This is a genomic window from Desulfitispora alkaliphila (assembly GCF_050433185.1).
Classification (GTDB): domain Bacteria; phylum Bacillota; class Desulfitisporia; order Desulfitisporales; family Desulfitisporaceae; genus Desulfitispora; species Desulfitispora alkaliphila.
The window spans coordinates 1-50,436 of sequence record NZ_JBNPXS010000022.1 but is presented as its reverse complement, the minus strand read 5'-3'; the positions used below and the strand labels follow the sequence as shown (position 1 = coordinate 50,436).

Here is a 50,436-nt window from a genome sequence, read left to right as displayed (position 1 = left end):
CCAACTCTGTAAGTTGTTGATAAAAATTTTTACTGAAAATTGGCCTAAATAGTTGATGAAATGTGGAATTTATGATATCCTTGCCTTGCATTTGTATCTCCTTTATATTAGGGATTTGGGCAAGGACTACCCTTATCTCTATTATAAAGGATTTTTTTTGTGTTAGGCAGGTGTTTCCTCAATATTTTCAAGCTTTAGGTATTGACAAAGTTAGTTTTATTGTTTTGCAACGCTAGTGATATAAAATAAAAAATTGCCTAGTGTAAGTTTCTACAAATATTGTGAATGTATATTTTCCCTCTTTTTTTGCTCTCATAGGTGATAACGGTTGCATAATTGTCGGTAATAACTTCTCCGCACTTCAAGCACAATTGTTCTTCTTCCAAATATTCATTTTCGATATAATTAATTTCTTGGTAACCCCATTTTTGATAACTTTTCCAACAAGTTTTGCAATGTTTCTCTCTATTATCTTTGTCTGCATATACCCATTTGAGCAAATGATGTAAGCCATAGGCATACTTAGTGTGCTTCAAGTATTTTTCTGGTAAACCAAGGGATATAACGTGTTCTCTAAAGGAAACACTCAACTTCTCCTGCAAGGGTCCAGTTATCTTTCCAGTTTTCCAATTAAAGTTGTTGTCCGATAGCCATTCCCTCAATTGTTCAAATATATAGCTTGGACAAACTTCAATTACCTCTTCTCGCTCCACTTGCCAATCTTCTAGAACCCTCTTGCAAATCTTAATTATATATTTTTGATACTCTTTTTTCTGATACAGTTTATTACTTTGATAATATCTAATGGGAATTGTATCAAATTCGTATTTCCCCGTTTTATGACAGTATAAACCTATAGCTGTTTCTCCGATTAAACTCCCACTACCTGCATCATCAATTTGTATCATCCCAATCACCTCTAATGGCTTATAAATTCCCCATAACTGCTTGTGCAATGGAAACTGAGTGGGTATTAATTCTCAATAAATTATTTATTAAATCAAGGTGAATAGAACTTAAGTCAGCATTAGGGTTTTCACATCCCCTTTGCCTGATAAAGTGATTAAAGCGCAGACTTTTTTCTAACCTCTGTACTTTTGGGTTTGATTTAATAACCTGACTTGCCAATTCCACATCATCGTCAATAATACTCTTTAATGCGTCCTGATAATTCTTCGTGATATCATCTATCATTAAGTTTAGTTCTTCGTGTACTTCAGGTGACAGAAAAACTCCTTTACTGGACATTTTAGTTGTGAGCTTAGTAGTGTCGATAATTATGTCTCCTATATGTTCTAAGTCATTAGAGATATATAGAAGTTTAACTTCTCGCTCAGACTGGCTTGCAGAAAGATTTCTCTGGGTTACGCTGGTAAGGTAAGTGCTTATTTCCCTATGCAAAAAGTCAACCTTTCTTTCAATATCGCTAATATCCCTTACTATTTCTATATTCCTAGTCTTTATCAAGGGAGGTATATTAGCTATTTGTCTTTCTACTAGTTTACCCATATGTATTATTTCGCTTTTTGCCATATCTAATGCTAAATCTGGAACCTCTAGAACTCTTCTATCTAGATATTTAGCTACATCTTCTTCCTCTTCATCTTTAGGCATTAATTTGTTGATTAAATTAGCAAATACTTTTGTAAAGGGCAACAGCACAAGTGCCGTTATAATATTAAAAAAGGTGTGAGCGTTTGCAATTTGCCTAGCTATGTCACCGGATAAGGTAGTCATGTAATCGCTAAAGGGCAGAAGAAATGGCATAAATAATATAACTCCTATAACTCGAAACAATACCTGAACCACTGCAACCTTTTTCGCTTCCATATTTGAAGCCAGACTAGAAATCAAGGCAGTACTCGTAGTACCTATATTGGCACCAAAAACAATAGGTAATGCTGCCTCTAAGGAAATAACACCTTGCAAAGCCAAGTTCATAGCTATGGCGATAACAGCTGCACTACTCTGAATGACAGCAGTAAGTAGTGTAGCAACTATTAACATCAGAATTGGCCTTTCGTCTAGAGCGATTAAAATATTAATAAAACCTTCGTAATTACGCAAGGGTAGTAACGCATCAGACATTACAGCCATTCCGTAAAATAAAAAACCGAATCCTAAAACAGCTTGCCCAATATTTTTAGCTCTATCGCTGCGTCCAAAAATTCTAGCGATAGCTCCAGCCCCTACAAAGAAAAGTGCATAATCGGTGACCTTAAATGCTATTAACTGAACTGTAAAAGTTGTCCCAATTGCTGCTCCCAAAACAACACCTAGAGCTCCATTCATACTCAATAATTTAGCACTTACGAAGCTTACAAGTAAAACTGCTGTTGCACTACTGCTTTGTAGCAATACTGTTATGACAATACCTGTTATCAATGCTGTAAAACGATTGTCTGTAAGCTTGGCCATTACAATTTGCATTTTGCTTGCTGCTTCTTTTTGTAAGCCTTCACTAGTTAAGTGAGTACCATAGATAAAAAGCCCTAAACCTCCAAAAAGAGTTATTAAAATAAAAGTTAACTCCATTTTCATCTCCTACCTTATTTCTTAAAGGGTCTCCTCTCACCGCTCAATTGATATATAGTCATTTCTGCAATGTTTACAGCATGATCCCCTATTCTTTCTAAATACCGTGCAACTAGAATAAAACAACTAGCCTGCTCAACGTAATTAGCATTTGCCTTCATATAGTCTATCAATTCCTGATAGAGTTTGTGAAAAAGTCTATCTACTTGATCGTCTTTTTTATTAATAGTTAACGCTAGCTCTATATTATTATGCAAATAAGAATCCAAGCTTTCCTCAAGCATTTCTCTAGTCAATTCTGCCATCTTGGGAATATCTATTAAAGGCTTAAAGTAAGCACCGCTATCAGCTAATTTAATTGCAGTTTTTGCCACATTTACTGCTAGATCTCCTATTCGCTCTAAATCTTTTGTTATTCTCATAACTGCTGCTAATACTCTTAAATCTTCATCTAGAGGTTGCTGTAAGGATATTAATTCCAGCGCTCTCATTTCGATTTCGTAATCTTGATCGTCTATTTCATTTTCCAATTGGATAATCTGGTTTGCTTTGTCCTTATCCTGTTCTAAAAGCGCTTCTAGAGCTAACTTCAGTAGTTTGCTAACCTCACTTCCCATGCTGCAAATATCCTTTTGAAGATTTAGAATAGCTTTTTCATAGGTGTTTAACGGCCTCTCCATTAGTATACACCTCATTTTTTATAAGGCTTTTTAGAAAAAAAGCAGAGCATATTGCTCTGCTATTAGATTCCTTTTTTATTATCGTACTTAAAGACTTTATTTTCCCATGTTCTAATAGTAACATATTCATCCCCTTGTGAAATCATGTATTCAGGTAACATAGGTGTCTTGCCATTTCCCGATGGAGCATTAATGATATATGTAGGAATAGCTAATCCACTGGTATATCCCCTTAGGTTTTCCATAATTTCCAAACCCTCTTCTACAGTTGTCCAGAAGTGCTTAGTACCTATAACTGCTTTTGCATGGAAGATATAGTATGGTCTTATCCTCACTTTTAACAATTCGTGATTTAGCTTTTTCATCACATGGGCATTGTTGTTTACTCCGTTTAACAGTACCGCTTGATTACCCAGTTGTAAGCCAGCTTTGGTCAATTTATCAGTAGCTTCTAACACTTCTTTAGTAATCTCTGCAGGATGGTTAAACTGAGTATTTAGATAAACTGGGTGGTGCTTTTCTAGAATTTCACAAAGCTCAGGCGTAATTCTTTGAGGTACCGTTACTAGTGTTCTTGTTCCCAGCCTTTTAATCTCCACATGAGGAATATTGTCTAGCTCTGTCAAAATCCAGTCTAAGTTTGCGTCTGATAACATTAAGGCATCCCCGCCTGTTAACAGCACATCCCTTATTTCAGGATTTTGTCGCACATACTCTAATGCTTCCTCTAATTTTTCCTTTGGAGTCATTACGTCTGTTTCACCAATATTTCTTCTGCGCTGACAGTGCCTACAGTACATGGCACATTGATTTGTCACATTAATAATTAATCGATCAGGATACCTGCGCGTAATTGAAGGAGCTGGTGAAGTAAATTCCTCACCCATAGGGTCAGCTTTACCTACTACATCACCCATTTCATGAATACATGGGATTGTCATTTTTTTAACAGGACAATCTGGGTCTTCAGGATCTATTGTGGTTAGATAGTATGGTGAAACAGCCCATCTATATTCTTTTCCCACCTTCTCTATCTCTTCAAATTCTTGGTCAGATAGCTTTATAAATTTAGATAAGGTCTTGGCATCAGTTATTCTATTTTTCATCTGCCATTTCCAGTCTTTCCAGTCATCCTCTGTTGCACTGAAGTGCTCTAGAAGTTTTTGCTTCATTTGCTGAATTCTTTGATCATTTTTAAATCCTGTTGGAATAGTCTTAGAAGCTTCTAAATAATCTTCAATTCTACTTTTTAGTTCATCTGCCCTCTCTAAGGCAATTTCCCTTTTGTCTTCAACTGTTAACTCATTACTACTCAAAGTTATTCCCTCCTCATATATAACACAACAACTGTGACAGTTACATAAATTATATCACTTGCACCCACATTTTTCTAGGAAAAATTACTATGGGCTACTTGGGTGACTAATCTTATTTTGCCTTCAGACTAGAACTGTTATGCAAAATGTTATGTGACATAAGTCATAGTATTCAATGTGATTTTTCTGTATTTTAGAAACATATAACAAAATGGGGATGATAAAATGAAAACTAATTTAACTCTAATTCGGAACATTATTCAAATAGCTTTTGCGTTATTTTTACTCTATCTTGGTGTACAGTTTTACTTTTTTGTACTACACTTTGAAACAGGTGGTTCAACCCCATTGGTGCAACGCCCCCCTGGAGTTGAAGGGTTTCTTCCTATAAGTGCCTTAATGAGCTTTAAATTGTTTGTAACTACTGGTTTTATAGATCCTATTCATCCTGCTGCATTATTCATTTTTATTGCAATTTTAGTAACATCATTTTTTTTCAAAAAGGGGTTTTGTAGCTGGCTCTGCCCAATAGGTACCATATCTGAGGGCTGTAATAGGTTAGGTATTATGTTATTTGGCAGGACATTTAAAATACCTAAATTGTTAGATTACCCTTTGATGTCTTTAAAATATCTTATGCTTGGCTTTTTTGTTTTTGTTATTTTTTTTCAAATGAATAATTTTATAATATACGCATTTCTTAATGGCAACTACAACAAAATTGCAGATGTTAAAATGTTGTATTTCTTCACTAATCTAAGCTTAACTGCTGCCATAGTACTATCAATTTTGTTTTTATTGTCTATCCTTTTTCAAAACTTTTGGTGCCGCTATCTCTGCCCCTACGGTGCTTTACTAGGAGTTATCAGCGTTTTTAGCCCTACTAAAGTGACTCGCAATGAGAGCTCTTGTATAAATTGCGGGGCTTGTGACCGAGCTTGTGGCAATAGGGTTAATGTGAGTTCTTGCCAGGATGTGTCCTCTGTAGAATGTACCGGTTGTTTATCATGTATTGAGGCATGTCCTAAAGAAGATGCCTTAAAGCTAAAATTCATAGGAATAAAAGCCTTTTCCCCGAAAGTCTATACTGTGGGACTGCTAATTGTTTTCTTTGGCATTATTCTCTTTGCTAAAGCCACAGGTAATTGGGAAACTAATATAACTTATGAAGAATATATGTGGCTTATTGAACATGCTGATTACTTTAATCACTGATAACCACACATAATGAAGTGCCCCTCGTCTACTTGACAAGGGGCTCCTTTTATTATTAATTAAACAGTGTAGTTCGGTGCTTCTTTAGTAATTGTTACATCATGAGGATGACTTTCGCGAAGACCCGCACCTGTGATTTTAATAAACTGTCCATTATCTTGAAGATCTTTAATAGTTGCTGTACCACAATAGCCCATACCAGACTTTAGCCCGCCTAATAGTTGGTAAATAGTATCACTCAGCGGTCCTTTGTAGGGAACTCGACCTTCAATTCCTTCAGGCACAAACTTTTTAGTTTCTGACTGGAAATATCTATCTTTACTTCCCGCTTTCATGGCGCCAATTGAACCCATACCTCTGTATACCTTGTAACTTCTCCCCTGATAGATTTCTAATTCACCAGGACTTTCTTCAGTACCAGCCAAAAGACTACCTACCATTACCGCTGCTCCACCAGCTGCAATAGACTTAGTAATATCTCCTGAGTACTTAATACCTCCATCGGCAATTACAGGCACTCCAAATTTCTTAGCTTCTTGAGCGCATTCATATACAGCAGTTACTTGAGGCACACCTATACCAGCAACCACTCTAGTAGTACAGATAGATCCCGGTCCAATTCCAACTTTCACTATGTCTGCTCCCGCTTCAATTAAGGCTCTAGTAGCTTCCGGAGTAGCTACGTTTCCAGCCATAATATCTACGTTGGGGAAATGTTCCTTTATTCTCTTCACCATATCAAGCACACCTTTAGAATGTCCATGGGCAGTATCTACAGTTATCAGGTCAACCCCACTCTTTACTAGAGCCGACACCCTATCTAGAGTATCCCCTGTTACCCCCACTGCAGCGCCAGCCAATAGCCTGCCTCTGCTATCCTTTGCCGAGTTAGGATACTGTTTTGCTTTCTCTATATCTTTAATTGTAATCAAACCAGCTAAGTTACCTTCTTCATCTACCAAAGGAAGTTTTTCTATCTTATGTTCTTGCAACAACTCTTTTGCCTGTTCTAAAGTGGTTCCCACCGGAGCAGTAACAAGGTCTTCCTTGGTCATAACACTTTTAATCTCCTTAGTGTAATCCATTTCAAACCTTAAATCTCTATTGGTTAGTATACCAACCAATTTTTTGTCCACTGTTATAGGTACTCCAGAAATTCGATATCGCCCCATTAAGTCTAATGCATCATTAATACTATGTTCAGGGGATAAATAAATGGGATCGGTAATAACACCATGTTCTGAGCGCTTAACCTTGTCCACTTCCAAGGCTTGCTCTTCAATAGTCATGTTTTTGTGGATTATGCCTAGTCCACCTTCTCGAGCTATGGCAATAGCCATTCTAGCATCTGTTACAGTATCCATACCAGCACTCATGATAGGAATATTAAGTTTAAGATTTTCCGTCAATTCCGTTTTCGTACTTGTTGTGTGTGGTAATACTTCAGAATATGCCGGTACTAACAGTACATCATCAAATGTCAATCCAGTTTTTACAAATTTGTCAGACATTTTTCATCATCACTCCCCATAATTTTTTTAAAATTTATTTTATCACATATGTATACTTTATACTACCTATATCTAAATTATTTTATAAATATCTGAACCCTTCCTGTAGCATGCCAGTATCTAAGCCGATTTAAAAGCACCCGCTTCATCCATGACCTTGTTGCTGGGATAAGGCATGCAAAACCAAATACATCCGTGAGTAGTCCAGGGGTTAATAATACAACTCCACCTATTAGTATAAACAAACCGTCTAGTAATTGATCTCCCGGCATCTCCCCTCTCGCCATAGCCATTTGAATGTTTCGCACTGCTAAAAATCCTTGAGCTTTAGTTAATAATACACCGAAAGTTCCTGTCAAAAAAATGAGACCAATTGTGTAGAGGGTTCCAATTATTTTACCCAGTTCTATCAAAAGCAATAACTCTACCAAAGGGATACCGATAAATATAATTAAAAGTTTCCCGAACATTGCTAAGCCTCCTCATATAATCAGTAGAATTATTTTATCATTAGTTTGTATTTAGAGCAAATTAAAAACAGCCTTTGTAGGCTGTTAACTTAAAGCTGATATAATCTATTTCTTATGGGCATCCGCTTCCCCAGGTCATTAAATATTTTTATGTAAAACGAGTCTGTGTAAAAATAGCTGCGCCTGACCACATGAAATTCTAAACGCCCTGTTTTGGTTCTACCGATTGCAGTTACTCTTATGGTTCTGTACTTTAAATCCATGATATCAAAATTCAGCCCTACAAAGACAATGCTTTTACTAAAGTCTATTTCCCCTAATTCATCTATATTAACATTTCTGTGTGCTACAATTCTCCTCAATTCCTGCTGATTTAGCGCAACCTCTACAGTAGGTCTACTATTATAAGCAGATATGTCATTTAAAACTAAAACCCTACTGGGTATAAGGGTTAGATAAGTGACTAGCGGATACTCTAACACACTATACAAAACTTCCCTGGATATGGTCATGTAGGCACCCCTTCCCTAGTTCTAATTTAGTATATGTTCTTTTTAAGGAAAGGGTGAATTAGCTACCCCAAATGATTGCTGTCATTTAAGGTTACTACAACGGGGCATTGATCAAAAATATGAAAAATATTAATAGCTGTGTTATCCTGCTTAAAATTCCAGATCTTAGTGAGACTTATATCCAGTAGACCACAAATAATTGTTCTAATTGTGCCACCGTGGGATACTACTGCTATCCTCTTGCCCTTGTTGTCCTCTAGAATCTTTCCAACAAAATCACTAGATCTCTGCCTTAGATCAGTAAATTTTTCTCCACCTGGAATCAATAAATTCACTGGATCGCGGTACCACCTTTCTACCAAATCCCCATACTCATTCTGGATTTCAGTAAAGGTCTTGCCCTCCCATTCTCCAAAGTTCAATTCCCGCAAATCTGAGTTAACTATAACTTCTGCACCTGTTTCTAATCCAATTTGTTTGGCTGTATCATGGGCACGCACTAAATCACTTGAATAAACAATATCTACACCCTGTTCTTTCAATCTCTTTGCCACTAATTGGGTTTGTTCTCTCCCCACATCACTTAGTCCTACATCAGTATGTCCTTGATATCTTTGGGCTATATTCCATTCAGTTTCTCCATGCCTAATTAAATACAACTCAGTTTTACTTGATTCCACTATTAATCACCTCATTTAAAGCTGTTAACAACTTATTATTTTCTTCTCTCTTTTTAACGGCAAAGCGCAAAAAATTATCGTCTAAGCCAATAAAGTTATCACATACCCGAGCCATAATCCTATAATTAGCCAGACTTGTAGCTACTGTATGTGCACTGTGACCAGAAACCCTAACATCCACTAATATAAAATTAGCAGATGGCTTAAATGGCTTAAAACCAGTTATCTTTTTAAGTCCGTCATAAACAAACTGCTTCTCCTTTTCAATGAAACTTCGGGTTTCAGCCACAACACGGCTATTGCTTAGGCAGTAAACACCTGCTCTTTGAGCAAAATAATTTATATGCCATGGAGGCCTAAACTCTTCTAGCCTTTTAACCAGATTACTGTTTGCTACGGCAACCCCCAACCTCAACCCAGGTATGGAAAACATTTTTGTCAAGGACTTGAGAATAATTAAATTATCATCATCTTGTTTAAAAAGGTTTAAAGCAGTGTTTCTATCCTCTTCCCTTGTAAAGTCCAAGAAAGATTCATCCAAAACTAGTACTACCTTATTTTTTTTGCATTGTCGATAAAGCTCTTTTATGGTCTCTATAGGATGAGTGTTACCTGTAGGATTATTGGGGTTACATAGAAATAACATCTCATAACTATTTAAAACAGAGCCTATTTCCTGTAAACTCAACTGCCAGTCATCGTCCCCTTTGAGTATTAAATTGTCAGGTTCAACTCCGATGGTTTTACATGCTTTTTCATATTCTGAAAATGTGGGCTGGACAATTAGTACCTTTTTAGGTCTTAACCGCTGCACTATTGTATAAATCAAATCCACAGCTCCATTACCCGCAATAATATTCTCCCAATGGGTTTGATAAAGTTCAGCAGCCATAGCTTTTAGTTCAGTACAATCCGGGTCTGGGTAGTGCTTTATGTTTTCAAAGCTATTTATAATCTCCTCCTTTAACCCTGCAGGATACTTTAAAGGGTTTATATTGGCACTAAAATCAATTACTTCCTGTTCATGGTACCCATGCTTTTTTGCAAAGTTATATATATTGCCTCCATGGGGTGCAGTTTTTTCAAATCCCATACAGTTCAACTCCCTTTTCAACTTGGGGCGCTTTTATAATTTTTGTGCCTCCACAAGTCATTTCAAGTTCTATAACTTTTTCTGCTTGGGGAAAGTATTCTTTCAACGCTTTTACAGCATTACTCAGAGAAATTGCTTCTGGTGGAAACAAGAGACCTACCGCAGTTCCACTGTGAGCAACAGTCACCCCCACCGCCCCCAGTTTATAACCATAAGACAGAAGGTCGTCTAGATAGTGTTTATTTATGATTGTCTGATGAGCGTAGGCACTGATAGTGGCTCCTCTGCCAATAAGGGAGGCATTCCCCTCCCGAATCCCTCTGCTAATTAACTCTACGCTTTTTGCAACCTGTTCTTCTTTTTCCCCGTTCAATTTTTCTAAATCACTGCGTTTGTTAAATTTTTGTGTATTGACAACCCCTGGAAAATCTAAGGCAATTAGTTTTAACTGTGGGTTCGCTCCTAAATGTCTAACTTTATTCCCTTTTATATGGTTAAAGGCTGTTATCTGAGAGAATACTGAGCTGTCTGTGGGTTCAATTGAGATTGCAATTTTGGCTATCTGAGCTTCAGTTAACTTTCTTCTGCAAACCAAGGCTACTGCTTGACAGGTTGCAGCTATATCTGCGGTACTGCTTGCCCATCCCTTACCCAAGGGCAAACTGCTGGAAATCTTAACATCTAAACCCATACCCGAATACCCTAACAGCCTTAGGGTATTTTCTGCTGCCAAAAGTGTCTTTTTCCTGCCCTTTGGAAACACGGTTATTCCATTCCTGCCAGTAGATGCAACTGTTACAGTGGAGTAAAGATTTACTGGGCAACTTACTAAGATATCATCCCCCCTTAACACTCCTTGAACCAACTCTCCACAAGTTCCCGGCGACCTTACCACGACTTCCATTAAATCACCCTAATCAAAATATAAAAAAATAATAAAAATAAGACCTCTGTCAACTCACACACTGCACCGTAGGTATCTCCTGTCAAACCAGATAGCTTTTTGCTAATTTTAAAGTTCATAATAAGAACTGCCACCATTGTAATGGCAAATAAAATTATCCCCACTGTATTCAGTACAGCATAGGTCAATACTAATGTAAAAATTGTAGTAACCAAAAGTACTATGTTTTTATTGCCTCCAACAAAAAGTTTTCCTAAACCCTGATTTCTGGCATAGGGCCAACATAGCATAGAAACTACTATGCCGTATCTAGCAATTAAAGGCATTAATAGCACTGCCACAGGCAAGTATACAATTGGCATTGAGGCAATTAAAGAAAATTTTACTATTAATAGGGGGATTACAGCAGTTACGCTGTGAGCACCTACCCTACTATCTTTCATTATTTCTAAGATTTTTTCCCTTTCTCGGCCCGATAGTACTCCATCCATTGTATCCATAAAGCCATCCAAATGCAGGCCACCAGTAATATATATGCTTAGGACTATAAAGAGAGACGCCACTACTAATTGATCAATATAAGCCCCTGTTATTGTAACGTATCCATAAAAAATGACTCCAATAATTAATCCAACTAGAGGGAAATATAGAATGCTTTTAGCGAAAGAGTGCTTATTTGGATCAAAGTTAATATTTCCCAACTGGATTCTAGTTAAAAACTGAAGTGCCAATAAAAAATTTATCATGGCTACCTAATCCTTTCGCTATATTGGAGGCAGTTATTTACAAAATTCTCCGCCCAAGGAATACTATTGGACCAATGCAAGTGCATGTAAGAAGCAAGCAGCTTTTTTCTAGCATAGCCCTCTCTTGATACTTTTCCTGTCCTAATATTCTTAAGCTCATAGGCCCAAGGATATGCCTGGGGAACATTTTTTAATTGTGAGTAGTGAAACTCGTGTCCAACAACAGTTGTACCCACTTGGCCAATGATTGTACTTTCTAAGGTCTGACCTTGTCTATACCCCATAGCACAGAGCTTGTTCTTCATTTCTGCAGAACATGGAATAATCCCTACCATTTCAAAGAAATTGCTCTCAAAATCTTCGATTCCATGCATTAAATACAAATAGCCTCCACACTCAGCGTATATAGGCATTTCCTGTTCATAAGCTTTTTTGATGGAGTCTTTCATCTTCTGATTACTTGCTAACTGAGGTAAGAATAGTTCAGGAAATCCTCCTCCAATGATTAGACCCTCAACACCATCGGGCAGTTTTTCACCTCTTAAAGGACTAAAATATGTTATCTCCGCGCCCATATCAGCTAATTTACTTATGCCGTCCCAGTAATAAAAGTGAAAAGCTTCATCCAGTGCTACGGCAATTTTAACTTGTTTCGCTTTTTGTATTGGTCTGCAATTTTTCGAGTTAAGCTCACCCGACCTTTTCTCAGCCACTTTTTTAAGCCCGAGCAAATCCATGCTATTCTCCACCGTTTTGCTAATTAAGTTGAGTTTTTCCTTCTTTTGGACCTTAAACTGCTCTCCAACTTGAGGTACAAGCCCTAGGTGCCTTTCTGGCAGCTTAAAATTCTCATTCCTATAGATGCAACCTAGTACAGGAATATCTACTGTTCCCAGTGCTTCCTTAACTAAATCAAAATGGCGTTCACTGCCCACATTGTTCAGAATGACTCCCAATAGATCTAGATTTTTGTCAAATTGAGAAAATCCAAATGCTATAGCAGCAGCACTTCTAGCCATGGCTTTTACATCTAAAACTAAAACAACAGGAGCCTGTAATAGCTTTGCTATTTGAGCTGTGCTACCAGTATCATCTGCACCAAAGCGACCATCAAACAAGCCCATTACCCCTTCTATTATAGCTAAGTCTTTTCCCTTACTGTTATTTATAAAGGTCTCTACTACCGTATCTTTATCCATAAGAACCGTATCTAAATTGATTGACTTGTTGCCTGTTGCACTTGTATGGTACGTGGGGTCAATATAATCGGGACCAACTTTAAATGGCTGAACATCTATGCCCAGCCTTGAATATGCACTCATTAATCCCGTTGCAATTGTGGTTTTGCCAACACCGCTGTTAGTACCAGCAATGACTAGTTTGGGGATATTCATATGAAACACCCTCCTCAAATCAGAATGTGTATTAATAGGGCTACGGTGATTGTAAATAGAATGGATGTTAGCTTCATTAAATCAACTGTAGACTTGATGTGACCTTCATTTATTTGTTTTAAAGCTTCTCCCATATATGCCCTAAAGGAAACTTGGCCATGATAGCTATTGTATCCCCCCAATCTAATATTCAAAGCACCTGCCGCTAAAGATTCGGGTATTCCTCCATTTGGGCTGGGGTGTTTTCCAGCGTATTGCCACATACAGCGCCAGCTGCTTCTCACATCAAACCTGAGGATAAATGCAGCTAAAATCATAAATACACTGCATATTCTTGCTGGAATGTAATTGACCACATCATCTACTCTTGCTGCTATCATCCCAAAGTTTTTGTATTTATGGTTTTTATATCCTACCATTGAATCCAATGTGTTTACAGCCTTATAAGCCATTGCCAGTGGCGGACCTCCCAGGAAGGCATAAAATATAGGCGCTATTACTCCATCCACCGTATTTTCAGCTACTGTTTCAATTGCCCCTCGAGAAACCTCTTCCTGAGATAATTTTTCAGTATCTCGGCTAACAACCATACTCAAAAGCTTCCTAGCAGCTTCCAGCTCCCCATCTTTCAGCTTATAGTAAAGCTCCATGCCAGCTTGACTTAAACTCTTTATAGCTATTGTTGTAGCTATTATCCATATGGAAATAACAGTACCTAGAATAAAAGATATATTATAGCTTACCAATACAAGCACCCAAGTGACCATATAGACAAATCCTACAACAATTACAGTCAAAACACCTCCCAGGAAAATTTGCACCCTTTCCCCATACCTTTCATGTTGAAACTTTGCTTCAATCAGATTAATCAACCTGCCTATGTATACTACAGGGTGCGTTATGGCCCTGGGGTCACCTACAATTAAATCCACAATAACTGCTACCAATACTAGTATGCTAATAGAAACTACTGTTTCCATTTACTTTTGCTCCATAATTTCATATAACTTTTTTAGTTGGACGCTGCTACGCACGTGTTTAGCTAAATTCTCGTAAGCTTTTTCTTGATTCACCTTGCTAATAGGTCTGGTGTTTAAGGGCTTCCACCCCTTTTGCTGGCGTAAATTGTTTAGAACCTTATGGCGCAGTTGGTCATTATCAAATATTCCGTGAATATAAGTTCCTACAACATTTCCCTGGGCATTTACAGCTCCATCCTTTATTTCAACGCTCTTCCCTGAACGCTCAGTTATTTTAACTACTGCTGCACCGTTCCCTACAGAACTTGTGTTTCCCATATGGATTTCGTAACCCTCTATGTTCATTCCCTGACAGCCAGATAAAAGGGCTGCCCCTGAGTCATCCATCAACTCTCCTTTAACTTGACAAGTAGTTTTCTCAGGTGCAAACACCGTGGAAATATCTAGCAAGTTCAGTCCATCAATATTTCCCCTCTTTCCCTCAGCCCCAATTGCATCTGTCAGTTTACACCCCAGCATTTGATACCCGCCGCATATCCCCCAAACAAAACCTCCACTGTTGGTAAAACCTCTGATTGCATCGGCTAGCCCCGATTTTTCAAGAAACTTCATATCTTCAATAGAGTTTTTGCTTCCAGGAATTATACACAGATCAGGGTCCCCTAGTTCCTCCCTAGTACGGATATATTGCAATTGCACGTCAGGCTCTAGGGCAAAACAGTCAAAGTCCGTAAAATTAGATAGTTTTGGTAGGCCAATAACTGCAACCTGAAGGAAGTCATCCCTCTTATTAGTGCTTTTATTTAGGTTTTCCCTTTGCAGGCACACAGAGTCCTCTTCCGGGACTTGAATATCACTAATATATGGTACTACACCTAAAACGGGAATACCGGTTTTCTCCTCTAAAAAGTCCAAAGCTGGTTCTAACAGTTTTACATCACCGCGAAATTTATTAATAATTATCCCTTTTATCATCTGTCTTTCCCAATTATCAAGTAGTTCTAACGTCCCCACAACTGCAGCTAATGCTCCACCTCTATCTATATCAGCAACTAGAATCACAGGTGCTGAAGCGTACTTAGCCATTCTCATGTTGACTATGTCTCTGTCTTTAAGGTTTACCTCAGCAGGACTTCCTGCCCCTTCTAGAACCACAATCGAATGGTTATCCGCTAGCCAATCGTAACACTCCTCTATGGCATCTACAGCTGACATGTTCAAGTCCTTGTGATATTTAAAGGCACTGTAGTTTCCAATAGCCTTTCCCTTGACTATTACCTGAGATGCGGCGTTCCCAGTGGGCTTCAATAATACTGGGTTCATCCTCACATCTGGCTCCACCCCAGCAGCTTCAGCTTGAACCACCTGGGCCCTGCCCATCTCCCCTCCATCCTTTGTCACATATGAATTGAGGGCCATATTTTGCGCTTTAAAGGGCGCCACTTTGTATCCGTCCTGCATAAAAATTCTACAAAAGGCCGCAGCAAGTACACTTTTGCCTACATTTGAACTTGTACCCTGAAACATTATCGACTTTGCCAAAGCCATACCTCCTTAAGCCGTTTATAGTTGGTATAAGAGAGCATTTACTGTTGCCGCAGCAACTGTGCTACCTCCTTTATAACCAGCAACAGTAATATATGGGATTTCGTATCTAGTAAGCAATTCCTTGGACTCTGCAGCACCTACAAAACCCACTGGTGTTCCGATTATCAAACTGGGCTTAATTCCATTATCTACTAACTCCAATAGTTGAAAAAGAGCTGTTGGTGCATTGCCGATTGCCACAATATTCCCATCAATCTGATTTGAAAAGTGCTTCATGGCAGTAAACGCCCTTGTTTGACCAGTTTTCTTTGCTTCAGCTACTACTTCTGGGTCATCTATACCACACAGCAACTCAACTCCATATTGGGATAACTTTTTTTTGTTAATTCCTGCTACCACCATTTTTACATCAGTAATAATCTTACATCCACTCTCTATTGCTTTCATACCAGCACTACAAGCCACTGGGTGTATCTGAACTAGCTTAACATAATCCGGGTCTCCAGTAGTGTGAACCATTCGCTTTATAACCGCCTGCTCCTGAGGGCTTCCCTTAATATTACCTACAAGCTCAAGGATAATATCCATACTCTTGCTCTCGATTTGCTTTGGGTCATTGATAAAGCTCTGCTTTACAGTCATCTTAATCTACCTCATGGATTCGATCTACAATTATATCAGCAATTCTTTGGTCTACTCCCAAGTGTTTTCCAAAGCTTATCTTCAACTGATTTTCATGTTTTTGATTTAACCTTTCAATTTTTCCTGGAATATCCCTTTGCAAGTGTATTCCCCTAAATAAAAAGAAGGGGACTACGATTGCTTTGGTAATATTACCCTTTTGGGCAATATCTGCAATTACATCCTCTAAACTAGGCTCATTTAATTCCATATAAGCCGTATACACATGTTCTGTATCCATTTTTGCTCTCACCAAGTCAACTGTTGCTTCCAAATCTTCTTTTGCCTCTTTTGCCCTACTACCGTGTCCTAACACTACGTAAGCTGTAGTCATTATAATCGCTCCTTTATAATTTTTTCTATTTCTTCAATACTCCACACTATTTCCGCTATTTCCATACCCGCTATTTTAGGCCTTTTGATTACAACTACCTGTAAACCTAAATCTATGGCAGCTTGAATTTTTTCTTTAAATCCGCCTCTTGTGCCACTCTCCTTAGTTACTATTGCATTAATATTTAACTGCTTATAGCAAGCTGCGTTAAACTCATAGGTACACGGCCCCTGCACCGCTATAATCTGCTTTGGAGTGCTACCCAGGTCCATGCATTTTTGCATCACTTGAGGGTCAGGCAATACCCTAGCATAAATATTCTCTTTTTTGATCTTAGGGTGATTAAAAAATTCCCCTAAGTTTTTACTACCCGAGGTCAATAGAAAGGGACAATTCATAGACCCTACTGCCTCTGCTGCTGCTTCAAAGTCTTCAACCCATTGCACTAAATTACTGTCCATCTCCAATTCTAGCTTTGGTCTCTCAAACCTGATGTAGTTTATCTGATTTCGCTCACATACATCAATTGCCACTTCAGTTATTTTTGCGGCGAAGGGATGAGTAGCATCTATTACAGTTTTAATATTCTTCTCCGCCACAAGGTTATCTAAGTCTGATTCATTCATTGCTCTTGAGACAATCTCAAGATTGTTACCACCAGATGCCAAGCTCCCCCCATAACTGGTTACTGTTGTGGCTACTGCCCTTTTCTTGTGCTTTTGCAGTAGCTCTAAGATAGCTCTAGCCTCGCTAGTTCCACCTAGCAACAAATTCATATATTATAACCCCTAGGGGTTATGAGCCAGTTATCCTGTTTAAAGGTTTCTTCGTTGCCTACGATGATGAGAGAAAACATATCAATTTCGCATTTTGTAAGTTCACCTAAGGTAGATAGCTCCACCCTTTCACCATCTCTACAAGCATTTTTAACTATTCCCACAGGGATTTCAGGACTTTTGTGCTCAAGTAATATCTGCTGCACCTCTTCTATTTGCCAGGTCCGCTTTTTGCTTTTAGGATTATAGATAGCCAAAATGCAGTCGCTTTCCGCAGCTGCCTTAACTCGCTTTCTAATTTTTTCCCACGGAGTTAATAGGTTGCTGAGACTAACTGTCAAATAATCGTGCATTAAAGGAGCTCCTAAAACAGCAGCTGCTGCATTAGCCGCCGTGACTCCGGGGACAACTTCCACATCAACTTCCCGTTGTCCATCTTTTTTTAACAACAACTCTAGAATTATTCCCGCCATACCATAAACTCCTGCATCTCCACTGCTTATCACTGCCACACTTTTGCCTTCAAGGGCTGCTGCTACAGCCTGTTCACTTCTATCTCTCTCTTTTGTCATACCTGTAGAAATAACTTGTTGCCCTGTTATAATCTCCTCAATGAGCTTAATGTAGGTGGTATACCCCACTATAACCTGACTCTCTCCAATGGCCTTATAGGCCTTGTAGGTCATGTGCTCTAGCCCTCCTGGCCCGATACCTACTACGGTAAGCTTTCCTCTCCTACTGCCAGTGTCACACCCTCTCTGGCAGTTTTCTTTAATATTAGTTTCACTTTGTTCCCACCCAATATTGCCGCTGGTTCGCATACACAACTCACTCCCACTTTTGCTTTTACAAAATCTGAAGCAGTTATTTTTATTTCTTCGCATACATTTTCAATTTCTTCTCGGGTAAAGCAGAGTAAATCTACCCCATATTCTGACGCTATTTGATTTAGTCCCTCCTCGTCCTCCTTTAATGAAATAGTAGCTATTGCCTTTATAGATAACTGGCTCAAATTCAGTTTATCCATCTGCTCAGTAATCAGCTCTCTTATGGTAGCAGCTGCAACACCTCGCCGACACCCTATACCCAAAACAATATTGCGCGGTCTCATAACTAGTAGATTTTCATTGGCTTGATCAAATACGCTGTTTTTATTTGTAATGACACAGCACAGCTCTTTTCCTAACTTAGTTTCTAAATACTCTTCTATATCTCTTATTTCTATATTGGTACCATTAGATTTTAAATCCTGTAATATCTTGTTTCCACTATCAATATAAACTTTTATTCCTTCTCCCTGCAGTAAAGCGCTATTAAACTTTTTTAAGCTAATGGGGTTTTCAATTTTAAGGTTGTACTTTCTAGCTATGCTGTCAAAGGCAAAGAGCCCATTTACATCTGTAGCAGTTGTAATAACAGGGTTTGCTTGCAGGTATTGAGCCAATTGCCTACATAAATCATTTGCTCCTCCTAAGTGCCCACTTAATACACTAATTACATTCTTACCCCGTTCATCCACTACTACCACAGCAGGATCTGTGTATTTATCCTTGATATGGGGGGCAAAAGTCCTAAAGACTATCCCTAGAGCTGTTACCATTATAAACCCATGGTATTTTCCATAAATTTTTGTGATTAAATTTTTTAATGAGCTATAACCAAAAAACCTCTCTTGGGGAATTTCCCATCCCCTGTCTAGCCACTGCTGATTTGTATAAAAATCCCCTTCAGGGTAGTAGTAATAAATCTTCTCCAGTAGCTCAGTACCTGTTAAGGTAACTGCAACTAGTGCAATTTTTTTCATTCTTTTTCCCTATAGCAATGACTAAACTGAGGATCATATAACTTTGAGCGCTCATATTCACTATCCAAAAAATCCCCCACCATAATCATTGCAGTTTTTGTTATCCCCGCCTTTTTAACAGCTGCGGCAATTGTCTCTAGTGTCCCAGTTACTACTCTTTCTTCGGGCCAAGACGCCTTCTCCACAACTGCTATGGGAGTAGCTTCAGGGTACTGAGTACTCAGTTGCGTTACCACGTCCTCTATCATGTGGACACTTAAAAAAATACACATACTGGCCTGATGCTTAGCTAGGGCAGTTAGTTTTTCTTTTTCAGGTACCGGTGTTCTTCCTTCAAGTCTAGTAACAATCACAGTTTGGGAAACTGACGGCAATGTAAACTCAGCCTCCACAGCAGCTGCTGCCGCTAAAAAAGAGCTAACTCCAGGCACCATCTGATACTCAATTTCTAATTCTGCCAAAGCATCCATTTGCTCTTTAATAGCCCCATAAATGCTGGGATCTCCCGTATGAATTCTGGCTACATCCATATTCTGCTTTTGAGCATCTTTATAAACGGCCACAACTTCCTCTAAAGTCATTTTAGCGCTGTTGTAAATACTAGCATCTTTAGGCGCGTATTCTAAAATCCTCTCATTTACTAAAGACCCAGCATAAATGATAATTTTGCACTTCTCTATTAGCGTCTTTCCTTTGATAGTGAGAAGCTCAGGATCACCAGGGCCAGCCCCTATAAAGTACACCTTCATACTGTTAATCCCCCTTTTTTATAATCATTAGAGACAGATAGGGTATCTCTTCCCTGGCATTCTCCAAGTCTTCAATTATTTCTTGATCCGGATGGCCACACTTACTTATTAGAATGGCCTGCTGTAATAAGTTGCGTTTTTGTAAAACGTTAATGATGTTCTTAAAGCTTGGAGCTACCTTCATCAATACTACATTATCAAACAAATTGAGTACTGACTCTAATTCACTTACGTCTTTTAGCACTGGGATTACTGCCAGCTTCTCAGACCCTTCTGCTAATGGCCACTTAGTAGCTGCTGCTGATGCAGAAAAAGCAGTAATACCAGGAATAGTCTCTATGGTCATATTAATTTCTTCTTTTTTTAAAATCCCCAATAAATAACTGTAGGTACTATACAACATGGAGTCTCCTAAGGTGATAAATGCACCTGATTTTCCACCTTGTAGCTGGTCTTTAATTCTTTGGCACCCTTGGTGCCAGTGCTTAAGCAACTCCTCTTTATTGCTGGTCATGGGAAGTAAAATATCTACAACAGGTATACCCTTTGGAATAAACTTTTGAGCTATTTGCAAGGCTATACTCTCTGCTTCAAGCTTTGACTTGGGAACAAAAACAACATCAACTTCACTTAAAACTTTTTGAGCCTTCACAGTGATTAAATCAGGGTCTCCAGGTCCCACTCCTATACCGTAAAGTTTACTATTGTTCAATTCTCTTCCTCCTTTACTGCACTTATTATATGTACAGGATTATGTGCTTTGTAGATAAAGTTATCCTTTAGTGGTTCTAGCTTTGTAATTGCTGCTAGTGTAATGTCTACTTGAAAATTACTTGCTTTCAGCTTTTCTATAGCAGTGGTAACAGTATTGAGTGTAATGGCGTTTAACACTACCCTGCCTTTAGGTTCTAGCTTTTTAGCTATCACTCCAATTATCTTGTCTAGCCTACCGCCACTGCCACCTACAAATACTATATTGGGGTTTGGCAGTTGCCTCAGTGCATCGGGAGCTTCCCCAGGAACAACCTCTACATTTTGCACCTTAAATTCTTTAATATTTTGCTTTAATACCATTAAAGCCGTTTCAGATTTTTCCACCGCATAAACCTGTCCCCTAGGTGCTAGTAAAGCTGCTTCCACTGTGAGAGATCCAGTTCCAGCCCCCACATCCCAAACAATATCCCCTGCACTTACAGCAGCTTTCCCTAAGGTTATAGCCCTTACCTCTTCTTTAGTCATGGGCACCTTACCTCTAATAAATTTACTATCAGCTATTGTCATCTATAATCACCACTACACAATTATTGTATTTAGCCGCATCTACAGCCACTTCCACAGCTTTTTTTTCTACGATTACTTCACTAGAGTAGCTTAAGTTTTCACAAACAAAAAATTTTCGCATTCCTAATCCCTGCTCCACATATACCTTAGCGATTTCTTGAGGAGTATTTTGCTTATCAGTTAGAAGGGCTACTTTTTTTTCATCTATAAATTTTTCTATAATATCTATACTCTTGCCGTGGAGACTTGTCATAATCGCATCTTGCCATAACTCTGTTATTCTAGCAAAAGCAAGCTGTACGGAGCTTATCCCCGGTATTACCTCCAGTTCTTGGCTGGAGTAATGGTTCTTTAAATATTTTAGTAGGCTGTAAAATCCCGTATCTCCCGATACTAATACTGCTATTCTCTTATCCCTATTTTGATCTATGTGATTTACAACCCGCTTTAAATCGGAATCTATCTCATGAGCATTTTTATTGTTTATACACAATTCTTGCAAATGCCGTTTGCCAGCTATTATTATTTCTGCTTTATCAATTTTCTCTTGGGCAATCTGGGTTAAATATTTTCTATCTCCAGGTCCTACCCCAATAACAGTTATTTGCTTTGCCATCCCATCCTCTCCCCTAAACTAATAGCATTTTCGCTGTACCCAATTACTTCTCCTTGAAGACTTAAAAGTATCACACCCACTTCTAACTGTTTTTTTATATATCTCTCTGCTTTAAAGCTAGCTCGTTCTGCTAATTGAAACCATATATCTTCCCTGTTTCCTTGAGCTAGTATAGATATTACTTCTTCTGCCGTATTAGAGCCTAAAACCTTCTCTGCTAACTCTAAGCCTCCTCCAGATAACATCACTTGCATTGCGATTACCTCCAAACGGGCATCTGCAATTTTATTGTGGGTCTGGAACACCCCTGCTGCTAATTTGACAATTTTACCAACGTGCCCCACTATTAGAACCCGAGATACCTCCTTTTGCGCTGCCATTTCCAACATATATCCAAAGAAATTGCTAGTTTGGACTATCCTGCCTTCATTAAGGCCTAGTTTTGTGGTGCAAAACCTATACCCTATTTTGCCAGGTGTGAATACTACCTCCTTGTACCCCTGCGCTCTTACCACGTCAATTCCCTGAACTAGAGATTCCTTAAAGGCTTCCTCAGACATGGGCTCTACAATTCCTGTAGTGCCGAGAATAGAAATTCCACCTTTAATCCCTAACTCTGGGTTCAAGGTTCTCTTAGACAATTTTTCCCCCTCAGGAACTTCAAGTTTCACTGTAACGCCGTACCCTTCAGGCAGTACTTCTCTAATTGCAACTAGAATCATCTCCATTGGAACTGGATTAATTGCAGGGTTTCCTACGGCAACCGCTAGTCCTGGTTTTGTGACTACACCAATACCTGCTCCCGCTTCGATATTAATACCCTTATCAGCTTGTACAGCAGTGGCATATATTTGAATGCCGTGGGTCACATCTAAGTCATCACCAGCATCTTTAACCACATAGCAAGTAGCGCTTTTTGGTGTAAGCTTAACCGAATTGTTTTTTAGCTGTAACCTTTGACCATTTGGTGTAACCAGGTGCACGCTGTCTACTTCCCTTTGAGCAAAGAGCATGCTCACAGCTCCCTTAGCTGCTGCCGCAGCACAGGAACCGGTAGTATAGCCTCTTTTAAGTTGTTTTCCATTTACTTGCTTGTATGTCATACTGTCATCCAGAAACATATGTTCCCCCCAAATAAAAAAACAAACTCTTCACCTACGGGGCGAAAGTTTGTCTGTTATATTACCATTCACCACCTATGCATCGTAGGTTTAGCGGTGACAACAAACAGGCAGGTATCCTGGCTCAAGTTCACAGCTATGTGCCCCTTCCCAAAGCTCTACGCTTCAGTGGGATTATGCACAAAGCTCCCTTTCACAGTGGCGTGACCGCATCGGATTTACACCGATTTCCCTATTACTCTAAAGCTTTCACTTTAGACCTGTTGCATTTTAAATTGTATTTTTCTGCATAATATATAATTTCTACTCTTACTTCTTATTTCCTTTTTATATACTGAATTTTTAAAGAATATTTCAAAAACTTTATTTTTTAATCTGTACCGGTATCCCCGCAACTACTAGATAGACTTCGTCACAAATTTCTGCTACCTTCTGATTTAACAGTCCTAAATAGTCCTGAAATTGCCTTCCACTTTTATAGGGGGATACCAAGCTCAGTCCCACTTCATCAGTTACAATCACAACGTTTATACCTTTTATTTTAAGCTCATTAATAGTACTAATGGTACTGTTTACAATAGCTTCAAGATCATCCTCAGTTATCTCACTTTCATTGACAAAAAAGTTATTCGTTAAGATATTGCTCAGATTATCTAATAAAACACTATGGTATTTTTCTAGATTTTCTAGTTTTAAAACATTACTTAAGTCCTGCTGCTCTTCAAATGTGAACCAACTGACAGGTCTCCGTTTTTGATGTAAGTTAACCCTTTTTTTCATTTCTAAGTCTTCAGCATCAACTTTCGCCGTTGCCAAATAGATTATTTCTTTGCCTGTTTTTTCTACAAGCTCCTCTGCAAATTTACTCTTCCCCGATCTTATTCCTCCAGTTATTAGAATAACTTTGCTGCTACCCATAAATCCTCCCTTTTTGCTATTCATTTACCTGTCTTTAGGAAACTCGATAAGCCTAAATTCCCTAACAGTAGTTTCTTCGTATAGCTTTTTCTTTTCCATCTCTGTCTTTTCCACTAAATTCATAAGAACTCGCCTACTAATTCGCAAGTGGTTCACCTTTTCTTCCAGTTCCCTTATTCTTCGCCTTAGATCATCACATCCACAGTCAGATGTCTTATCTATCAATATAGTCACCACCTAATCACTAATGTGGTACTATTATATTACTTACCAACTCAGATTATTATTGACATTTACCCTCAATTTGCGCTTCTTGCAATTGTTGAAGCACAGTTGCTGGAACTTCAGGTGTCCCCATTAGATTCTCTTCCCTGTTCCCACCGTGAAAATCTGAGCCTCCAGTTGCTATTAAACAGTGTCGATTTGTTAGGTTTAGCAAGTGTTTTTGAAGTTCCTGAGAATGTAGTCTATAGTAAACTTCAATCCCCTTTAACCCAGCAGTAAGCATCTCATCCATGGCTCCTTCCCATTCTGATGCATACAAACCTGGATGGGCTAGTACTGCGACCCCTTTTGCCTTATTTATTATTTTTATAGCTTCTGCCGGTGTAAGTTTATATCTAGGCACATAGGCAGGTTTATCATACCCGATTAAGTTATCGAAGGCTTCACCTATTGAGGTAACATATTTGTAATCAACTAGTGCACTAGCTACATGGGGCCTCCCCACAGAACCCTCGGTTTTTGAAACTACGTCTTTATAATTTATTTTGTACCCCATGTGATTTAACTTATCAATCATTTTTTTAACCCGCTCTAACCTCTTGCTCTGCAGATATGATAGTGTATTTAATAACCATTTACTTTTGTACTCAATGTAATATCCTAAAATGTGAATTTCTGCTTTCTTCCAGTAAGTACTTAACTCTATTCCAGGAATTACTTCAATCTCTTTATACTTCTTTGCTTCAGTAATTGCCTCTTCAACCCCATCTACTGTATCATGATCGGTTATAGCTACAGCAGATAATCCCTTCTCTACAGCTTTTTGTATAACTTGCGAAGGAGATAGTGTACCATCAGATGCCCTAGTGTGTATGTGCAAATCTATCATATTTGTCCCTCACTATCTTCAATAAAGTATAAAATTAAAACCTGTCTATCTTTAGAATAAACAGGTTTTAAAAAAATATTATATTATCTTGGTTCCACAATTAACTTTATTGCCGTTCTCTCTTCGCCATCAATTTGGATATCCGTAAATGCAGGGATGCATATTAAGTCAATACCACTTGGTGCAACGAATCCCCGGGCAATAGCCACTGCTTTTACCGCTTGATTTAATGCTCCAGCTCCTATAGCTTGGATTTCTGCCCCCCCTTGCTCACGTAAAACTCCTGCTAAAGCACCTGCTACTGAATTTGGACTAGATTTTGCCGAAACTTTTAAAACCTCCATTAATACCCCTCCCTACTAAATTAGTACATCTGTATTCATTGTGTATTAAGTTCTATTTTTTCTAAGAAAATCCTTTTTTTTAATTTAATATTTTTGCATTCTTCTCAATATTTTATAGAATGCTGAATAGGTTTTATATTTATAGCCTTACCAGTAGCCTGATCTACTTGAATTACTACTCCGTTTAGCTGGCACTCCCCTGTATCAATCTCAAATTTAGCGGGAAGATGAGTTAAAAATTTCTTAATTACAATCTCTTTTTTCACTCCTAGAACTGCATCTCTAGGACCAGTCATCCCCAAATCAGTTATGTAGGCAGTTCCTCCTGGTAACACCCTACTATCATTAGTTTGTACGTGTGTATGTGTACCTACTACTGCGCTAGCCTTGCCGTCTAAGTACCAGCCTAAGGCAACTTTTTCCGAAGTAGCTTCTGCATGAAAATCGACGATAATAATATCCGCTTCTTCTTTTACAGTTTTTATTATCTTTTCTGCACACCTAAAAGGACACTCCAACTGAGACATAAATATTCTTCCTGACAAATTTAAAATACCTATCTTTGCCCCTTTACCACTGTTAACTATTCTGTAACCTTTTCCAGGAGTTGCCACTGGGTAGTTAGCAGGCCTTACCATTTTATCTGCCGTATCTATAAAGTCGTATACGTCTTTCTTATCCCAGACATGATTGCCCATTGTCAAAAAGTCAATTCCCGAATCAATCAATTCTAAATACGTTTCCCGGGTTATCCCATTACCCCCTGCTGCGTTTTCGCCATTGGCGATAGTAAAATTAATATCGTATTCCTCTTTAATCTCCGTTAATTTATCTTTAATAATTCTTCTCCCCGGTTTTCCCACAATATCGCCAATAATCAAAATATTCATGGTACGCCTCCTAGATATTTTATAATAGTTTCTATCTATTATTAGTTATTTCCTGCTCTGCAAATATAAATTAAAAGAATCCCTCTAATATTAAGCAATTAGAGAGATTCTTTTATTTATTCCTAAAGGGCTCAATTACTTGGCATAGTCAACTGCTCTTGTTTCTCTGATGACAACTACCTTAATTTGCCCAGGGTATTCTAACTCAGATTCTATTCTCTTAACTAAGTCCCTAGCTAAAATAACTGAATTAGGATCATCAACACTATCCGGCTTAACCATGATTCGTATTTCTCTACCAGCTTGAATAGCAAAGGACTTCTCTACCCCTTCAAAGGAGTCAGCTATTTCCTCTAACTTCTCAAGTCTTTTAATATACGCCTCAAGTGTCTCACGACGAGCACCTGGTCTAGCGGCCGATATTGCATCTGATGCCTGAACTAAAACTGCTTCAACTGTTTTAGGCTCGATATCACCATGATGGGCTGCTATTCCATGTACAACTTCGGCACTCTCTCGGTATTTTTTAGCTAAATCTGCACCGATAGTCACGTGTGGTCCTTCAACTTCATGATCTACTGCCTTTCCTATGTCATGAAGAAGTCCTGCCCTTTTAGCTAATTGAACATCTGCTCCTAATTCTGCAGCAATAGAGGCCGCCAAATGAGCTACTTCAATTGAATGCTTTAATACATTTTGTCCATAACTGGTTCTATACTTTAATCTTCCTAATAGCTTTACAATTTCAGGGTGAAGTCCATGAACACCTACTTCAAAGGTAGCCTGCTCTCCCTCTTCTCGAATTCTCTGATCTACTTCTCTTTGAGCTTTCTCTACCATTTCCTCAATTCTTGCTGGGTGTATTCTACCATCTAAGATTAGTTTCTCCAATGCAACTCTAGCTACTTCTCTTCTGATAGGATCAAAACCAGACAGTATAACAGCTTCAGGTGTATCATCGATAATCAAGTCAATACCTGTTAATGTTTCAAGAGTCCTGATGTTGCGACCCTCTCTACCTATGATTCTACCCTTCATTTCATCATTTGGTAAGTTTACTACAGAAACTGTAGTTTCTGCTACGTGATCAGCAGCACACCTCTGAATAGCATGTGAAATTATTTCCTTTGACTTCTTGTCCGCTTCTTCCTTAGCCTGAGACTCAATTTCCTTAATCAAAACTGCCGCCTCTTGATTGGCTTCATCTTTGATATTGTTTATCAATAAGTCCCTAGCTTCGTCTGAAGTCAAACCAGCCAATCTCTCCAATTCCTCTACTTGCTTAGTGTATATTTCTGTTAATTCATTTTTCATATTGGAGATTTCTTCTTCTTTCCTTTGCAATTGAACTTCCTTTTTCTCGATGCCTTCTGTCTTTCTATCTAGTGATTCTTCCTTTTGCAACAAACGTCTTTCTAATCTTTGTAGTTCACTGCGACGCTCTCTTGTCTCTTTTTCTAACTCTGTTCGTGATTTGTGGATTTCATCCTTGCCTTCCAGGATAATTTCTTTCTTTTTGGCTTCCGCCATGCGCTTTGCTTCTTCAGCAATCTTTACTGCTTCTTCTTCAGCAGATTTAATTTTTGCCTCAGCTAGGCTCTTTCGCAAAAAGTATCCTCCTGCAACGCCCAAGGCCAATCCAATTAATAGAATTAGTATAATTTGTACAACTTCATTCAACCTTTGTCACCTCCTCAATCATTAGTACATATTAAAGTAATATTAACAAGTATAAAAAAAGCCGAGGGGCTACCTCGGTTTAATTAAAATACTACCTTAAATAAGGAAATACTAACTTTCTACTGACATAAATGACCAGTAGTTTACATATTTACTATGTTCATTTCTAATTATATAAAAAAGCACATTGTAATATATGTAAAAAAAATATATAACATTCCCTATGGAAGTATTCTAATACCTGAATTATCCCATGTTTATTGTAGTATTTTAATATTAAAAAGTCAAGTTTTTATAAATTCATCCACAACTTTAGATATTACTCTAGGGTTAAAGCCCCTATTATATAAATACCTTCCCATACTACTTATATCTTTATTGGAAATTTTATTGTATATCTTTTTGTCTCTATATTTTTTATTTAATAATTTATTAGCTAATTCTAACTCCAATTCTTGTGGATACATTTCTTTAATAGCTTCAATAGTGCTATTATCAATACCTTTTTGTTTTAACTCCCATGCTATGGCGACAAACCCCTTGGGATTACTCCTCAATCTAGAATCTAAAAAACTTTTTGCAAATCTCAGGTCATCGCAGTACCCTTGCTCTTCCAAATACAGCACTACACTTTCTTGTACTTGCGACGAAAATCCTTTTTTTTCTAAGTATTTATACAATTCCCGCTTACTTCTATCCCTATAACTTAGATATTTGTATGCTCTAGCCAGTGCCTTCTGCTCTATTTCACTCACATTACTTCACCTGGGAACAATAAAAACCCCATTGGGGTTTTATTGTTCTTCTTCCGCTGTCTTTTTATTATCCACTACACCAATATTGAGTTTTTGCTTTACTAACTCTTTTACTTCTACACATACTTCAGGGTTCTCACGGAGAAACTTTTTAGCATTTTCTCTACCCTGACCCAATCTATCTGAGTTATAAGAATACCAAGCACCGCTTTTATCGATTATATCATGTTCCACTGCCAAATCTAGGATATCTCCTTCGGTAGAAATCCCTTCACCATACATTATATCAAACTCTGCTTGTTTAAATGGTGGGGCAACTTTATTTTTTACCACTTTTACTCTGGTACGACTGCCAATCATATCCGTTCCCTGTTTAAGTGTTTCTATTCGCCTAACATCTAGTCTTACCGATGAGTAAAACTTTAAAGCTCTACCACCAGTAGTGGTTTCTGGGTTACCGAACATTACTCCTACTTTTTCTCTAATTTGGTTAATGAAAACAGCTGTTGTCTTAGACTTACTGATAGCTCCTGCTAATTTTCTCAGAGCTTGAGACATTAGACGAGCCTGCAATCCCACGTGAGAATCCCCCATCTCACCTTCAATCTCAGCCTTTGGAACTAATGCCGCCACAGAGTCCACAATTATTATATCTATAGCATTACTTCGCACAAGAGCCTCTGCAATCTCTAGGGCTTGTTCTCCTGTATCCGGCTGAGAAATTAATAGATTGTCCACATCGACACCAAGGCTTTCAGCATATTTAGGATCTAAAGCATGTTCTGCATCTATAAATGCCGCTGTTCCCCCGCTTTTTTGCGCTTCAGCTACAATATGTAGAGCTACTGTTGTTTTACCAGAGGACTCTGGACCAAAAACTTCAACTATTCTTCCCCGAGGAACACCACCAATCCCCAACGCAACATCTAAAGAAAGTGCACCTGTTGGAATTATTCCTATACTCATATTAGCACTGGCCTCACCTAGCTTCATTACAGACCCTTTTCCAAACTGTCTCTCTATCTGCTTTAACGCCACTTCTAGCGCTTTCATTTTATCTGACATAAATTCTCTCCCCCTCAAAAACATTTGTTCGATTAATTTTATTATATTTTTTCCTCTACTGCTTGTCAACCTCTTTTTTACAATTTAACATTGACAATTTTCCTCTCCAAAACAAATCCGCCTTTCAAATCGTGAACCTTAAAAATATCCACAGCTACTAAATTTAGTCCCTCGTCTTCACTTTCTAATTCTTTGGAAAAGTGGAGTAGTAAAACTGTGTATGGTACTTCTTGAGTGGTTTGTAAACCTCTTATTCCAGAGGCACCTGTTGTTCCAGCATCTAGTATAATGCTATCATCCTTAAATTTTATTGAATAGGCATGGTCATGCCCGTGCATTATTATTGGCGCATGAGTAGCTAAAGCCTCAGCTAGTCTGTGATTGTGCACAGCTATTATATCTATTCCTTCACCTTTTAAACTAGCTATTTCCTTCTCTATTCGCTGCACTTCGCTCTTTACCCCCTCATCATCTAAAGGCGTGAGCTCTAACGTTTCAGAGGCTGGATCATCGGTTCCATATATCCTTAAACCCTCTACTTCTAACACTTGACCAGCTAAAAGTTTTACATTTTCGATTTGTGATAATCCAGCCAACGTTTCCGGAGAATCGTGATTTCCACCTAAGTACAAGTAGGGAACTTTCAATTCTGAGATCTCCTGAAAAATTGCGTTTTCTAGCTGAGTACCAAAATCTGTTTCATCACCAGTGTTTATAATAAAATCTACTCCAAAGCTGTTGGCTATTTGGTCTACAAAGGAGTATGCCGCTGCATTGTTATGAATATCTGAAACGTGAAGGACTCTTATGTCTGAAACAAGACCTCCAGGTTCTAATTGATCTAACGTCTGATAGACCTGGTATAGATTTTCAGCAATAATGTTTAATCGTTGTGAAAGTTCGTTCACTTTGACCAATGCATCCTCAACAAAAGCTATCATCCAAGGAGCGGTTTCCACAACTCCTTTAAATTCAGGATTTTGAAACTGATCTACATCATAGTTATAGGTAGTCCCCTTAATTAACCCACCAAATAGTATAACTCCAATAATCATACCTACTATAACTGCTCTTCTACTCTTTTCTACCAAAGCAGCGCCTATCCCTCCACCGAAAGCAGCTAATATGAGTATTTTTGTTATAAAACCCTGAATAATCTCTTCAAACTCGCCTCTTATTGTTTCAGTTATTTCTTCATCTAAGGGAGTGTCTAAGATCAGCTTAACACTCTGCAAATCAATATTTGTCAATGTGAAAGATAATCTTAATGGTGTTCTATGTGTCTCTGCGCTAATACTGCCTATAGGAGGTAAATTTATAATTGTTTGTCCATTATGAGCCACTTGCAAGCCCAGGTTGAATTCAAATGCATTAATTTGCTCTTGCGTATTTCCCATAATAGAAACAAATAACAGCGCTCCTACTATGGAAAAAAATAATACCATAATTATGTACTTTGCTTTATTCAAATTTCTCATCCTCACAAAATTATTTCACACTTATTATCCTCAAGTAATGCGCCTCTAATACAAAAAGAAAGAAGCAGCTGACATTAACTAGCTGCCTCTTTCTTAGCCTTAACACTATTAACCTTCTCTCGGAAAACATCTCCTGTTATTGTTTCATTAGCAAGCAGATACTCTTTTATATCTAATAGAATAGCTTCCCTTTCGCTGAGTAGCTTCATTGTTTTTTCTTCTACCTCAGAAATTATTTTGCTTACTTCTTCTCCAACTTGCGCTTTGCTGATTTCCTCTACGCTAATAATCCCCAATTCAGACATGCCACTATAAATGATTTTTTTAGCTAAATCAGAAGCTTGCTTAAAGTCATTAGCAGATCCAGAGCTTTTATTGCCTAAGACCAATTCTTCTGCAACAGAACCACCTAAACAAATCATTATTTGAGCTTCTAAATAATTTTTTGTATATAGATATCTGTCCTTATCTGGCCTTTGTCTCATGTACCCTAGAGCACTTCCCCTAGATACTATAGTCACATGAGCTACAGATTCTGGACTAACTAGCTCACTTATAAGAGCATGACCAGTCTCATGAATCGCTATTCTCTCTAAGTCTTCCTTATTGACCTTTTTATTTGCCTTTTCTCCAATTAATACTTTATCAATTGCCTCAATAAAGTCTTCCTGTTCTATGCTCTTCTTATTTTTTCTAAAGGCGAGAATTGCAGCCTCATTAGCTAGGTTTTCTAAATCTGCTCCAGAAAAACCAAAGGTCTCCTGGGCTATTTTGTCTAAAGAAATTTCTTCCCCTAGTGGTTTGTTCTTTACATGAATTTTTAAAATTTGTAATCTGCCTTCTCTGTCAGGCAAATCTACTTTAACCTGCCTATCAAATCTACCAGGACGCAATAGTGCAGGGTCTAGCATATCTGCACGATTAGTTGCAGCCACCACAAGTATTTTTACATCTTGGTCTCCTTTTATTCCATCCATTTCCACTAATAATTGATTTAATGTTTGATCGTATTCCATATGGCTGGAATTACTTCCCCGTTTAACTCCCAATACTTCTATTTCGTCTATAAATATTATAGCGCTAGATTTACCTTCTTTTTTCCCTTTAGTAACAGCTTCTTTAAATATTTTTCTAACCCTCTGGGCACCAACCCCTGCATACATCTCCACAAACTCACTACCTGATGTTGCCAAAAATGTGGAATCTGTATAACTAGCAGCAGCTTTGGCCAGCAAAGTCTTTCCTGTTCCCGGAGGTCCTGTAAGCAGTATTCCCTTTAAGGGTCTTATGCCCAATTGGTTTATTTCTTTACCTTTATTTATAAAATCTAGTGCTTCTTTTACTTCTCCAATGGCACTTCCTTGTCCACCAATTTGTTCAAAGTCTATTCCAGTATCATTTTTGCCCACATGGATATTACTCTTATTCAAACCTCCACCATTTCTAAGTGCTATATAATATATCCCTGCTCCTAAAAGCATTAGCAGTATCAAAGGTGCTACATTATAGCCTAAAAAAATTAAAAATACAAGTGCTCCAATTGCTCCACCAATTCCAAGTTCTTTAGTCAATTAAATCACTTCCCTCATCAATTGCAATAACTCTATTTATGCTATTTCCATTTTTATATAACTGAATATACAAAAAGCTTTGGTCTATAGCAAGGTTACCTTCTACTCCCGCATCTCCATATAAGGAATCTAGTCGTTCTTTCATTACCACATAATTATTTTTATTAATGCCTTCATATATGGTAAAGCTACTCTCTTTAAAAAGCTGTTCCATTTCTTGCGATGGATTTTCTTTATAGACTATAGCATATTCATCACCTGCTACGTCTAAGATTTCCCCATGGATATCAATAAGCTCTAAACCACCATCTAGTTCAATGGTTATAGTTTCCTGTTCTAACTGAGCACTCTTTACTCCGTCCTGTGCTCTAATTTGCTCAATCATAGGCTGCTCCAAATAGTACTTATTAAAGATGCTATATCCGCCAAACAGTACTCCCACGGTTACCACAGTAATTAGCACAATGTAACTGACTCTAATTTCTGAAAACATTCTATCACCCCTTGATATAGCAAAATGCTTATAATGTACGCTATTAATTATAGCACAGAAGCTATACCCCTTTCCTTATGGAATATATGGCAGAAAAAAAGAAGCCCTAAGGCTTCAATGTTATTTATTTACATCTTTAAGCAATTTCTTTCCTTTTATAAAATAGTCCAACCCAGATATAATGGTTACAATGACTGCTAAATAAAGTACTGGGGTTCCTAAATAAACACCTAGGAATGAAACTAACCAGTCTTCTAGCAATATAATAACAATTGCCACGATTTGAGTAACTGTTTTAACCTTCCCCAAAGCACTGGCTGCTATTACAATCCCCTCTGAAGCTGCAATAGATCTTAGTCCACTTACAGCAAATTCCCTACTTATAATTACTATTGCGATCCATGCAGGTATTTTGTCTAGTTCCACTAGTGAAATTAAAGCAGCAGAAATCAAAAGTTTATCTGCTAACGGATCCATGAATTTCCCCAATTTAGTCACTTGCTTGCGAGTACGGGCAATATATCCGTCTAAACCGTCAGTACTGGCAGCCAAAATAAAAATAAATGCAGCTATAAACTGACCATAGGGAATTCTGGTCAATAGTACTATCATAAAAATGGGGACCATAAAAATGCGCATTAAGGTTAATTTGTTTGCCAAGTTCACGGTATCAGCTCTCCTATCAAATCGTACTTATCTACGTGATTAATTCGCACCTTGACTATTTCTCCTGGATCTAATCTATTAGTATTTTGGGGAGTGGTAAAATATATTTTTCCATCTACTTCTGGCGCCTGGTACTGGGTTCTCCCAAAATAGAATTCATCACTTTCTGTACTCGTCCCCTCTACTAATACTTCTAATACCTTACCTTTATACTTTCCATTAAGTTGCTCAGTTATATTGGCTTGTATTTCCATTGCTTTTTCATAGCGTTCCGTTTTTATTTCTTCTGCTAATTGTTCATTCATCTTTCCAGCTACAGTATCATCTTCTTGTGAGTATGTGAAAAAACCAACCCAATTAAACTGATGCTCTGAAATAAAGCCAAGTAATTTGTTAAAGTGCTCTTCTGTCTCTCCAGGGAAACCTAGTATAAACGTAGTCCTCAAGGCCACATCAGGGATTTGAGTCTTTAACTTCCCTAAAAGTAGTACCACATCACTTTGACTACTCTTCCTGTTCATTGACTTTAGAATATCATTGTGAGCATGCTGTAGTGGTATATCCAAATAGTTGCATATCTTTTGGTTATCCGCAATAAACTCTATCAACTCATCGGTGAAGTAGGTAGGGTAACAGTATAAAAGCCTAATCCACTTTACCTCTTCAATTTTAACCAGTTCTCGTAAAAGTTCAGTCAGCATTAACTTGTTATATATATCGGCCCCGTACATGGTAAGGTCTTGCGCTATAAGATTTATTTCTTTTGTTCCACTAGCCGCTAACTCTTTGACTTCAGCGACTACAGACTCAATCCGGCGACTTCTGTAGGGTCCTCTCATTTGAGGGATTGTACAATAAGAACAACAATTATCACAACCCTCTGCAATCTTTACATATGCTGTATACTTAGGGGTAGTGCGCATCCTAGGTTGCTCATGATTGTATATATATTGATAGTTGTCTTGTACAATAACAGTTTTTTTGCCCCCATAGGTATCTTTTATTACATCTAATATATTGGGAATTTCATTTGTTCCCAGCCAGCCATCTACTTCGGGAAGCTCTCCTTCTAACTCAGCTTTAAACTTCTGGACTAAACACCCCATAACGATAAGTGCCTTGCAGTTGCCCTCTTCTTTATTCTGAGCCAATTCCAAAATAGTATTGATAGACTCTTCTCTAGCCTTCTCAATAAATCCACATGTATTTATAATAATTATTTCTGCTTCTGCTTGATCATCTACTATTTTATATCCTGCGTTGTCTACTATTCCTAGCAATACTTCCGAATCCACTGTGTTCTTTGCACAACCCAGTGTTTCTACATATATTTTGACAGCCAAGTCTATTACTCCCTTCGATTGCATTCAGATTAGTCCCTTAATTGATATGTTTTTGTAACAACTTGCTCTGCTCCTCCAACTATACCAACATCTTCTCCATTAAATGTAACATTAGCAGTTGCTGCATCTCCAAATGTGATTTGAACCTGGCTTTCTCCTATATATTTATACGTCTCTCCAGGCTGTAACATACCTGTGTAATCCCTCCTGCCATCTTTCACCACTTCAACCCAACAGGGACCACCTTGAATATCCACAATTACTTCCACATGATCGTATTCCGCCACTGGTTTTGGAGTCTCTTCCTGTGGTTCAGGTTCCTCTTCATCTATGATTTCAATTTCCTCACCTTGATTTATAGGTTCTGATATTCCTGCATCATTCTCAGATACAATGTTATCCGATTCCTGCTGGTTAGAAAAGAACATTGCTCCAAAAAATAATACAACTACTAAGCCACTTGCTATTATCACGTAGTAAGCATTTGAGTTCCTCTTTTCAAAACCCTTTACTTCTTCTTGCTCTACTGGTGAAGGTTCTTTTTCGGGGTATTCACTTTTATACATATTAACCACTTCTTCTGTGTTTAGGCCCAGGAATTTGGCATAGCTTCTCAAAAAGCCGATCACATAAATTCTCCCAGGTATTTTTGAGAAATCTTCATCCTCAATTGCTTCAATGAAACTACCCTTGATCTTTATTTTTTCTTCTGCTTCTCGAACACTTATCCCTTTTTCCTTGCGAGCTTGCTTTAACATCTGGCCGACCTTCACCCAATAATCCCCCTTTATTTAAATTTTATTGTCCATATATATTGTCAATATAATCTTGCAAAGTTAAGGCCGCTGTATCGATATCGTCACAGTTTACTGAGATTTCAGATGATCTACATCTATTGCATAGTATTTAAACAACTCTTATTCACTTCTTTCACAAGCATTTACTTCTACAGCAATATTTAATTTCCTGCAGAAAAGTCCTTTAAAATTGGATGGTTGCCTAACCCGATGCGAGCAGACTGCCTTGCTGAATAATCATTGTACATTCCGTAAATAAATCCAGCCACAAAACTTCTATCAACCCCTTGGTTGGGCAGCAAATTTATAACTGTTTTTACACCCTTTTCAACAATCATAGTTCCTTCAGAACTACACAAGACAATCCAACTGCATAAATTCCAAAGGCTTTGGTTGCTATTATATATTGATTCCCAGCTCTGTCCTACAGTACTCATTTTATTTTTTGAAATTATAATTTGATGTAACCGAGCATCTAGGAGTTTAGTCCAATATTCATCGATTTGTATTGGTTCAACAATCTTTACTAAGATTGAGTATTTTCTTGAAATTTTTAAAATTTGCCTTATAAGTCCATTTTCCATAGAACCATCTACTATAAACATTCTCCCATTTCTCAACACATGTTCTAAAGCCATTATAGCTTCTTCATCCAGCTTTTTTTGGGCACCATGGTGATGATATTCAATTTTATTGCTGATTTCTTCATCTCCCATGTACTTTAACTGTGTAGCTGTACTCATATCTTTAGACACACTCACATAGCTTATATCCACATTGTTTTGGATTAGCTTGTGACAAATAATTTCACCACAGTAATCGGCTCCTACTGCAGAGATTAAAGAAACATTCCTAATTTTAGCACCTAGTTTTGTAGCAAGAAAATACCCCCAACCATCAGGGACTATCTCTAGTGATTTATTTGCTTCTTTTGTAATAGAACAGAACACTCTACCTATAATGATCATACCATCATCATGGCTTACCACATAACCTCGACCTTTAATCGATTTCTTTTTAATTAAATTAGATATATGAACAGCAGCAGCAGATCTGGTAATTCCTAGCTTACTAGCAAGCTGATCTTGAGAAATCATAGGATTTTTCTTTATTATCTCCAGTATTTCTTGTTCCCGATTAGTCAACCTATCCATGAACTCACTCCTGTCACTGTGGCTGGATAATTACTAATATATAACTTCAATTATATCACCAGTAAATTACAAAAACAAGGAGCACCTTATGCTTCCTTGCTTTTGTCTATTTCTGGGTCGTGACTATTAAATATTTGTTCTAGTTCTTCTTCTGAAACTAAAATATTGCGAGGCTTACTGCCTTCGTACCCTCCTATTATCCCGTGTTCTTCCAAGGCATCTACTATTCTAGCTGCACGAGCATACCCTATTCTGAATTTTCTCTGTAACATAGAGATTGAGGCCTGACCTTGCTCCACCAATAGTTTCGCCGCTTCGTACAAGAGGGGATCTAACTCTTGCTTAGGCTTAACCTCACTAGTATTAACTTGATTATCAGTTATCCCCTTCTCAAATTCAGGTTTACTTTGATCCTTAAGATGCTTGACAACTTTTTCTACTTCTTGATCTGAAAGAAAACCTCCCTGTACCCTTACAGGTTTGTTAGCTCCTGCAGGGAAATACAGCATGTCCCCCTTCCCTAACAACTTTTCAGCTCCTCCCATATCTAGAATAGTTCTAGAGTCAGTCTGAGAAGAAACTGCGAATGCTATTCGTGATGGAATGTTGGCTTTGATTAAACCTGTTATCACATCTACAGAAGGTCGTTGGGTGGCAATAACTAAATGAATTCCTGCAGCTCTAGCCATTTGAGCTATTCTACATATAGCCTCCTCCACGTCCATAGGTGCTACCATCATTAAGTCGGATAATTCATCAATTAAAACAACAACATAGGGCAATTTTTTCCCATCATCCCTTGATACAAGCTTATTGTACCTTATAATATCCTTGGCTCCAGCCTCAGCAAATATCTCATACCTCTTTTCCATTTCATCTACAACCCACTTTAGTGAGGAAGCAGCTTTTTTTGCATCTGTTATTACAGGTGATATGAGGTGAGGTATTCCATTGTAAGTTGTAAGTTCTACTTTTTTAGGGTCTATCATCAAAATTTTTAATTCATCTGGCTTCGCTCTATACAACAGGCTCGTGACAATCGTATTCATACAAACACTTTTTCCAGATCCAGTTGCACCTGCCACTAAAAGGTGGGGCATTGAAGTCAAGTCACCCACTATTGGTTTGCCTGCAATATCCTTTCCTAAGGCTATTGGCAGATTGGCAGAACTTTGTTGAAATTCATTAGCCTCAAGCACCTCTCTAAAATTAACAGTGGCAACTTCGCTATTAGGTACTTCTATACCCACTGCTGCCTTCCCAGGAATAGGTGCCTCAATTCTGACACTAGGAGCAGCCAATGAAAGTGATAAATCATCAGCTAGATTAACAATTTTGCTAACTTTTATTCCAGGAGCTGGCTGCATTTCATATCGCGTAATAACTGGTCCCACACTTACTTGAGTTACTTTGACCTTAATTCCGAAATTGGCTAGAGTTTGCTCCAAAATTCCAACTCTATCAGAAATGTCTTTATTCATTCTATTTGTCTTTAGTTTTAAATTTTTTTTGAGCAAATCAATTGATGGTAATTGAAACACTTGTGGCCCTTCTGATTCACTATTTATTCCCTCACTAATACTTTCTTTATCTGCTACCACAGTTTCTTCTACAATAACTTCTTCTGGTTTCTGCTCTTGCTCCGTCTCGTCAACTGGCTTTTCAACTTTATCAAATCCTTCTCCTTTCACTTCAAAATCCAACTGCTCTAAGGTAGGAGAAATATTAGTATTTTCACATTCTACATTAGGAAGGGTCTTGTCTTTTTTATCTTTGTCCTCATCATCTACAGTTTCATAAATGAAATCTACAATTTTATTTTTGGCTTTTGAAGCAGTGTTCTTAATCTTATTTCGATATTTTTTTGCTATGCTAGCAATGCTGTAGTCAGTTAATACTATAATTGCAGCTACCGTAATTCCTGTCATTATTATATAACTACCATTAATGCCAAATAACTTCATTAGGATAATAGAAATTAAAGCGCCAATTATTCCGCCTCCGTGACCCTCTAGTCCTGCTGCTAAAGTTCTGCTTGCCTGAGGCTCTTGCATATGTAAAAACGCTAAAAATATAACAAATATGACTATTGTAGAAACAATTTTATAATTTACTGTTTTAAGCTTTATAAATGAAAGGTTGTGAATACCCCACATTATTATCAATACGGGAAACACATATCTTCCTTTACCAGCGATAGCATCTAGTACACGTACTATTAGGCTCCCCAAAATTCCTGCTCCTGCTTCTGTTCCTGCTAGGTCTCCTGAAGATGTATAAAGACTGACTAAAAAAAGTATCCCTAATGTAACGAGCCCAATACCTATTATATCCGCTTTAATATCTGTTTTTATTTCATTAAGTATTTTCACATATAACACCTACTTTATTAAAATATCTGAGATAGTCTATGCCATCTCAGATATTTTTTAATTATTCATCTGTGTCCTGGTCGTCTAATACAACTCTGGCAATATTCTGAGCATGATCTGCTATTCTCTCATAGGTACTGATAATATCTAAAAATATCACTCCAGATACAGGAAAGCATTTGCGATCATTAATTCTTCCAATGTGGCTTTTTCTGAGCCGCTTCTCCATGTAGTCTATTCTATCCTCTATTTCTAGTACGTCCATTGCTAACTTGGTATTCCCAGTCTCAAGGGCTACAATTGAATCGCCTACTATCTTATCAACGTACTCATACATTGTAGTTAATTCTTCTATGGCCATGTCTGAAAAAGGTAAATCTTCTTCTATTCGAGATTCCGCTAGCTCAGATATATTTTCGCTTAAATCTCCAATTCTTTCAATATCATTAATAACATGCATCAAACTAGAGACTAGTCTAGACTGATTCTGCGTAAGAGATTGTTGTGATGTATCAGCTAAATATACCGTGACTTCTTTCTCAAGTTCATTTAATACTTCCTCTTTTCTAGCTAGCCTTTGAATTAATTCTCTATCCTTTTGCAAGAAAGCGTTTGTTGCATCCTGTAGCATCTCCCGAGATATAACTCCCATTCTAATCATCTCTTTAATTGAACTACCAATGGCTACAGCTGGTGTTTTCTGCATGCGCTTGTCCAAATATTTGGGTCCTCTTTCCATGACAACATTTTCACCAGGTACTAATCGCACAATTAATGCCACAAAGTAACTGGTAAAGGGCAGTACAATAAGGGTATTTGCAACGTTAAATATAGTATGCCCATTAGCTATCTGTCTAGGTACTTCATTAGATGTCATGGCAACTAACTCTGTAAAAGGCTTCAACAATATTAAGAACACAACTACTCCAATAACATTAAATAGAACGTGAGCAACAGCAGCTCTTTTGGCAGCTATACCTGTCCCAATACAAGCTAGAACAGCTGTAACAGATGTCCCTACATTAGTACCTAGCAAAAGGGGCATAGCTGAAGCAAGTGGCAACAACCCTTGTATGGAAAGAGCTACAATAACGCCAGTTGAAGCACTACTACTTTGAACCATTACAGTAAAGGCGGCACCTGCTAAAACACCTAAAAAGGGATTAGATGAAAATGATGCAATCATCTCTATAAATGGTGGAAAATCTCTCAATGGACTTAAAGAATCTGACATGGTCATCATTCCTAAAAATAAAAGACCAAAACCAAGAATTGATTGCCCTGCGTATTTATGAACTTTTTTCTGCGAAAGTAGTTGCATTCCAAACCCCACAGCAATAGCAGGTAATGCTAATACTCCTAGATTAAACGATATCATTTGCGCTGTAACAGTTGTTCCTATATTTGCTCCCAATATAGTACCTACAGCTTGATTTAGGTTCATCAGCCCTGCATTTACAAAGCCAACAACCATTACGGTAGTTGTGCTACTGCTCTGTACCAGTACAGTAGTAACGGCACCAGTGACTACTGCGATATACTGATTTGATGTTAACACCTCTAGTATCTTGCGCAGCTTGTCTCCTGCAGCCTTCTGCATACCTTCGGACATCATCTGCATTCCAAACAAAAACAGACCTAGTCCGCCAAATAAACCCACAACTATTACCAATACTTGTTCGAATGACATGTGCTTTTTCCTTTCTATCTAAAATGTTCAAAAAATTTCATTCCAATTATAACACATAAAATAGCGTTACTCTAGTATTATTAAGCTATAAAATTAAGACACCAAAAGGTGTCTTAATTTTTATTATTATATGCTAATTCCGGTTGTAAATTTATAACCGCCCCCGGACTTATATCTGTGCGCAAATAATCGTTGGGATCTGTACTTATAATGCGGTTTACTTTACAGGAATTTTCGCCAGTCAGCTCTACCTCAAGCCGTACGTTACCGTATAGCACCTCTTTTTTATTGCTCTTATTATCCTTATTGCTATAGTACTCTTCTATACCCAGTAGCTCTACTGGAACAGGTGTATACAATACCATATTAGTGACCACCTCTTGGTTGAAGCTGCTGTAGTTCTTTAATCTTTGCCACGGCTTGAGATAACCCTCCAACCTCATTAATTAATCCAGACTTAACTGCATCTTCACCAACTAAAATAGTACCGATATCCCTAGCTAGCTCACCTTTTTCAAACATTAACTCCCTAAATGTATCCTCAGTAATATTAGAGTGTCTTGTTACAAAACTAACTACTCTATCTTGCATCTTATCCATATACTCATAGGTTTGAGGTACGCCTATTACAAGGCCAGTCATTCTAATCGGGTGGATAGTCATAGTTGCAGTCTCTGCTATAAAAGAGTGATCTGCAGATACGGCAATGGGAGCACCTATACTGTGTCCTCCCCCCAAGACTAGAGATACGGTAGGTTTAGACATACTTACAATCATTTCTGCAATTGCTAGTCCAGCTTCCACATCTCCACCTACAGTGTTTAGCAATAAGATAACCCCTTCAATTTCCGGGTTCTGTTCTAAAGCTACTAACTGAGGAATAATGTGTTCATATTTAGTAGTCTTATTTTGTGGTGGCATTACCATATGTCCCTCAATTTGCCCTACTATAGGTATACAGTGAATATTGCTTTGCATATCAGGTATTTCCACTTGACCTAATTCCTTAATATTCTCTGCCTTTTGAGAAGCGTTTCTAGGTTTAGCAGTGCGCGTAGTTCTAGGTTTTACTTCTGGTTGTGGTGCTACATTTGGAGCTGGGTTGGGATTGACATTTGGTTGTGGTGGTTGTGGAGTTTGCTGTGGTGGTTGCTGTGGATTTTGAAACATCGGTCCAAAAAAGTTGTTATTATTACTCATTATCTAAACACTCCTTCCATTTTTCTATATTTAGTATGTATTTAAATAATTATTTTAATACATAAAAAGAGCGCTAAAATAGCGCTCTCTTATACTTCCATAATTATTGGCATTATCATAGGTCTTCTCCTAGTTTTTTCATATAAATATTTACCTAACACGTCTTTTACATTCGTTTTAATAGCAGACCATTCTTTTATTTGCTGTTCTTGACATTGCACTAAGGCTTTTTTAGCTAAATTATGGGCTTCCTCCATCAGCTTCTCCGACTCTCTCACGTAGACAAAGCCTCTAGAAATTAAATCAGGACCAGAAACAACAGCTCCTGATTTTTTGTTTATTGTGATGACAGCAATTAAAATCCCATCCTGTGACAATTGCTTTCTATCCCGCAAAACTATATTTCCCACATCGCCAACGCCAAAACCATCTACTAATACTTTGCCTGCATGCACTCTCCCATTAAGCGCAGCTCCCTTTTCAGTGAAATCTACAACTTGGCCATTTTCAATTACAAAAATATTACCTTCTTCAATCCCTAAAGACTGGGCTAACCTCCCATGGCGCACTAGCTGTCTATATTCACCGTGAATCGGAATAAAGTATTTGGGTCTGACTAAATTTAACATGATTTTTAGTTCTTCTTGATTTGCATGTCCTGATACGTATGCTCCTGAGTTTTCATCGTATATTACTTTAGCTCCCTGTTTAAAGAAATTATCAATTGTACCACTAACCAGCTTTTCATTACCAGGCATTGGCCTTGCAGATATTACCACTGTATCACCTGGAATGATATTAAGTGTTTTGTGTTCTGCTAAAGCCATTTTAGTCAGTTCAGATAGAGGTTCCCCTTGGTTGCCTGCAGTTAAGAGAATTAATTTATCATGATCATATTTCTCTATCTTTTCTTGGGGAATTAGTACTCGTTTAGGCACCCTCAACCTTCCCATTTTTGAAGCTGTTTCAATGATTTGTGCCATATTATCACTTATTACAGCTACTTTTCTGCGCGCCTGATAAGCAGTTTCTATAATTTGCTGGATCCTGTGCAGGTTGGATGCATAACATGCAACAATTATGCGACCTTCAGCCTTGGTAAATATCCTCTCGTAATATGTTCTTACCGTACTCTCCGACTTGGCAAATCCCTCTCTCTCCACATTTGTGCTATCTGACATTAACAAGAGTACACCACTGTCCCCTACCTGGGCAAATTTTTTCAGGTCTATGCTCCTACCATCTACAGGAGTCTGGTCAATTTTAAAGTCTCCTGTATGAACAATCGTACCTATAGGTGTTTTTATTATCAATCCTGCAGAGTCAGAAATAGTATGGCTGACATTTACAAATTCAATGTCAAAGGGACCAATATTTACATTTTGGTTAAAGTTAACGTATTTTTGTTTTAACTTCACTTGAGCATTTTTGCTCTCTTTAAGCTTTGTTTTTAGCAATCCCAGTGTTAGCTTTGTACCATAAATAGGTACATTGAGCTCATCAATAATATACGGAATAGCACCAATGTGATCTTCATGCCCGTGCGTTAGAACTATACCTCGGATGTACTTCTTGTTTTCAAGCAGATAATTGCAGTCAGGGATGACCACGTCAATTCCAAGCATTTCATCTTCAGGAAACATCAGTCCGCAATCTATCACTAAAATGTTATTTCCCCATTTAATTGCCATCATATTCTTTCCAAGTTCACCTAACCCTCCAAGGGGTATTATTGAAAGTTTTGATTCATTACTAGCCATTTAAGCACCTCCTGTTATCCATTACAAAGAGCATGTAGGTATATGGCTAGGAGAAGAAGGGGAAAGTTTAGTGCATTATATTACATTATACTGTAAAGTTAGGAACTAGACAAGTATACTATAAATACATTATTCCCATTGTTTTATTTCTAAATTCTCTAAACATAAAAAAAGTGCGGGCAATTGACCCGCACAATACATGCATTATTGTTTAAGCGTGGCAACAATTCTCTGAATTTGAGATACTTCATCTGCAGTAGGGGGAACTAAAGGAGCTCTTGTTCCTCCCACTTCAATTCCCTGTAAATTCAATGCAGTCTTAACTGGTACAGGACTTGAAGTAATGAACATTCCCTTAAACACATCAAAAAGCTTAAGTTGCCATTCTAATGCTTCAGCTACATTACCAGCTTGAAATGCTGAAACCATCTTTTGAATCTCATTTCCAGCGATATGAGCAGCTACACTGACAACACCACAAGCCCCAAGGCTCATTAAAGGCAATGTTAAAGAATCGTCCCCGCTATAAATTGTAAAATCACTTCCTACCAACTTCCGAATGGCAGTTGCCTGGTCCATGTCACCGCTTGATTCTTTAACAGATACGATATTGTCAATTTTCGCTAAATCACTTACTGTTTCTGGCAACATATTACAACTAGTTCTACCAGGTACATTATAAAGCATCACTGGCGTTTCTTTTACACTTTTTGCCAGTGTGCTAAAGTGATGGTATAATCCCCTCTGAGAAGGCTTATTGTAGTAGGGCGCTACCAACATAATTGCGTCTACACCAACTTTTGCTGCCTCTTGAGTCAATTCTATTGATGCTGCTGTATTATTTGATCCTGTTCCTGCTAATACCTTTACTCTGTCCCCAACCTCACTCTTTACTGTCTTAAATAACTCTAATTTTTCCTCATTAGTAAGTGTAGGAGCTTCTCCGGTAGTACCCGCAATCACTATCCCCTCTGACCCATTATCAGCTAGATGTCTTGCCAAAACCTTTACCTGATGGTAATCTACATTCAGGTTTTCGTCAAAAGGTGTTACCATTGCTGTTAAAACTTTACCAAAATTCACACTATCACCTCTTTTTTTTTTTATGCGTTTAATTTAAACTGCTTATGCAATGCTCTAACTGCTTTCTCCATATCTTTGTTGTTTACAAGACACCATATAGTAGTATGGGAATCAGCTGACTGAAGTATGTTTACCCCTTCTTTAGTTAATGCTTCAACAATACTAGCCATAACTCCTGGTGTACCTGCCATACCGGCGCCTATAGCTGCCACTTTAGCACACCCTTTTCTAACCTCTGGAGTTAAATCCATATTTTCTAGTACATCTACAGCTTTTTCTGTGTCACCTTGTTTTACTGTAAACATTATATAATAAGGAGTAACATTAATAAAGTCAAGGCTGATATCTGCTAAGGCCATAGCCTTAAATATTTTAAGTTCTATGCCTTTCCCCTCTTTTATATAACTGGTGTCAACCTTAAGTTGCGTGATATTCGGAATACTCGTAATCCCAGTAATAAGCCTATAGTCATTAATTTCTAGTGAATTTTCTTGTAGCCTCCCCTTACTGGTAACTACGGTTCCTTCTTCATCAGAAAATGTGCACTTGACCTTTAAGGGTAAATTATGTTTCATAGCTATCTCAACCGCCCTGGGATGTATTACCTTAGCACCTTCATGGGCTAACTGACAAATTTCAGTATAGGTAACTGCTTCTAAGGTTTTTGCATCTTCTACAATTCTAGGGTCAGCAGTTTTTATTCCATTCACATCTGTATATATCTCTACCATTTGAGCATCTAAAGCTACCCCTAAAGCCGCTGCAGTAGTATCACTGCCACCTCGCCCCAAGGTTGTAATCTCACCATCTTTTGTCATTCCTTGAAAGCCCGCAACTACTACTGTTTTTCCTTTTTGGAGAAATTCAGTTAGTTTGTCAGTACATATTTCTATTATCTTGGCATCGCTAAAGTCATTACTGGTTATAAGACCTGCCTGCCCCCCCGTTAACAAAACGGGATCTAAGCCCTTTTTGTTTAGCATAGCTGTTATTACAGATCCTGATATTAGTTCACCACAGGATAATAAGATATCATTATCCCTTTTTGAAAGGTTTCCATTGTTGCTATCAATTAGACTTAACAATGTATCCGTTGCATATGGATCTCCTTTTCTTCCAATTGCAGAGACCACAACAACCGGACTATAGCCAGATCGCTTGGCTCTTGAGATTTTTTCCACCACTTGTTCTCGTTTGCTTTCAGTGGCTAAAGACGTCCCCCCAAATTTCTGAACTATAATTTCCAATTAAAGCACCTCTTTGGTTGAAAGTTACACAAGGGACTCTTTCACTAACAGTTCCGCGATTTGGATGGTGTTTGTAGCTGCACCTTTTCTCAGATTATCAGCTACCACCCACATATTTAGGCCGTTATCTATACTATGGTCATCCCTAATTCGTCCAACAAAGACCTCATCTCTTCCTTGAACGTTTATGGGCATTGGGTAGATATTCTTCATAGGGTCATCTTCTAATATTATTCCTGGAGCTTTCGCTAAAATTTCTTTTGCTTCTTTAGCGCTTAGTTTTTTCTCAGTTTCAATATTTATTGACTCTGAGTGGCCATTTGCTACAGGTACCCTTACAGTGGTTGCAGTAACCTTTATTTCTTCACTGCCCATAATTTTTTTTGTTTCATTAACCATCTTCATCTCTTCTTTAGAGTAATCATTTTCTAAAAATACATCAATGTGTGGAAGCATGTTATATGCTATCTGATGAGGATAACACTTTTTCACTATCTCTTGATCTGCTAGAATATCTTTACTCTGTGTTTTTAACTCCTCAATAGCGTCTACGCCTGATCCGGAGACAGCTTGATACGTAGAAACAACAACTCGTTTGATTTTTGCTTTCTGATGAATTGGGTTTAATGCTACAACCATCTGAATTGTAGAACAGTTTGGATTGGCAATTATCCCCTTGTGCTCCCGCACTGCTTCTGGATTGACCTCTGGTACCACTAATGGTACCTCTGGGTCCATTCTAAAGCTGCTGCCATTATCAACTACTACGGCTCCACGTTTTACTGCCTCTTTAGCATACTCCTTGCTTGCTCCCCCTCCAGCAAATAGCGCTATGTCTACCCCTGCGAATTCCTGTGGAGTGGTCTTTCTAATTATATGCGTTTCTCCCAAAAATTGAACTTCTTTTCCAGCAGAGCGCTCTGTAGCCAAGAGTTTTAATTGGTTTATGGGGAAATTACGCTCCGCTAACACATTTAATAACTCCTGTCCGACAGCACCAGTTCCTACAATAGCTACATTATATTTTTTCATTAAATATTAGACCTCCAATTTTTCTATATTATTATATGTATAATCAGTTCGAATATTGAATTAGTACAGGCTGATGTTGAACTCCTTTTAAAGCGGAAATAATTGTTGGTATAATTAAGTCCACATTGGCCACAAGGCTATTTTCTTTTGTTTTACAATTATCCTGACCAAAAGGTACCATGTATATCCGCTTCATATTAATCAACAAACCTATATTTTTTGCATTTATACCTAATCCGTCATTTGTAGAGATGGCCAAAACTACAGGCCTCAAGTTTCTAAGTTGGGCTTTTATTGCCATCAATGCAGCTGTATCAGTGATCCCATTTGCCAGTTTAGCCAATGTGTTACCAGTACATGGGGCCACAACGATTACATCAAAAAGTTCCTTAGGACCTATGGGCTCTGCTTCTGTAATTGATTTAATTGGCTCATTGCCTGTTATTTCAATAACTTGCTGCAACCATTCCTGTGAAGAACCAAATCTAGTATCGGTGTTAATTACTGTTTCCGATAGAATGGGAATTACATTTGCTCCTTGCTCTTTAATGTTTTTTATTTGTTGTAAAACTTGATTAATAGTGCAATGGGAACCAGTTAAAACAACCCCAATTTGCTTACCTTTCAAATCCATCGCAAGCACCTCCTGCTCCCTTTGTTTTTAAGTGCTGCTTAATGATTTTTGGAATAACTCTGGCTAAAATCTCTCCAGCTGTTTTAGGCGCTACTTTTCCAGGTAAACCTGGTGCCAGCATAGCATTTATTCCAATTTCTTCAGCAGCCTGAAAATCAGTTCCTCCGGGCTGAGTAGCAAGATCAACGATCAAACTATCATGAGGCATGGAAGTGAGCAATTCGCGATTTATTACTTTGGCAGGGACAGTATTAATTATAAAATTAGCATCTGTCAAATTATCAGGTAATGTTTCATAGGTGCAAACCTGGTAACCCAATTCGAAGCCTCGAGCTTTATCGGCTTCTTTTCGTACAACTACCATTACTTTAGATCCTAAAGCAGCTAAAGTCCTTGCAACTGTAAAACCTACTCTCCCTAATCCAAGTACAATAGACTTACTGTTGTGGATAGTAATAGGAGATTGCTCCATTAAGATTTTAATTGTACCTTCAGCAGTAGGAATAGCATTTAGTATTGCTACTTCATCCTGTTCAGCAATTTCTATTAGTTTTAACTGATGTTTAATAGCCCACTGCTTTAGAAAATCCTTTGCCACTCCCATAATAATAGGAGTACCCTTTTGCAGCTGCTTCAGATGCTTCTCAGTTAAAACTAACTTCTCTTCTGAGTAAATAGCCCTAATGTTTCCCAGCTGATCTGTTCCAGGCATAGGTAATATGACCACATCTGTTTCCTCTAAGGCATCATCAATACTGTTTATTATCTCTGCTCCTGCTAATTGATGTAAACTACTGGGAAAACCTACAGCTTTAACCTTAGCACCTAATTTAATGAGCTGGGGAATCAAAACTAATTCCCTATTGTCACCACCCAAAACGCTAATATTAATCCCATTAAGCTTCAATTCCATCCTCCATGACCTCCTGTAGTACTCTCTAGTTACTAGCAATATATGACCTAACTACATAGAGGTGCTTGGATTATATTAAATATTTTTTTAGATTAAATTTTCTAAACCTATTACAACTCCCTTTAAACTTTTTACCTTTCTAATACCCAGTGCAATACCAGGCCTAAAGGAATCCCTACTAATAGAATCGTGTCTAATTGTGAGGGTTTGTCCTTGCCCACCAAAAATAACTTCTTGATGAGCCACTAATCCTGGCAGTCTCACACTATGTACACGCATTCCTTGATGTTCGCCACCTCTACAGCCAGGTATTTTTTCATACTCGTTAATGTTTCCCTGTCTCAAGGCTTCCCGCTCTTCTGAGATCATCTCTATAGTTTTTAGGGCTGTACCCGAGGGCGCATCTAGTTTTTCATCATGATGCTGCTCGATTACCTCCACATGAGGCATGTATTTAGCAGCTTCTTTGGCGAACCTCATCATCAAAACTGCTCCAATTGTAAAGTTTGGAGCTATAAAAACACTTGTATTATTGGTCTTACTTTCTTGTTGTATCTCCTCTAACTCACTATCTGTTAACCCTGTAGTCCCCACAACAGGTGAAACCTTATGCTCTAAGGCAGTCTTAATATTTTTCAGTACTGCTTGAGGGTTTGTAAAGTCAACCATAACATCTGGCTTTTCTTCTTTCAGTACAGTTGCTAAATCTTCATTTACCTGAACACCAATTGGTTTTACTCCAACTAAATATCCTACATCCATACCAGCATGTTTTACATCTATAGCCCCTACAAGCTCTAAATCATCGGCATCAATTACAGTATTCAATGCTTCAAGACCCATTTTTCCTGTAGCACCTGTCACAACAACTTTTATTTTATCCATATTTTATGCACTCCTTTAAACTAAATTGCGGCTATTCAGTATTATATTCATCATTATTTACATGAATCCTCCATAAAATTAAAAAAAGCATTATGCATGCTTTTTTTTAATCCTAAATTGCAATAGCAAATTGAACTAATTTTCCAACTGTAATATTATGGATGGTTTATTCATATAGCAAAGTACGTATTTCTTCTTCAAAAGCTTCATCTGGCGTGAGATAATTTAGTATCTTTCGCGGAAGTGTATTGCACCAATTTTGAACTTTTGAAATAGCATCCACAGAGTATTGAGACAAAGCACTTCCCTTGGGGATAAAGCGCCTAATAAGCCCATTATGACGTTCATTAGTACCACGCTCACAAGAGGTATAAGGGTGTGCAAAGTATATTTTGCTACCTGTTAA

51 protein-coding genes, 2 pseudogenes and 1 riboswitch are annotated in these 50,436 nt (G+C 37.9%); of the genes and pseudogenes, 1 reads left to right on the top strand and 52 read right to left on the bottom strand.

The window, feature by feature from the left end; genetic code table 11:
* Nucleotides 1-257: 257 nt before the first annotated feature.
* The 4 genes from GGQ84_RS09325 to eam all read right to left on the bottom strand — a co-directional run bounded on the left by GGQ84_RS09325 (nt 258) and on the right by eam (nt 4,531).
* On the bottom strand, nt 258-908 hold the full coding sequence (locus GGQ84_RS09325) for a hypothetical protein (RefSeq protein ID WP_429161982.1): 651 nt from the start codon (nt 906-908) through the stop codon (nt 258-260).
* Between the two features lie 19 nt (nt 909-927).
* Nucleotides 928-2,535, bottom strand: coding sequence for a Na/Pi cotransporter family protein (locus GGQ84_RS09320; protein ID WP_429161981.1), 1,608 nt, complete (start codon nt 2,533-2,535; stop codon nt 928-930).
* Between the two features lie 14 nt (nt 2,536-2,549).
* Nucleotides 2,550-3,215, bottom strand: coding sequence for a phosphate signaling complex protein PhoU (gene phoU / locus GGQ84_RS09315; protein ID WP_429161979.1), 666 nt, complete (start codon nt 3,213-3,215; stop codon nt 2,550-2,552).
* Nucleotides 3,216-3,277: 62 nt separating this feature from the next.
* Nucleotides 3,278-4,531, bottom strand: a complete 1,254-nt coding sequence (gene eam / locus GGQ84_RS09310) for a glutamate 2,3-aminomutase (RefSeq protein ID WP_429161977.1) — start codon at nt 4,529-4,531, stop codon at nt 3,278-3,280.
* Between the two features lie 225 nt (nt 4,532-4,756).
* On the opposite strand from eam, the gene GGQ84_RS09305 reads away from it, so the two are divergent.
* Nucleotides 4,757-5,746: a 4Fe-4S binding protein gene (locus tag GGQ84_RS09305; protein ID WP_429161975.1), complete on the top strand. Its 990-nt coding sequence runs from the start codon at nt 4,757-4,759 to the stop codon at nt 5,744-5,746.
* 59 nt (nt 5,747-5,805) lie between these two features.
* On the opposite strand, the gene guaB is transcribed toward GGQ84_RS09305, so the two are convergent.
* The 48 genes and pseudogenes from guaB to GGQ84_RS09065 all read right to left on the bottom strand — a co-directional run.
* On the bottom strand, nt 5,806-7,257 hold the full coding sequence (guaB, locus tag GGQ84_RS09300; RefSeq protein ID WP_429161974.1) for an IMP dehydrogenase: 1,452 nt from the start codon (nt 7,255-7,257) through the stop codon (nt 5,806-5,808).
* A gap of 77 nt (nt 7,258-7,334) precedes the next feature.
* Nucleotides 7,335-7,727, bottom strand: a complete 393-nt coding sequence (locus GGQ84_RS09295) for an FxsA family protein (protein ID WP_429161973.1) — start codon at nt 7,725-7,727, stop codon at nt 7,335-7,337.
* Between the two features lie 89 nt (nt 7,728-7,816).
* Nucleotides 7,817-8,239, bottom strand: coding sequence for a hypothetical protein (locus tag GGQ84_RS09290; RefSeq protein WP_429161971.1), 423 nt, complete (start codon nt 8,237-8,239; stop codon nt 7,817-7,819).
* A gap of 62 nt (nt 8,240-8,301) precedes the next feature.
* On the bottom strand, nt 8,302-8,919 hold the full coding sequence (cobC, locus tag GGQ84_RS09285) for an alpha-ribazole phosphatase (RefSeq protein WP_429161969.1): 618 nt from the start codon (nt 8,917-8,919) through the stop codon (nt 8,302-8,304).
* A complete protein-coding gene (gene cobD / locus GGQ84_RS09280) occupies nt 8,906-10,012 on the bottom strand; it encodes a threonine-phosphate decarboxylase CobD (protein ID WP_429161968.1) in 1,107 nt (368 codons plus the stop codon). The genes cobC and cobD overlap by 14 nt, the downstream gene beginning before the upstream one ends.
* Complete coding sequence (locus GGQ84_RS09275) at nt 10,002-10,916, bottom strand: GHMP family kinase ATP-binding protein (RefSeq protein WP_429161967.1); 915 nt, start codon at nt 10,914-10,916, stop codon at nt 10,002-10,004. Before GGQ84_RS09275 ends, cobD begins: the two co-directional genes overlap by 11 nt.
* Entirely contained in the window at nt 10,916-11,662 is a 747-nt protein-coding gene (cobS, locus tag GGQ84_RS09270; protein ID WP_429161965.1) for an adenosylcobinamide-GDP ribazoletransferase, read from the bottom strand. The genes GGQ84_RS09275 and cobS overlap by 1 nt, the downstream gene beginning before the upstream one ends.
* A 2-nt stretch (nt 11,663-11,664) precedes the next feature.
* Entirely contained in the window at nt 11,665-13,056 is a 1,392-nt protein-coding gene (locus GGQ84_RS09265) for a cobyrinic acid a,c-diamide synthase CobB (protein ID WP_429161963.1), read from the bottom strand.
* A gap of 14 nt (nt 13,057-13,070) precedes the next feature.
* The gene (cbiB, locus tag GGQ84_RS09260; RefSeq protein WP_429161962.1) at nt 13,071-14,036 is read right to left on the bottom strand and encodes an adenosylcobinamide-phosphate synthase CbiB; all 966 of its coding nucleotides are present in this window, start codon (nt 14,034-14,036) and stop codon (nt 13,071-13,073) included.
* On the bottom strand, nt 14,037-15,584 hold the full coding sequence (locus tag GGQ84_RS09255; RefSeq protein ID WP_429161960.1) for a cobyric acid synthase: 1,548 nt from the start codon (nt 15,582-15,584) through the stop codon (nt 14,037-14,039).
* 15 nt (nt 15,585-15,599) lie between these two features.
* Entirely contained in the window at nt 15,600-16,226 is a 627-nt protein-coding gene (locus GGQ84_RS09250; protein ID WP_429161958.1) for a precorrin-8X methylmutase, read from the bottom strand.
* A 1-nt stretch (nt 16,227) separates the two neighbouring features.
* On the bottom strand, nt 16,228-16,599 hold the full coding sequence (locus GGQ84_RS09245) for a sirohydrochlorin chelatase (protein WP_429161956.1): 372 nt from the start codon (nt 16,597-16,599) through the stop codon (nt 16,228-16,230).
* Nucleotides 16,599-17,375 carry a precorrin-6A reductase gene (gene cobK / locus GGQ84_RS09240; protein ID WP_429161954.1) on the bottom strand — a complete coding sequence of 259 codons (777 nt, stop codon included), beginning with the start codon at nt 17,373-17,375 and terminating at the stop codon, nt 16,599-16,601. The genes GGQ84_RS09245 and cobK overlap by 1 nt, the downstream gene beginning before the upstream one ends.
* On the bottom strand, nt 17,372-18,061 hold the full coding sequence (gene cobJ / locus GGQ84_RS09235) for a precorrin-3B C(17)-methyltransferase (protein WP_429161952.1): 690 nt from the start codon (nt 18,059-18,061) through the stop codon (nt 17,372-17,374). The genes cobK and cobJ overlap by 4 nt, the downstream gene beginning before the upstream one ends.
* 29 nt (nt 18,062-18,090) lie before the next feature.
* A complete protein-coding gene (locus GGQ84_RS09230; protein ID WP_429161951.1) occupies nt 18,091-19,179 on the bottom strand; it encodes a cobalt-precorrin 5A hydrolase in 1,089 nt (362 codons plus the stop codon).
* Nucleotides 19,176-19,928, bottom strand: coding sequence for a precorrin-4 C(11)-methyltransferase (gene cobM, locus GGQ84_RS09225; protein WP_429161949.1), 753 nt, complete (start codon nt 19,926-19,928; stop codon nt 19,176-19,178). Before cobM ends, GGQ84_RS09230 begins: the two co-directional genes overlap by 4 nt.
* Before the next feature lie 4 nt (nt 19,929-19,932).
* Entirely contained in the window at nt 19,933-20,640 is a 708-nt protein-coding gene (gene cobI / locus GGQ84_RS09220; protein WP_429161947.1) for a precorrin-2 C(20)-methyltransferase, read from the bottom strand.
* On the bottom strand, nt 20,637-21,209 hold the full coding sequence (cbiT, locus tag GGQ84_RS09215; RefSeq protein WP_429161945.1) for a precorrin-6Y C5,15-methyltransferase (decarboxylating) subunit CbiT: 573 nt from the start codon (nt 21,207-21,209) through the stop codon (nt 20,637-20,639). The genes cobI and cbiT overlap by 4 nt, the downstream gene beginning before the upstream one ends.
* Nucleotides 21,196-21,825 carry a precorrin-6y C5,15-methyltransferase (decarboxylating) subunit CbiE gene (gene cbiE / locus GGQ84_RS09210; protein WP_429161944.1) on the bottom strand — a complete coding sequence of 210 codons (630 nt, stop codon included), beginning with the start codon at nt 21,823-21,825 and terminating at the stop codon, nt 21,196-21,198. The genes cbiT and cbiE overlap by 14 nt, the downstream gene beginning before the upstream one ends.
* The gene (gene cbiD, locus GGQ84_RS09205) at nt 21,810-22,946 is read right to left on the bottom strand and encodes a cobalt-precorrin-5B (C(1))-methyltransferase CbiD (RefSeq protein ID WP_429161942.1); all 1,137 of its coding nucleotides are present in this window, start codon (nt 22,944-22,946) and stop codon (nt 21,810-21,812) included. Before cbiD ends, cbiE begins: the two co-directional genes overlap by 16 nt.
* A 92-nt stretch (nt 22,947-23,038) precedes the next feature.
* Nucleotides 23,039-23,225: riboswitch (cobalamin riboswitch) on the bottom strand.
* Nucleotides 23,226-23,309: 84 nt separating this feature from the next.
* Nucleotides 23,310-23,864, bottom strand: coding sequence for a bifunctional adenosylcobinamide kinase/adenosylcobinamide-phosphate guanylyltransferase (gene cobU / locus GGQ84_RS09200; RefSeq protein ID WP_429161940.1), 555 nt, complete (start codon nt 23,862-23,864; stop codon nt 23,310-23,312).
* 24 nt (nt 23,865-23,888) lie between these two features.
* Nucleotides 23,889-24,089: a hypothetical protein gene (locus tag GGQ84_RS09195; RefSeq protein WP_429161939.1), complete on the bottom strand. Its 201-nt coding sequence runs from the start codon at nt 24,087-24,089 to the stop codon at nt 23,889-23,891.
* A 58-nt stretch (nt 24,090-24,147) separates the two neighbouring features.
* Complete coding sequence (locus GGQ84_RS09190) at nt 24,148-24,978, bottom strand: PHP domain-containing protein (RefSeq protein ID WP_429161937.1); 831 nt, start codon at nt 24,976-24,978, stop codon at nt 24,148-24,150.
* 83 nt (nt 24,979-25,061) lie between these two features.
* Nucleotides 25,062-25,322: a stage V sporulation protein SpoVS gene (spoVS, locus tag GGQ84_RS09185; RefSeq protein WP_429161935.1), complete on the bottom strand. Its 261-nt coding sequence runs from the start codon at nt 25,320-25,322 to the stop codon at nt 25,062-25,064.
* 104 nt (nt 25,323-25,426) lie between these two features.
* Nucleotides 25,427-26,212 carry a TIGR00282 family metallophosphoesterase gene (locus tag GGQ84_RS09180; RefSeq protein WP_429161933.1) on the bottom strand — a complete coding sequence of 262 codons (786 nt, stop codon included), beginning with the start codon at nt 26,210-26,212 and terminating at the stop codon, nt 25,427-25,429.
* A gap of 135 nt (nt 26,213-26,347) precedes the next feature.
* Nucleotides 26,348-27,892 (bottom strand): ribonuclease Y, encoded by a 1,545-nt coding sequence (gene rny / locus GGQ84_RS09175; RefSeq protein ID WP_429161931.1) that lies wholly within the window; start codon nt 27,890-27,892, stop codon nt 26,348-26,350.
* 284 nt (nt 27,893-28,176) lie between these two features.
* Complete coding sequence (locus GGQ84_RS09170; RefSeq protein WP_429161929.1) at nt 28,177-28,647, bottom strand: regulatory protein RecX; 471 nt, start codon at nt 28,645-28,647, stop codon at nt 28,177-28,179.
* A gap of 39 nt (nt 28,648-28,686) precedes the next feature.
* The gene (gene recA / locus GGQ84_RS09165; protein WP_429161928.1) at nt 28,687-29,712 is read right to left on the bottom strand and encodes a recombinase RecA; all 1,026 of its coding nucleotides are present in this window, start codon (nt 29,710-29,712) and stop codon (nt 28,687-28,689) included.
* Between the two features lie 77 nt (nt 29,713-29,789).
* Nucleotides 29,790-31,181, bottom strand: a complete 1,392-nt coding sequence (locus GGQ84_RS09160) for a metallophosphoesterase family protein (protein ID WP_429161926.1) — start codon at nt 31,179-31,181, stop codon at nt 29,790-29,792.
* Nucleotides 31,182-31,264: 83 nt separating this feature from the next.
* On the bottom strand, nt 31,265-32,761 hold the full coding sequence (locus tag GGQ84_RS09155) for an AAA family ATPase (protein ID WP_429161924.1): 1,497 nt from the start codon (nt 32,759-32,761) through the stop codon (nt 31,265-31,267).
* Nucleotides 32,754-33,254, bottom strand: a complete 501-nt coding sequence (locus GGQ84_RS09150; RefSeq protein WP_429161922.1) for a hypothetical protein — start codon at nt 33,252-33,254, stop codon at nt 32,754-32,756. The genes GGQ84_RS09155 and GGQ84_RS09150 overlap by 8 nt, the downstream gene beginning before the upstream one ends.
* 120 nt (nt 33,255-33,374) lie before the next feature.
* Complete coding sequence (pgsA, locus tag GGQ84_RS09145; protein ID WP_429161920.1) at nt 33,375-33,920, bottom strand: CDP-diacylglycerol--glycerol-3-phosphate 3-phosphatidyltransferase; 546 nt, start codon at nt 33,918-33,920, stop codon at nt 33,375-33,377.
* The gene (rimO, locus tag GGQ84_RS09140; RefSeq protein WP_429161918.1) at nt 33,917-35,263 is read right to left on the bottom strand and encodes a 30S ribosomal protein S12 methylthiotransferase RimO; all 1,347 of its coding nucleotides are present in this window, start codon (nt 35,261-35,263) and stop codon (nt 33,917-33,919) included. The genes pgsA and rimO overlap by 4 nt, the downstream gene beginning before the upstream one ends.
* Before the next feature lie 29 nt (nt 35,264-35,292).
* A complete protein-coding gene (locus tag GGQ84_RS09135; protein WP_429161916.1) occupies nt 35,293-36,036 on the bottom strand; it encodes a helix-turn-helix domain-containing protein in 744 nt (247 codons plus the stop codon).
* A gap of 185 nt (nt 36,037-36,221) precedes the next feature.
* Complete coding sequence (locus GGQ84_RS09130) at nt 36,222-37,214, bottom strand: PfkB family carbohydrate kinase (RefSeq protein WP_429161914.1); 993 nt, start codon at nt 37,212-37,214, stop codon at nt 36,222-36,224.
* Between the two features lie 86 nt (nt 37,215-37,300).
* Nucleotides 37,301-38,752 (bottom strand): annotated as a pseudogene (locus GGQ84_RS09125) (DNA translocase FtsK); the annotation flags it as partial.
* A gap of 333 nt (nt 38,753-39,085) precedes the next feature.
* Nucleotides 39,086-39,586, bottom strand: a pseudogene (locus GGQ84_RS09120) (DNA translocase FtsK 4TM domain-containing protein); the annotation flags it as partial.
* 61 nt (nt 39,587-39,647) lie between these two features.
* Nucleotides 39,648-41,276: a Na/Pi cotransporter family protein gene (locus GGQ84_RS09115; RefSeq protein ID WP_429161912.1), complete on the bottom strand. Its 1,629-nt coding sequence runs from the start codon at nt 41,274-41,276 to the stop codon at nt 39,648-39,650.
* 113 nt (nt 41,277-41,389) lie between these two features.
* The gene (locus tag GGQ84_RS09110) at nt 41,390-41,641 is read right to left on the bottom strand and encodes a YlzJ-like family protein (protein ID WP_429161910.1); all 252 of its coding nucleotides are present in this window, start codon (nt 41,639-41,641) and stop codon (nt 41,390-41,392) included.
* Between the two features lies 1 nt (nt 41,642).
* On the bottom strand, nt 41,643-42,476 hold the full coding sequence (locus GGQ84_RS09105; protein WP_429161908.1) for a ClpP family protease: 834 nt from the start codon (nt 42,474-42,476) through the stop codon (nt 41,643-41,645).
* 89 nt (nt 42,477-42,565) lie between these two features.
* Complete coding sequence (locus GGQ84_RS09100; RefSeq protein WP_429161906.1) at nt 42,566-44,236, bottom strand: ribonuclease J; 1,671 nt, start codon at nt 44,234-44,236, stop codon at nt 42,566-42,568.
* A gap of 204 nt (nt 44,237-44,440) precedes the next feature.
* Nucleotides 44,441-45,319 (bottom strand): 4-hydroxy-tetrahydrodipicolinate synthase, encoded by an 879-nt coding sequence (gene dapA / locus GGQ84_RS09095; RefSeq protein WP_429161904.1) that lies wholly within the window; start codon nt 45,317-45,319, stop codon nt 44,441-44,443.
* 20 nt (nt 45,320-45,339) lie between these two features.
* Nucleotides 45,340-46,566 (bottom strand): aspartate kinase, encoded by a 1,227-nt coding sequence (gene dapG, locus GGQ84_RS09090; protein ID WP_429161902.1) that lies wholly within the window; start codon nt 46,564-46,566, stop codon nt 45,340-45,342.
* Between the two features lie 24 nt (nt 46,567-46,590).
* Entirely contained in the window at nt 46,591-47,598 is a 1,008-nt protein-coding gene (locus GGQ84_RS09085) for an aspartate-semialdehyde dehydrogenase (protein ID WP_429161900.1), read from the bottom strand.
* 43 nt (nt 47,599-47,641) lie between these two features.
* A complete protein-coding gene (locus GGQ84_RS09080) occupies nt 47,642-48,232 on the bottom strand; it encodes a dipicolinate synthase subunit B (protein ID WP_429161898.1) in 591 nt (196 codons plus the stop codon).
* Nucleotides 48,216-49,145 carry a dipicolinate synthase subunit DpsA gene (gene dpsA, locus GGQ84_RS09075; protein WP_429161896.1) on the bottom strand — a complete coding sequence of 310 codons (930 nt, stop codon included), beginning with the start codon at nt 49,143-49,145 and terminating at the stop codon, nt 48,216-48,218. Before dpsA ends, GGQ84_RS09080 begins: the two co-directional genes overlap by 17 nt.
* Before the next feature lie 87 nt (nt 49,146-49,232).
* Entirely contained in the window at nt 49,233-50,030 is a 798-nt protein-coding gene (gene dapB / locus GGQ84_RS09070; protein WP_429161894.1) for a 4-hydroxy-tetrahydrodipicolinate reductase, read from the bottom strand.
* Nucleotides 50,031-50,196: 166 nt separating this feature from the next.
* A partial coding sequence (locus tag GGQ84_RS09065; RefSeq protein ID WP_429161892.1) for an IS30 family transposase occupies nt 50,197-50,436 on the bottom strand: 240 nt, incomplete at its 5' end.

What these genes read in the sequence shown, in the direction of transcription:
- cbiD (WP_429161942.1), bottom strand. Translation starts at nt 22,946, where the DNA reads ATGTTTCTGGATGACAGTATGACATACAAGCAAGTAAATGGAAAACAA.
- GGQ84_RS09320 (WP_429161981.1), bottom strand. Translation starts at nt 2,535, where the DNA reads ATGGAGTTAACTTTTATTTTAATAACTCTTTTTGGAGGTTTAGGGCTT.
- GGQ84_RS09245 (WP_429161956.1), bottom strand. Translation starts at nt 16,599, where the DNA reads ATGACTACAGCTTACGTAGTGTTAGGACACGGTAGTAGGGCAAAAGAG.
- cobJ (WP_429161952.1), bottom strand. Translation starts at nt 18,061, where the DNA reads ATGACCTACAAGGCCTATAAGGCCATTGGAGAGAGTCAGGTTATAGTG.
- guaB (WP_429161974.1), bottom strand. Translation starts at nt 7,257, where the DNA reads ATGTCTGACAAATTTGTAAAAACTGGATTGACATTTGATGATGTACTG.
- GGQ84_RS09115 (WP_429161912.1), bottom strand. Translation starts at nt 41,276, where the DNA reads ATGTCATTCGAACAAGTATTGGTAATAGTTGTGGGTTTATTTGGCGGA.
- GGQ84_RS09255 (WP_429161960.1), bottom strand. Translation starts at nt 15,584, where the DNA reads ATGGCTTTGGCAAAGTCGATAATGTTTCAGGGTACAAGTTCAAATGTA.
- dapB (WP_429161894.1), bottom strand. Translation starts at nt 50,030, where the DNA reads ATGGATAAAATAAAAGTTGTTGTGACAGGTGCTACAGGAAAAATGGGT.
- GGQ84_RS09230 (WP_429161951.1), bottom strand. Translation starts at nt 19,179, where the DNA reads ATGAAAAAAATTGCACTAGTTGCAGTTACCTTAACAGGTACTGAGCTA.
- cobS (WP_429161965.1), bottom strand. Translation starts at nt 11,662, where the DNA reads ATGATAAATTTTTTATTGGCACTTCAGTTTTTAACTAGAATCCAGTTG.
- GGQ84_RS09150 (WP_429161922.1), bottom strand. Translation starts at nt 33,254, where the DNA reads ATGTTTTCAGAAATTAGAGTCAGTTACATTGTGCTAATTACTGTGGTA.
- GGQ84_RS09190 (WP_429161937.1), bottom strand. Translation starts at nt 24,978, where the DNA reads ATGATAGATTTGCACATACACACTAGGGCATCTGATGGTACACTATCT.
- GGQ84_RS09105 (WP_429161908.1), bottom strand. Translation starts at nt 42,476, where the DNA reads ATGAGTAATAATAACAACTTTTTTGGACCGATGTTTCAAAATCCACAG.
- GGQ84_RS09305 (WP_429161975.1), top strand. Translation starts at nt 4,757, where the DNA reads ATGAAAACTAATTTAACTCTAATTCGGAACATTATTCAAATAGCTTTT.
- cobD (WP_429161968.1), bottom strand. Translation starts at nt 10,012, where the DNA reads ATGGGATTTGAAAAAACTGCACCCCATGGAGGCAATATATATAACTTT.
- phoU (WP_429161979.1), bottom strand. Translation starts at nt 3,215, where the DNA reads ATGGAGAGGCCGTTAAACACCTATGAAAAAGCTATTCTAAATCTTCAA.
- GGQ84_RS09130 (WP_429161914.1), bottom strand. Translation starts at nt 37,214, where the DNA reads ATGGATAGGTTGACTAATCGGGAACAAGAAATACTGGAGATAATAAAG.
- GGQ84_RS09100 (WP_429161906.1), bottom strand. Translation starts at nt 44,236, where the DNA reads ATGGCTAGTAATGAATCAAAACTTTCAATAATACCCCTTGGAGGGTTA.
- cbiB (WP_429161962.1), bottom strand. Translation starts at nt 14,036, where the DNA reads ATGGAAACAGTAGTTTCTATTAGCATACTAGTATTGGTAGCAGTTATT.
- GGQ84_RS09080 (WP_429161898.1), bottom strand. Translation starts at nt 48,232, where the DNA reads ATGGATTTGAAAGGTAAGCAAATTGGGGTTGTTTTAACTGGTTCCCAT.
- GGQ84_RS09295 (WP_429161973.1), bottom strand. Translation starts at nt 7,727, where the DNA reads ATGTTCGGGAAACTTTTAATTATATTTATCGGTATCCCTTTGGTAGAG.
- dpsA (WP_429161896.1), bottom strand. Translation starts at nt 49,145, where the DNA reads ATGGAATTGAAGCTTAATGGGATTAATATTAGCGTTTTGGGTGGTGAC.
- GGQ84_RS09275 (WP_429161967.1), bottom strand. Translation starts at nt 10,916, where the DNA reads ATGGAAGTCGTGGTAAGGTCGCCGGGAACTTGTGGAGAGTTGGTTCAA.
- GGQ84_RS09180 (WP_429161933.1), bottom strand. Translation starts at nt 26,212, where the DNA reads ATGAATATTTTGATTATTGGCGATATTGTGGGAAAACCGGGGAGAAGA.
- GGQ84_RS09110 (WP_429161910.1), bottom strand. Translation starts at nt 41,641, where the DNA reads ATGGTATTGTATACACCTGTTCCAGTAGAGCTACTGGGTATAGAAGAG.
- cobK (WP_429161954.1), bottom strand. Translation starts at nt 17,375, where the DNA reads ATGAATTTGTTGCTAGGTGGAACTAGCGAGGCTAGAGCTATCTTAGAG.
- cbiE (WP_429161944.1), bottom strand. Translation starts at nt 21,825, where the DNA reads ATGGCAAAGCAAATAACTGTTATTGGGGTAGGACCTGGAGATAGAAAA.
- cobM (WP_429161949.1), bottom strand. Translation starts at nt 19,928, where the DNA reads ATGAAGGTGTACTTTATAGGGGCTGGCCCTGGTGATCCTGAGCTTCTC.
- GGQ84_RS09325 (WP_429161982.1), bottom strand. Translation starts at nt 908, where the DNA reads ATGATACAAATTGATGATGCAGGTAGTGGGAGTTTAATCGGAGAAACA.
- GGQ84_RS09265 (WP_429161963.1), bottom strand. Translation starts at nt 13,056, where the DNA reads ATGAATATCCCCAAACTAGTCATTGCTGGTACTAACAGCGGTGTTGGC.
- recA (WP_429161928.1), bottom strand. Translation starts at nt 29,712, where the DNA reads ATGTCAGATAAAATGAAAGCGCTAGAAGTGGCGTTAAAGCAGATAGAG.
- spoVS (WP_429161935.1), bottom strand. Translation starts at nt 25,322, where the DNA reads ATGGAGGTTTTAAAAGTTTCGGCAAAATCTAGTCCAAATTCAGTAGCA.
- cbiT (WP_429161945.1), bottom strand. Translation starts at nt 21,209, where the DNA reads ATGACAATAGCTGATAGTAAATTTATTAGAGGTAAGGTGCCCATGACT.
- GGQ84_RS09290 (WP_429161971.1), bottom strand. Translation starts at nt 8,239, where the DNA reads ATGACCATATCCAGGGAAGTTTTGTATAGTGTGTTAGAGTATCCGCTA.
- GGQ84_RS09250 (WP_429161958.1), bottom strand. Translation starts at nt 16,226, where the DNA reads ATGACTGTAAAGCAGAGCTTTATCAATGACCCAAAGCAAATCGAGAGC.
- GGQ84_RS09085 (WP_429161900.1), bottom strand. Translation starts at nt 47,598, where the DNA reads ATGAAAAAATATAATGTAGCTATTGTAGGAACTGGTGCTGTCGGACAG.
- cobU (WP_429161940.1), bottom strand. Translation starts at nt 23,864, where the DNA reads ATGGGTAGCAGCAAAGTTATTCTAATAACTGGAGGAATAAGATCGGGG.